Here is a 57671-nt window from a genome sequence, read left to right as displayed (position 1 = left end):
ATCATTCGGGCCCCGGCCACGGCCGTCATATTCGCTGCGACCACCGGAATCGTGGTGCCGGTGCCGTCTTCGGTCGAAAGGTCGACGTCGAATCGCGATGCGACCTCGGACCGCGAGGGTACGAGGAAAACATCGTTGTAGGTCAAGTCGGTTGAGGGGGTATTCAAGAATCGCACTTGTCCCATCCTACCGAGACCCGTCGAATTCCGATATGAAGACCGGACGATCCCCAAATACCGGGCCGCTGGGGTGTCCACGGGCACAAAGGACTGTGATATGGAGGTCGACGGTGCGACATAGGTCGTTTTCAGGTGGATAACGTCGGCGCAACCCTAATAGACTCAAGGGCAGAGGTTGCGCCTCCCGCATCGTCGCGGGACACTCGGCGGCTCCCTGGGGCGTTGTAGCCCGGAGAACCACCGCGCTTCGGTAGCATCCACAAGAGGGTACGGAAGATTGACCGCTCAATCCTCCGGACAAAAACAGCTAATGGAAGAGGCGTGAAGCTAGTGCCAGATCAGCCACATCACCAGATCCCTGAGGAATTTGCAGGTAATGAGTGGCTCGTAGATGAGCTCTTCGAGCAATACCAGCAAGACAAGAACTCGGTGGACAAGAAGTGGTGGCCCATCTTCGAATCCATGCAGGAACAAGAGAGCAAGACCTCGCCGTCCGGCACCCAGTCCAGTGCCCAGGCCGCGAAATCCGCAGCGCCCGAACCGTCGGCTTCTGCGAAGCCGGAGAAGCAAGAGGCTCCGGCGAAGCCGGCCGCAAAGCCCACGTCGCAGCCGACGCAGAAAGCCTCCACTCAGAAGGCCGGCGCCAAGAAGGAAACCGACGCTCCTCAACAAGCAGGGGCCGAGGCCAAAGAATCTCCCACGACCAAGCGTCCCATTCCCGCTCAGCTGCCGGAGGGCGCCAAGGGCAACGTGGAGACGGAAGAAGACAAGGTCGAGACTCTCCGCGGGCCGGCCAAGGCCGTCGTGACGAATATGGAGGAGTCGCTCACGGTCCCGACCGCGACCACGGTACGAGCCGTTCCGGCTAAGGTTCTGATCGACAACCGCATGTTGATCAATGACTACCTCAAGCGTTCCCGCGGTGGAAAAGTCTCGTTCACACACATCATCGGGTACGCCGTGATCAAGGCTCTCAAGGCCTTTCCTTCGCAGAACGTGGTCTACGGCGAGAACGAGAAGGGCCGTCCCGCGGCCATTCACCCCGCCCACATCAACTTCGGTTTGGCCATCGATATGCCGAAGCCCGACGGATCCCGCAATCTCGTGGTTCCGAATATCAAAAAGGCCGAAACCCTCAACTTCGCCGAGTTCTGGGGTGCCTACGATGACATGGTCAAGCGTGCTCGGGACAACAAGCTCTCGGTCGAGGACTTCAAGGGCACCACGGCATCACTGACCAACCCGGGCGGAATCGGAACCGTCCACTCGGTCCCGCGCCTCTCCAAGGGCCAGGCCTGCATCATCGGCGTCGGCGCCCTGGATTACCCTGCCGAGCGTCGTGGCACCTCCCCCAAGACTTTGGCCCGGGAGGGCGTCTCCAAAATGTTGACGCTGACGTCCACGTACGACCACCGAGTCATCCAGGGCGCTGGTTCCGGCGAATTCCTCAAGCTGATCGATCAGTACCTGCTCGGGGAGCACGGCTTCTACGACGAAATCTTCGAGGTCCTCCGCATACCCTTCGAGCCCGTGCGCTGGGCCGTCGACAATCAGGTGAACCCCGAGGAAGAGGTCAACAAGGTTGCTCGAATCCAGCAGCTGATCCACGCGTATCGGGTTCGTGGCCATCTCATCGCGGAGGTCAACCCCCTCGAATACGTGATGCGCAAGCACCCGGACCTCAACATTGCGACCTACGGCCTGACCCTCTGGGACCTGGACCGTGAATGGCCAACGGGAGGCTTCGGGGATGCTTCCAAGCTCTCCCTGCGGAACATCCTCGAGCTTCTGCGCGATGCGTACTGCCGGACCCTGGCGGTTGAGTACATGCACATCGAGTCCCCGAGCGAGCGCCAGTGGTTCCAGCAGCAGCTGGAACACGGTTATACCAAACCAAGCCGGGACGAACAGCTGCGCATCCTGGGCAAGCTGAATGCCGCCGAAGCGTTCGAGACTTTCCTCCAGACCAAGTACATCGGACAGAAGCGATTCTCTCTCGAAGGCGGAGAATCGCTGATCCCGTTGCTCGATTCGATCATTTCGGGCGCGGCTGATGACGGTCTCGCGGGTGTCGGCATCGGAATGGCCCACCGTGGCCGTCTCAACGTGCTGACCAACATTGCGGGCAAGTCCTACGCCCAGGTCTTCCGCGAGTTCGAGGGTGAGCAGGATCCTCGCCTTGTGGGCGGATCCGGCGACGTGAAGTACCACCTCGGGACCGAGGGCGTCTTTACGTCGGACACCGGTAATGAGACGCAAGTTTATCTCGCGGCCAACCCGTCGCACCTCGAGGCAGTCGACCCTGTTCTCGAGGGAATCGTCCGAGCGAAACAGGATCTCCTGGACGAAGGCGGCGATTCCGAGAACTCCTACGGAGTCCTGCCTATCCTGGTCCACGGTGACGCCGCCTTCGCGGGTCAGGGTATCGTGGCCGAGACCATGCAGATGTCCCAGCTGCGCGGATACAAGGTTGGCGGCACGGTGCACATCGTGGTCAACAACCAGGTCGGCTTCACCACGACGCCGGGCGAGGGCCGTTCGTCAACGTACTCGACCGACGTCGCCCGGATGGTCCAGGCACCGGTCTTCCACGTGAACGCGGATGATCCCGAGGCCGTGGTCCGCGTGGGCCAGCTGGCCTTCGAATACCGTCAGCGCTTCAACAAGGACGTCGTGATCGACCTCGTGTGCTACCGCCGCCGCGGCCACAACGAGGCCGATGACCCGTCGATGACCCAGCCGATGATGTACCAGCTCATCGAAGCCAAGCGTTCGACCCGCAAGCTGTACACCGAGTCCCTCATTGGCCGCGGCGATATCACGCAGGATGAGGCGGACCGGGCCCTCAAGGACTACCAAGAACGCCTCGAGCGGGTGTTCACGGAAACCCACGAGGCCCAGACATCTTCCGCTCCCCTGGTCACGGGGGATGCCGCTGCCGTGTCGAACATCGAACGTCCCGCTGCTCAGCAGATCGAGGACTCGGTCTATTCGCCGGATACTACAGCCGTCTCGCGGGAAGTCGTCGCCCGCGTGGGCGAAGTGCACAATGAGATGCCGGAGGGCTTCCAGGTTCACAAGAAGCTCGGTCAGCTGGTCAAGAAGCGCTACGAGATGTCGACCAATGGCAAGATCGACTGGGGCTTCGGTGAATTGATCGCTTTCGGTTCGCTGCTCATGGAAGGCGTCCAGGTGCGCATGTCGGGCCAGGACGTCCAGCGCGGTACCTTCGTTCAGCGCCACTCGGTTCTTCACGACACACAGTCGAATGCCGAGTGGGTGCCGTTGCGGAATTTGGCGGATGACCAGGCCAAGTTCATGATTTACAACTCCTTGCTCTCCGAGTACGGCGTCATGGGCTTCGAGTACGGCTACTCCGTGGAGCGTCCGGACTCGCTGGTCATCTGGGAAGCGCAGTTCGGCGACTTCTTCAACGGCGCCCAGACGATCATCGACGAATTCATGTCTTCTGCCGAGCAGAAGTGGGCCCAGCGTTCCTCGCTGGTGCTCATGCTTCCGCACGGTTACGAAGGCATGGGCCCGGACCACTCGTCCGCCCGTATGGAACGTTTCCTGCAGATGTGCGCAGAGAACAACATGACCATCGCGGTTCCCTCCACCCCGGCCAACCACTTCCACCTGTTGCGCCGTCATGTGTACAGCAGGCCTCACCGCCCGCTGGTCATCATGACGCCGAAGCAGCTCCTGCGCCTCAAGGCGGCGACATCCTCGGTCGAGGACTTTACGCAGGGTGACTTCCAGACGGTGATTCCGGACCAATTGGGTCTCAATGACTCGGACGTCAAGCGAGTCATCATGGTTTCGGGCCGGCTCTACTACGATCTGGCTGCCCGCCGCGAGAAGAAGGGCCTCAGCCAGACGGCAATTGTCCGAGTCGAACAGCTCTACCCGCTTCCGCTCGACGAGATCAAGGAGCAATTGTCGAGGTACCCCAACGCCGAAGTGGTCTGGGCTCAGGACGAGCCCGCGAACCAGGGTCAGTGGCCGTACCTGACGACCGCGTTGTTGCCGCTCTTGGACCGTGAGATACGCTTGGTATCCCGGCCCGCCTCCGCGTCCCCCGCGACAGGCACCGGCAAACGTCACCAGGCCGAGCTCGAGCATCTCGTTCAGCAGGCCGTCGAGTAAATGTCGGCATGTCGTCCACGAGCCCTCGTATTTCCCATGTTTCTATGGTCAATGCGAGGGCTCGGACATGCGGGCGCAGCAAAGAACGTTTATCGTTACGTTAGATGCACTCGTTGAACGTCCGTGATCGGGCGGCCAACGATCTGACGCCGAAGACAACAGAAAGAATCTCGTGGAGCAACGAAACATTCGGATCGTGGCGGTCGGCGACGACCTGCTGGCTGGTATTGGTGACCCGCGCGCCCTTGGTTGGTTCGGCCGGGTCATGGCGCGTACGCCCCAGAACGTGGCGCCTGTCGTCTCGTACAACCTGGCCGCTCCCGGTGAAGGCAGCGAGACCCTCAACGAGCGTTGGTTCGAGGAGGCTAGTCGCCGTTTCGCCAGCGGAGCGGACAATCGGTTGGTCATTGCGCCGTCGACCTTCGACATCGACACGGGCCTGACGAACGCCCGCAGTCGGCTGAATCTCGCGAACATGGTGGATTTGGCCTCGCAGAACAACATCAAGGTCCTGGTCGTCGGTCCCCCGCCCACCCTGGATTCCGAGCAGAACCGCCGTATCGCGGACCTGTCCGCGGCTTATGCGGACGTTACGACTCGACGACGCCATGTGTACGTGGACACGTTCAACCCGTTGCAGCACCACGAGCAGTGGCGCCAGGATCTGGCCGCAAACGATGGACGTCCCGGTCAGGCCGGTTACGGATTGATGGCATGGCTGGTCCTGCATCGCGGCTGGTACTCCTGGTTGCAGCTTCCGGAACAGCACTGAATTTCGGTTGGGCCGAGATCACGCTCGCATTTTTCGGTGGCGATGTGCACCGGCGTCGTGTTGTCTGGCAGAATGATGCACAATGCCCATTGCCTGATCCCGCGCGCCGCTGCGCCGGGTGGTCCGCGGTGGGCTGACCATTTCAGGGCCGCTCTTCATACGTGAGTACGGAGATGCGCGGAAGGAGGCTCATATGAGCAAGCGTGGACGTAAGCGTAAGGATCGTCGTAAGAACGCAGCCAACCATGGCAAGCGGCCTAACTCCTAAGGAGTTGGCTTGGCCGTGGTACCGGTCCTCGCCTTGTGCGAAGCGACTGGGCTGCCGAGGAAAAGGGCTGAGATGCTTTTCAAGCATCTCAGCCCTTTTTGTCGCTCGGGGCGGGCCCTGTCAGGAAGCCAGCGGGCGGCCCGAGGCGTCGTCGCCTGCCACGCCCAGAGCCGAATGGTCGTGTTCCGAGGAATCGGCGCCGCCGCGCAATGAGTCGATCCTTGCGAGGATCGATTGTTTGAGCTCTTCCGGCGCCGGCTCGCAGCATGAGCGCTTGACCGCGGACCGGATCACGCATTCCAGGTCATACTCTCGAGCGCACGTCTCGCACTCATTCAAGTGCTTGCAGATGTCTTCGATGTCTTCCGCGGAGAGAGCGCCGTCGAGGTATTCATAGATCCGATGGATCTTGTCTTCGCGGCATCCGCCGGTCTCTTGGCAGTCTGTCATAATCCTTTCCTTCCTCACGATGGGCGTTCTCACCGCTATTTGGCGCCTTGGGCGCCTGTCGAATTCTTGGTCTTCTTATCTCCGGAGCCGGTCTTTCGACCGCCTTCGGTGCTGAAACCGAGGCCGGAGGCGTATTCGGCCAACTGTTCGCGCAAAAGCCTGCGTCCTCGGTGAAGGCGGGACATGACGGTACCAATCGGGATATCGAGGATTTCCGCGATTTCCTTGTACGCGAATCCCTCGACGTCCGAGTAGTAGACCGCCATCCGGAAATCTTCCGGGAGGGACTGTAGCGCGCTTTTGACGTCACTGTCCGGCAGATGCTCGAGCGCCTCCGACTCCGCGGACTTCAACCCTGATGATGTGTGGGCCGAAGCCTGGACCAGCTGCCAGTCCTCAACCGAATCCGTATTCGCCTGATGCGGCTCGCGTTGCCGCTTGCGATACAAGTTGATGTACGTGTTGGTCAGGATGCGATAGAGCCACGCCTTGAGGTTCGTACCCGGCTTGTACTGGTGAAACGCAGAAAAAGCCTTCGTGTACGCCTCTTGGACGAGGTCCTGGGCATCCGCCTGATTTCGGGCCATGCGCAAGGCGGCAGCATACAACTGATCGATATATTGCATGGCTTCCCGCTCGAAACGAGCCTTGCGCTCTTCGTCCGATTCGCGGGACAGATCGACTGTGTCCACGGATTCCTTCCGCTTGGGCCTACTGATGAATTCATCCCAGTCTAGAAGGTTTGTCGACATAGATGCTCCGGACGTCGGCCCGGACGTCGTCAACGGCTTTTCCAACGTTGCCGTCACCCTGCATCACCCCTCAGCACTGCTCGGTATTTGTCGTCGTGAATTTCAACGGACCCGCGGTTCGTTATATTCCGTCGTATTAGTTTTGTGTTCGCAGGGCACGAAACGGCACGCGTACCTGTATCTGCGTGGACCCGATCACATAGGATGATCGTGGACCCACGGGTTTTCGATCGGCATCCTCCGTTGCCGAGAACGAATTCCCACGTTGAGGAGGAATCATGACCATCGTTCGCAAACTTGCTCGCCCCCTGTTGGCAGCATCGTTCATCTACAACGGTGTCAACCGTCTGCGTACCCCGGAGTCGGCCAAGCACCTGAAGCCGGCTATCGATGCGGCGGCGAAAGCGGCACCGCAGCTCGCTCCCTTGCGCGGCCAGGAACGACTCGTCGGACAGGCCATTGCCGCGACTCAGGTCGGCGCCGGCGCATTGTTCGCCCTGGGCCGCTTCCCGCGTCTTTCCTCCACGCTGTTATTGGCAGCAGGCACGATCAACGCTTATGTCGATTTTGTGAACGCCGAGGCCGACACCAAGGAAAAGAAGGAGGCCCGCATCGCGGATGGCGTCAAGAACGCATCCCTCGTGGGTGCCGTCGCCTTGACGTCAGTCGATACGGAAGGAAACCCTTCCTTGGCCTGGCGCGCCGGAAAGCTCAGCGAGGACGTCAAGAAGAAGTCCAATAAGTTGGGCGACGATCTGAAGAAGAAGTCCGAAGACGTTTTCGGCAACTGATGCAGCGTGAGACCAGGCGATGTGATCGCCTGTGAACCATCCGGGGGTCCGCATTCGTGCGGACCCCCGTTCGCGCTTAAAATAATCGATGTACGCCCCAACCCATACACGAATCAGCAGAGGTACCTCTTGAATCCTTCCGTTGCCCGCGACTGGCGCGCACCCGTGGTCTTCCCTGACTCATCGTGGAGCGCACGTGTCCGAGTTCCAGGTTCCAAGTCCCTCACCAACAGGTACTTGTTCCTGGCGGCGATTGCCGACGGGCCCAGTACCCTTCGGGGTGCCCTCGAATCCAGGGATTCTAACCTCATGATGGAGGCACTCGAGAGGGTCGGCGCCCGTTTTGAACGTGACGGCCAGCTGGTGAGGGTCGATCCCGTGTCCTTGGACGAGCACCCGACCGGTGGTCATACCCGCTTCCCTGACACGGTTGAGATCGATACGGGACTCGCGGGCACCGTCATGCGCTTCCTCCCACAACTCACCGCGATACTGGGAATCCCGGCCCGGTTCGACGGTGACGCGGGTGCCCGGCAGCGGCCCATGGCCCCGGTCATCGACGCCCTTCGGCAATTGGGCGCGACGGTGGACGATGCGGGCACAGAAACTCTTCCTTTCACCGTTCTTCCCCGCGGTACCGGCGCCGAGGGCCGTGAGCGCGGAGAAGGGACGCGTGGGATCCGCATCGACGCGAGCACTTCGAGCCAGTTCTTGTCCGCGGCGATGCTCAGCGGATGCCTCCTTCCGGGTGGCCTCACGATCAGGCACGAGGGTTCGGGTATTCCGTCGATGCCTCACGTTGAGATGACAATCCAGACGCTGGCCGAATACGGTGTCACGGTCCGAAGGAATCATGATTCATCCTGGACCGTCCTTCCGGCGATACCTCGCGCCCACGACGTCGCCGTCGAACCGGATCTCTCCAATGCGGGGCCGTTCCTCGCGGCAGCCGTGGTCACCGGAAATACAGTGACGATTCCCGATTGGCCCACAACCACCACCCAGGGTGGCGATCAATGGCGGCGCATCCTTCCCGAGTTCGGGGCCGAAGTTCATCGTCAAGGGCACGATCTGAGGGTTACCGGTCCGGGGGGAGGAGCCCTCACCGGCCAGCTGCCGGGGGTCGACCTCGACCTCTCGGAAGCCGGTGAACTCGCTCCCACGGTTGCGGCCATTGCCGCCCTCGCCCAACAGCCCTCACGACTGCGAGGAATTGGGCATCTTCGCGGTCATGAGACCGACCGTTTGAAGGCGCTCGTGACGGAGATCAACCGTCTGGGCGGCCGGGCGGAAGAGACGGAGGACGGTATACGGGTGCTGTCTCGCGTTCGGCACGGCGGCCTTTTCGAAACCTACGAAGACCATCGTATGGCCACTGCCGGGGCCGTCATCGGGCTTGCGGTTGACGGCGTCGTCGTGGAAAACGTGGACACCACATCCAAGACGCTGCCGGACTTCACCACCCTGTGGGAGGGCATGCTCGAGGGAGGCGACGTCTGATGCGTCGTCGCTCTTCCCAGTCATGGGACGAATCCGATGTTCACGTCAGGGCCAACAAGAAGGGTTCCCGGCCGCGAACCAAGGACCGGCCCGCGCACGAAGACGCCGTGATCGGGCGCGTGGTCACCGTTGACCGCGGCCGATACACGATCGATCTCGGAGCAAGCGGGCCCGGAACCGAGATCACAGCGGTCCGGGCCAAGGATTTGCGACGTACCCCTATCGCCGTGGGGGACCTCGTCGGCCTGGTCGGAGACACATCGGGGTCGGAAGGATCATTGGCACGCCTCGTACGTCTCGAGGTGCGCTCGACAGTCCTGCGCCGAAGTGCGGACGACACGGACCCCATTGAAAGGGTCGTTGTGGCCAACGCCAGCCAACTGATCATCGTTGTAGCCGCGGCTCACCCTACCCCGCGGACCGGTTTCATCGACCGATCGATCGTCGCGGCGTATGACGCGGGCATTGAGCCCATCCTCTGCATCACCAAAACCGATCTCGGCGAGGCCGCTCCCCTTCGGGATTATTACGCGAATACATCATTGCGCATTCTGACCAGCTCTCCCGAAGGTTCCGCGGAAGGCCTCACCCGCGTCGGCCAGCACGAAAGTCTGACCCTGGATACGGCCCTGCTCGACGAGGTGCAGGCCCAGCTCGACGGCCACGTCAGCGTTTTCCTCGGCCACTCCGGGGTCGGAAAATCGACCCTCGTCAATGCCTTGGCCGGATCAACCCGGTCCACGGGCGGCGTCAACGAGGTCACAGGTCGCGGGAGGCACACCTCCTCATCGGCGCTGGCCATTTCTCCGGCTTGGGGAAAAGCCGGTACGTGGGTCGTGGACACGCCCGGAATCAGATCGTTCGGCCTGGCCCACGTCGCCAAGGAGACTACGGTCGAGGCATTCGAGGATTTGGCCCCCGGATCGGCCGAGTGCCCGAAAGGATGCACGCATGCAGTCGACGCCATAGGGTGCGGAATCCAGGCTCTCGTGGATTCCGGCAAGGCCGGAGACTACGCGGGGCAGAGACTCGAATCGCTACGGCGCCTACTGGGGGTAGCCACCGAAGAAGGACTGGACCATGTGAAGGAGCTTGGCGCGACTTCCTAACCGGGCGGCGCCTCGAGCATGGGATAGCCTAGAAAGCATGACTTCAATGAGCCCCTACAACGATGACATGCGTTTGGCGCACGTCATTGCCGATGCCGTTGACCGCTACACGCTCGGAAAATTTCAGGCTCAGGACTTCACGGTTGAGACAAAGCCGGACTTGACTCCGGTCACGGACGCCGACCGCGAGGCCGAACAACTGATCCGTTCACATCTTTCCCGCGCTCGGACCCGCGACGCCGTCGTGGGCGAGGAATTTGGGGCAACCGGTTCCTCACCTCGCCAGTGGGTCGTGGATCCCATTGACGGTACGAAGAATTTCGTCCGCGGAGTTCCCGTATGGGCAACATTGATCGCGCTGATGGACCAGGGCAGGCCGGTCGTCGGGTTGGTATCCGCGCCCGCCCTCCAGCGACGCTGGTGGGCGGCGGAGGGCAGCGGCGCCTTCACGGGCCGTTCCATTGCCAAGGCGAGGCGCCTCAGCGTCTCTGGAATAAGCTCGCTGCACGATGCTTCGCTGTCCTTCTCTTCACTGTCCGGGTGGAAGGATCTCGGCCGTCGCGAGCAGTTCCTCGATCTCACCGACCAGGTTTGGAGAGTCAGAGCCTATGGAGACTTCTGGTCCTACTGCCTCCTGGCCGAAGGCGCAGTCGATATAGCCTGCGAGCCTGAACTGAACCTGCACGATATGGCGGCTTTGGTTCCGATCGTGACCGAGGCGGGAGGCCAGTTCACATCCCTCGATGGCGAGGACGGCCCGCACGGCGGCAATGCCCTCGCGACCAATGGACATCTGCATCGCAGAGTACTCGACAAGCTGGCCGCCGGCGAGCCGGAGTCCTCATTGTCGGGTGGGTCCACAGCCGCCGAATACTAGAGGCACTCTTGAGCACGAAAAGGCCCCGCTGCCGAATCATGGTAGCGGGGCCTTTTCGCGTCAATCTCGCCTCGGGGCCCGGAATCAGTAGTTCGACTGGATGTAAGAGTCAACGCATTGTTCGAATTCTGCGCTGTTGGCCGAGGAATATCCCCCGCACTGTTGGGCGGCGTCATTGGCAACCGACAGGCCGATCGCAAAAAGCACACCGACAATAACGGAAAGAATCACGCCGATCGCGCCGAGGACGATACCGATGATCGGCATGGCCTTACTGGCGCCTTGGGTTTTGCCGAGCTTCCTGACCGCGACAATGCCGAGCACTATGGCTACGATTCCGGCTATGCCGGGAAGGACCAACCAGCACAGGACGACGCTGGCTATACCGCAGATGAGAGCGGCCAGGCCCATCCCCCAACCGTTCGGACGCTCGCCGACCCGAGACGGGTATTGCTGGTAGTTCGGCCGACCATAATTATTCGGCTGGTACTGAGGTTGGCCCGAGTCGTTCATCGGATAGGCCTGGTTGTTCGGAGCCCCGTACCGAGGCTGCCCGTTGTACTGATCGTTGTACGGTTGTTGGCCGTTGTCGTGCGGCAACGGCTGATAGCCGCGTTCTTGTTGGCCATAACGATTTCCGTCGTCGGGCTGACGGCCGACGGAGGAGCCGTGGGATGGGTAGTTACCGTACTGGGGCTGTTCCCCGGTCGCTTCATGGCCCCCGTTGCTGTGTATGCCGTCAGAGGACTGGGGGTCTCTCTGGCCGAAGCGCGGAGCCGAGCTGTTCTCTTCGGAGTTTGGCTCGTGGTTCTCAGATGAGGGGTTGTTGGTCATAGGAGACTTCTCCTCGTTTCCGTGGGCTCGACGTGGTTCACCGCATTTGTTGTATACAGGCCATTTAATCACACTGTCAGAATCGGCTTGCCGGCTCTATTTTCGGGAAGAGTCTCTGAAACGGCTATGCGGCCCGCAGGCTGTTGCGGATATAGCAACGCCCGGGCCTCACACATGAGGTCCGGGCGTTGTGAAAAGTGGAGATGCGGGGAATCGAACCCCGGTCCGATGCAGCTTTGCCAGGGTTTCTCCGGGCGCAGTTTGTGAATCGGCGTTTTCGGCTCCGGCACTCCCACAAACTGGTTGCCGCCGAACCTATCCGCATAAAAGTCCCCTAGCCCCCTACGGAGAGGGACTAGAGCAGTGGCCTTCTAAACTGATACTAGGAACCGGGTCGAAAGCGAACCCGGGCTAGCAGACTGCTCTGGCTACTTACGCAGCGAGAGCGAAGTCAGTGCGCTTTTCAGATTTGGCACTTATTGTTTTGCAGAGAACGTTAACGAGATGACTCTACATTCTCGGCCCGCTTCACCTGCCGCAACTGGCATCGTCGAAACCGATCATCCCCATATTTGGTTTTCAATCTTCTTTTCCGTAGGGTCGTCAAACTTTCTTGCTTTTCAACCCTTCGGACTTCCCTACTATACCCCCGTCACGACGCTTTGGAAACCCCGGCCACCTCCGAGAATCCGAAGTCTGCCCGACCGAGGCGGAGGCGCGAAGCCGTCTCTTATCCGCCCGGAACCACGTCGTCGGAAGCTGAGGGGCACACAATCGACTAGACTGGGTGGATATGGCTTCCACCGACTTTTCCGCAGCAATCAAGGACCTCCGCGCTACCTATGCTCAAATAGAACAGGTCAGCGACGTCGAGGGGCTCCGTGCGACCATCGCGGAACTCTCAGAAGCCGCGGCCGCCCCCAATCTCTGGGACGATCCGGACGCGGCTCAGAAAGTCACTTCCAAGCTCTCGCACCGTCAATCGGAGTTGGAACGCCTCGAAAAGCTTCTGGGCCGAATCGATGACCTCGAGACCATGGTCGAGCTGGCTCAGGAAGAGGAGGACGCGGATCTGCTCCACGAAGCCGACTCGGAGCTTTCCTCGATCCAAAAAGCCTTGGCCGATCTCGAGATCGTTACATTGCTTTCGGGAGAATACGACCCTCGGGAAGCCGTTATCACGATCCGTTCCGGAGCCGGCGGCGTCGATGCGGCCGATTTTGCCGAGATGCTCATGCGGATGTACCTGCGCTGGGCCGAGAAGCACGGTTATCCGGCCAAGGTGCTGGACACGTCGTATGCGGAGGAAGCCGGACTCAAGTCCACGACCTTCGAGATCAAATCCCCCTATTCTTTCGGCAGGCTTTCGGTGGAGGCAGGCACTCACCGACTCGTTCGTATATCCCCTTTCGACAACCAAGGTCGGCGACAAACATCGTTCGCGGCGGTCGAGGTCATCCCCCTGATCGAGCAGACAGACAGCATTGACATCCCGGAGAACGAGATTAAAGTGGATGTGTTCCGCTCTTCCGGCCCGGGTGGTCAGTCGGTCAATACGACGGACTCTGCTGTTCGCATGACGCACATACCCACGGGCATCGTCGTCTCCATGCAGAACGAGAAGTCGCAGATCCAGAACCGGGCTGCCGCTCTGCGCGTTTTGCAGTCCCGTCTGCTTCTTCAGCGCCAAGAAGAAGAGAACGCGAAGAAAAAAGAGCTTGCCGGGGACGTCAAGGCCTCATGGGGAGACCAGATGCGTTCCTATGTTCTGAACCCGTACCAAATGGTCAAGGATCTTCGGACCAACCACGAAGAAGGTAATCCCAGTGCGGTTTTCGATGGAGCCATCGACGACTTCATTGACGCCGGAATCCGATGGCGCGCCGGTCAACGCCAGGCGGACCATTCATAGTCCATTCACCGATGCCCTGACGGGCAGAAGAACCAGATCAACAGACTCATGGCTAAAAAGAACGACGACGGACGCAAGGTCATAGCGACCAACCGCAAGGCCCGTCACGATTACAACATCCTGGATACGTATGAGGCCGGGATCGCCCTGCTGGGTACCGAGGTCAAGTCATTACGAGACGGAGGAGCCTCGATCGTGGATGGTTTCTGCCAAATGACCAGGGGTGAACTGTGGCTGGAGAACATTCACATCGCCGAATACGGTCATGGCTCCTGGACCAATCACGAGGCCCGACGGCGTCGGAAGCTCCTCCTCCACCGTCAAGAGCTCCACAAGCTGGATCAGAAGACCAAGGAAACCGGCTTCACGGTCGTGCCTCTTCAACTCTATTTCCGCGATGGCAAAGCGAAGGTCGAAATCGCTCTGGCCCAGGGCAAGAGAGAATACGACAAAAGGCACGCCCTGCGCGAGGCCCAGGACAAGCGTGAGGCACAGCGTGCCATGCGCTACCGCAATCTCGGTTAGCGGGAGGAGTTGTCTCCCTTCGGATCATCCTGCTGGGTATAGGCACGCTGTCGCTCCCTCGAGCCCATGGTGATGTGGCGCAGGTCCATCTGATCGTCGAAGCCTGACCCCAGGGCACCGGCAACGACTCCCATGGAGGCGCTCAGCCACGCGATGGCCATGTAGTTCGTGATGCTGACGTCACCTCCGATCACACTCCCCATGAACGTCGGATCGATAACAATGACCCCTGCCACAAAGATGAAGATCCACAGCGCTATGTACAGTGCGACGACGCAGAACAGCAGGGTTGTGACCGTGGACAGGTTGTACAGCAGCACGATCACCGACAATCGGTCGTATTTCGGTTGTTCCCAAAGCCGATTGCTGAAAAGCAACCAGCCGACCATCGAGATCACCGCAAGCGCCGAAATGACGAACAACCTGTTGGAGCTCAGCGTCTCGGACATCTGCCAGATCGAGTTGTAGAAGATGCCAAAAGCACCCGTTGCAGAAGCAGCCGCCAGCGCCCTCGAAAGCTTGGGCGCCGTCCGCCACGGCTCGTTGGCCATGATGACGCCGAACACGGTGCGGGGCAGGCCTGTCCGGGGGTTGGCGAGCATGATCAAGCTGGATCTGTCGTCGCGACTGACCCACTGCCCCCAACCGTCGTCGATATAGGTCTCCGCGACGTGTTCCGCGTTCATGAGTCGGTACGTGCAGTCGGTGACGACCCGTAGGAGTTTGGACTTGGTTGCCCACGCCCCCAGCGTCGGGCAGGAAATCACGGCGACTCGCTCATCAGGATAGGCTTCGGCAATGAGTGGACGCTTCTCAAGGTAACGCGGGATCTCGGTCAGCAGCACGACCACGTCGACACTTCCCTCCGACAGATGCTCGACGAGGCGGGTTTCGAGGGTATTGTCCGGGCGAATCCGAATGAGTTTGCTCTTCGTTTCCACCCTGATCTTCAACTTGGAGAGCACCTGCAGGCGGTTCTCCAAAGAGTCGCGAATCGCGGACAGCCGGCCCGTCGGAAGGCCGGGGTCGGCAATTACGTGGACGACCATTTCTGCTGGAGCCGGCGCGTTTGTCATTTGCATTACTTTACCCCCGTCTTCCCGTTAAACGAGTAGTGGCCCACTGCCGAGAAAGCAGTGGGCCACCCTCGTGATAGCCCTAGCCGTCCGGCCGAAGATGCGCGACGGCGTCCCGGATGTCGCCATCTTCGACGATCTTGCCGTTTTCGAGCACGACGCCTCGCTCGCACAGACGTTTGACCATGTCCAGGTCGTGGCTCACCACGATCAGGGTCCGGCCGCGCTGTGAAAGCTCCTTGATCTTCTTGATGCATTTTTTCTGGAACGGCTCGTCGCCGACGGCCAGAATCTCGTCCACCAGGAAGATCTCGGGATCGGTATGCACCGCGACGGCGAAAGCCAACCGCAAGTACATGCCCGAGGAATAAAACTTGACCTCGGTATCGATGAATTGTTCGATCTCCGAGAATTCGACAATGGAGTCGAACTTCTCGTCGATCTCTTCCCTGGTCATGCCCAGGATCGCGCCGTTGAGGTACACGTTGTCCCGACCGGTCAGATCAGGGTGGAAACCAGCGCCGACTTCGATGAGCCCAGCAATCCGGCCTCGCGCCACGAGGTCGCCCTCATCCGCGTGCATAACGCCGGAGATCAATTTCAACAAGGTCGACTTGCCCGAACCGTTCAGGCCGAGGAGAGCAACACGCTCACCCTCGTGAATATTCAGCGAAACGCCGTCCAGGGCGTTGAATTTCTCCGAAAGATCGCCCTTGCGCCCTTTGATGAGCCATACGAAGGCTTCCTTCATCGAACGCGTATGTCTCAAGACGAAGCGTTTGACCAGATTGTCGATTTTGATGACCACCGGTTCCGATGAGGGAACGTACGGCGGCATCGGCTTCGACAGCTCGGGGTCGTTATCGAGCCATGACACTATGAATCAGAGCTCCTGTGCAAAGTTGCCTTCGAACTTGCGGAAGAGCAAGTCGCCGATAACAACTGTAACGATTGCGATCACGATGGCGAGCGGGGTCCACAGCGAAAGCAGATGAGGCGGAACGTGCCACTCCATACTGAGCGTGGGGTACCAGAACGCGTAGTGGAATAGCTCCACCGCAACGGTAATCGGGTTGGACAGGTAAAGGTGAAGGACCCAGTCCGGAGCCTTGTCAGCGACTCTCTCCCACGGGTACATAATCGGGGACGCCCAGGTCAGGACCATGACCAACAGGTCCACGAGGTTCTCGGAATCGCGGAAGAAGACGTTGGCGACGCCGAAGATCAGTCCCAGACCATAAGCGAAGGCCGTCAGGATACCGAGGCCGACCACCGCACACGCCAGTTGCATAATGTTGGGGTGCCAGCCCACCACGAAGTCCGCTATCAACAGGACCAGAAGTTGAGGCACGAAGTGAATGAGCCCAACCCAAATGGTCGATACCGAGAACAGCTCCCTTGGCAGGTAGATCTTTTTGATCAGCGCCCCGTTGCCGACAAAGCATCTGGCCCCGTTCCCAAAGGCTTCACCGAAATAATTGATGAGCACGATGCCGGAGAACAGGTAGACGGCGTAATTCTCGAGACCCTTGTTCAACTCCAAGAAGACGCCGAGGGCCATGTAGAAGACAATGAACTGTACGCCGGGTTTGACGTAGGACCAGAGGATACCGAGAATCGAGCCGCGGTACCGGACCTGGAGTTCCTTGTCGACGAGGAGCCGAAGCAGGAATGTGTGCTTGAAGACGTCCAGCAGGCCCCGGCCTCGACCGGGGCGCTGGAACTCTCTATTGCTGATATCTGTCATCGCTTCAGTTCGGAATCCGTATGCTGATCGAAGGTTTGCTTCCATGCCTCAAGTGAGGTGATGCGAGTTGCCGCCTCGCGATACTGCTTCCTGAGGGAAGACCAGTTGCGCAAGATTTCGGCGTGCAGCCGCGTCGCTTCGACGAGCTTGTTCCGCAACTGCTCCGGCTGGCGACGGTACCACGAGACTGCGGTGCCTTCCGCGTTGGAAACCAGTGCGGAATCGTATTGAGACATTCGCCACCACCGATTGTCCTGGTGTGCGATATGCGTTTGCGGGTGCTCGTGGAAGGCAGGGTCAACGGGCTTGACGAGTTGTTTGGTGACCGTTTTGATAGCCCACGGGACGAGGGATTTGTACGACGGTGCTCGGAAGCCTCTTCCGTTTCGGGGAGGCTTCGACATATAGGGTTCGGGGAATGCCTCGATGTCCTCCTTGAACTGGGCGTCGGAGTATTCCTTCATCAGCGCCCTGATTTCGGGAAGACGTTGCGGCTGGATCTCGTGCAACTGATCCGGCCCCTGGAGCACGTCCCGCAATGCCAGGATGCGACCATGCTCGGTGAAGTACTGCATGGAGATCAAGTGCTTGACGTCCGCATAGGACGATTCGCGCAAGAGTCTCCCGCCGCGTTCATACGGCGAGTGCAGCAGTGCTGCGATGATCCGGTTACGAATGTGGAAATAGGCTTGCCATCCGACCAAGTCGTCCTTGTCGATCCAGGAGACGTGCCATACTGCGGCACCTGGCAGCGAGACCGTGTGGTAGCCGGCCTTTTTGGCCCGGAGCCCGTATTCGGCGTCATCCCACTTGATGAACACGGGCAACGCCAGGCCCAGTTCCTTGATGACCTTGGTCGGGATGAGGTCCATCCACCAGCCGTTGTAGTCAACGTCGACGCGGCGATGCAGCCATGGGGTGCTCCGGAGATTCGACTTGAGGAAGTCGTGCCCCAGGGTTTGCTCCTCGTGCGGCTGATCGGGCTGGAATCGATAAGTATTGACGATCTCGCCGAACGTGTGCAGAACCGTCCGATTGTACAGATCGAACATGTGACCGCCCACGATGGTCGGCTTGCGGCAAAGATCAGCGAAAGTCAGAAGTCGTATGATCGATTCCGGTTCCACCACGACGTCGTCGTCCAAGAGCAGCGCATAATCACTGCCGTTCTCCACGGACTCGTACATGCCGCGGGAGAAGCCACCGGAACCGCCAAGGTTCGATTGGTTGATGATCCGGAGCTTGCCCTGCAGTGTAGCGGCGACTTCTTCGAAATCGTCCTCGTCCTGAACCTTCTTGTTTCCCTGATCGACGATCAGGAGTTCTTGGATCGCGTCCAGCGCTTCCGGGCTCTGGGCCAAGGAACGAAGATTGTTGAGGCAGAAATCCGGCTTGTTGAGCGTCGTGATTTCGAGCGTAATCCGGCCCGGTTTGGTCTCAGCTTCGGTGTAGCCGTTCCAATCCGCTTTCTCCAGGACCAGGGACTCGTTGCCGGCGACCAAGTCGAACCAGTACCAGCCGCCGTCACCGAAGGGCTTGAGGGGCAGATCGAAGGTCGAGTGCGATTTGCCGGAGACCCTGCGGGAGTCCACGCGCTGAAGCGAACCTCGCGCATTCGACTTGTAGATGATGACCGTTCCCTCACCCTGGGTGTGAACGGACAGGCAAATATCTTCGATGCTCGTCCAGCGTTTCCAGTACGAGGCAGGGAAGGCGTTGAAATAGGTCGCGAAGGACAAGCGCGCTCCGGCACGAATCAGAGTCGAGCGGCGGTCGATGAAATCTTCCGCGTGCGTATCCGACATGGGGCTGGATCCGTAGCTATCCGACTCTGACGAGGTCTTCTTGGACGACGATGGGGCGTCGTTGGTGCCCAGAGAACCGTTCATGGTCGACAGTTGCACACCCGTCGCTTGCCCCGAGTCGACGTACAGCGGGACCGTGTCCATCTGTTCGGCCGGAGGAAAAATGACGCGTTGAAGGGTCTTGATGTTCTTGGTCTTGGGTTCCGTCGGTTGACTGCTCACGCGTCCACTCCCCCGCTTTCGAGCTTCTGGCCGCCTTGGAAATGCGACCTGATCTTGTTGTCGAACATGGACAGCGCAGAGCCGATGGCCATGTGCATGTCCAGATATTTGTAGGTTCCGAGGCGTCCGCCGAAGAGAACCGATTCCTCTCCGCGGGCCAGGTCGCGGTACTTCAATAGCCTCTGACGGTCCACATCGGTGTTAATCGGGTAATACGGCTCATCACCCTTTTCCGCGAATCGGGAGAACTCGCGCATGATGACGGTGGCGTCCTTCGTGTAGTCCCGTTCCGGGTGGAAGTGACGGAACTCGTGAATACGGGTGAACGGCACGCCCTCGTCCGGGTAGTTCATGACCGAACAACCCTGGAAGTCCTCCATCGGGAGCACCTCTTCTTCGAGATCAATCGTGCGCCAGGAGAGATCCCCCTCGGCATAGTCGAAATAGCGGTCCACGGGCCCCGTGTAGACGACCGGTACCTGGCCGAGGACCTTGGAGCGGGAGAACTCGTGGCTGTCATCGAAGAAATCCGTGTCGAGGCGGACCTCGATATTGGGGTGATCGGCCATCCGTTCGAGCCAGGCGGTGTAGCCGTCGACGGGGAGGCCCTCATGCGTGTCGTTGAAGTACCGGTTGTCATAGGTGTACCGGACGGGGAGACGATTGATGATCGACGCCGGCAGGTCCTTGGGATCGGTCTGCCACTGCTTGCCGGTGTAGTGCTTGATGAACGCTTCGTAGAGCGGGCGACCAATGAGCTGGATTCCCTTGTCGTTGAGGTTCTCCGGATCGGTGCCCGCAAGTTCCCCGGCTTGCTCCTTGATGAGATCCCGGGCTTCCTGAGGGCTGTACGCCGAACGGAAGAATTGGTTGATCGTCCCCAAGTTGATCGGCATGGGGAAAACCTCGTCATTATGCCGTGTGTAAACGCGGTGGACGTAGTTGGTGAACTCGGTGAAGCGGTTGACGTAATCCCACACCCGCTCATTGGAAGTGTGGAACAGGTGCGCACCGTAGCGGTGGACCTCGATTCCAGTCTTCTCTTCCTTCTCGCTGTAAGCGTTACCACCGATGTGCGAACGGCGGTCAAGAAGGGCAACCTTGAGTCCCAACTCCGTCGCCGCTTGCTCGGCGATGGTCAATCCGAAAAGACCAGATCCTACGACCACTAGATCTGCGTTCACGCAAAACTCCTGTTGTTCTTGAGCCAGGGCCGCTGATGGGCCCGAGGGCTGACGTGTCCGCGTCCGACCTTTCGATCACACACGGATCTCTCGATTTCGATCCTAGTAGAAAGCATGCGGCGGCAAATCATCTGTTGACCCACAGCATCGATTCTCCAGGAGTCCCGACCTACCAAGCTACAACACGGTGGTGAGACATGCCTTAAGCCCAGCCGAACGTCGAGAAGTTTTTCAGAAATAACCCTCGATCAGGGACAACGCCTTCGTCCGTCCACAACCGCATTGATCCCCGGGGTATCCGGGTAACGGTACACAATTGTTGGCCACTTTGGCCGTTTCGGGCGGAGACCGTCAGAATACGGCGTTAGATCACCGTATGGAGCTCAATATTTCGATTTTTGATCCAACGGTTTCACGAGGGTTTTCAATGAGGGTCTCAGCATCCGTCGGGACGCAGGGGGAACTCATCGAAGAACTCCTCAACGAGCACATCGGCCGTCGGTTAACGTGGCATGTAGGAGGTATCCCACTCCATCAAGCGAAGTTCGGAACCCCACCGTTCATCGAAGGAGCCATGATTCGCGCTTCAGAGGGTTCGTCCCTGCCAGCCGAGGCAGCGCCCCTCAGAATCACCTGCACCGAGGGTTTCGCGGCGGGGACCAGCAGCCCGATCGGGAGGGGCACTTACACCGTGGGGCGGGACCTCGCTGATATTTCTTTGAGCAATCCGCATCTACCTCCTTTCGCGGCCATACTGAACGTCACTGACCAACATGTCGTCTTCCGTCCGGCCAATCGGAGACCTGTGACCAAGCTCGCATGCGGAGAGACTATAACTGTCAACGGATCGCGTCTCGAGCTCGAGGAGTCCACCAGAAAACGCCCCCTGTCCGTCTCGTACCTTCCCTTGCCCAAACAAGATCTCCGCTTGGCCAGTCATTCGGAGGGGTGGAAAACCTTGCTGGTCACCGGCCTCTTGCCGATCCTGTTCGGCATGGTCACTGCGTTGGTCTGGAATATGTGGTTCATGCTCCTCTTCGGCTGCATGAGTTCGATCGTGAGCCTGGCCCACTGGTGGACCAAGGGCAGAGGCAAGACCCGCCATCGAAAACTGTTCGGAGAAGCCCGTTCCCGTGAGCTCGATTCCATCGCACGCCTCGTACCTCCCATTGGAGCCCGAATTGCTGAGGTCATTGTTCGGCTCGAGTCTCCTACGGCCTGGAGCAGAAGTCCTCCGTCGCCACTTGGAGGACTTCCCTATGAGACGACTTCACAAGAACTGTGGGTCAGGTGGGGGCGAGGCCCTCGCGTCCTTCACATTTCGGACAGGTTTTCGAGCCCGACCTGCACTGCGCAGAACATGCCTCTGTTGACGAGCCTTCGGGTCCCTCATCTCCTGTTGATGAGTACTGACGGTCGCGAGGACGGCATGGCGACGCTGCTTGCCCATTTGTTGGTGGACGGCTTGTCCCTTGAATGGGCCGGTTGTCCTGAAGACTGCGACATCTGTCGAGAGTTTTCGCGACGTTGGGGACAGGTCGTGACCGTCTCCGTGGACGGGGCGCCGTTGTTCTCCAGTTCTCCCGTTTCGTTGGTATGCGCGAACCGATTCAGGGTGGAGAACGGTCCAGGCATGGTCGTTTTCATCGGATTGGACTCTTCCCACCTCTTACCACCTGCCGAATGGGGTGGGATTCTAATCAGCCCATCCCCCGACGGACTTGTGATCAGGCCCGAAGACGCGGCGAAAGACGGCTGCATAGGTACGGCGAGCGGAGCCGGAATGATTTGCTCTGCACCGGATATTCCACCGCTGGACCTCTTGGAGATATTGGCCCACGTCAATCGTTCTTTGCTTCCCGCCAGCCGGCACGTGACCTCCTGCCGGCTGTCCACACGGGAAGACCTCGCGATCGAGACCGCTTCGGACCGCTGGTCACTGTCGCGAAAGGATGCAGCGCTCGTGGTCGATTTCGGGCGAGAGACCAAAAGCGGGAAGCTTCTGAGCTACGACTTGAATGAAATCGGCCCACATTGCGTGGTTGCCGGGACGACCGGATCAGGGAAATCAGAATTCTTGCGAGGAATTCTCACTTCCTTGGCTCTGCGGTATCCGCCGGACCGTATTGGGTTCATCCTCATCGATTTCAAGGGCGGGACCAGCTTCGGACCTGTAGCTCGTTTGCCGCATGTCCACTCGACTCTCTCCGATCTGGACGAACCTGTCATCCTCCGAGGGTTAGCATTCATCGAGGCGGAAATTCGCCGCAGGGAATCGCTCTTCGCGGATCTCAAAGCACACTCGTGGCCGGAATACACCAAAGGGTTCTGTGGTGATTCCGGCGCGAAGCGGTGCCCGTTGCCGGAAATCCTGGTTGCCGTCGACGAGTTCAGGCTCCTGGTCGACACGTTCCCCACTGCCATGGACAGGCTCATGCACGTAGCGGCGGCAGGCCGATCGCTCGGCATCCACCTCGTCATGTCTACCCAACGGCCACAAGGGGCCATTTCTGCCGATATTCGGGCGAACGTGTCGATAAACGTCTGTTTCCGCGTCGCATCTGGACCCGAATCCGTCGGTGTGATCGGCACTCCACAAGCAGCTGAACTTCCGGCTACTAGCCCGGGCACGGGATACGTGAGCGTTGCCGGCTCGGTCCTGCATTTTCACGCCCTTCATGTCGATGCTCTCCCCAGGACGCCACCGCTCAAGCCCTTGAGGATCCCACGGGCATCGCGCCGTGAAGTGGGTGATGTCCGAACGGAGAAGACGTCCGCGTCGACAGACTCGATTCTCGGGGACCATATCGCTGAATTCACGGAACGGGTTCGAAGGATCGAATCGGATTCCACGCCTCCAGTCATACCTCCGCGTCTGGACAACCGGATTGCTCGCTTCTCAGATCCGCGCATGGTGGCAGGCAGTATGGCTACGGCTGAGTCTCAAAGCCTGTACCTGGGCCACGGCGAAATCCCCCGACGTGCTTGGCAAGGCCCTGTGTTGTGGACGGGTCGGGAACTCGGCGCACTCGAAGTCGTCGGACCTGTTCAGCGTCAACTGAGTTTCGCCACAAGACTCTTGATGTCAGCGGCAATGGCGAATCAGCCGATCTACGCAATCTCTTGCGATCCGGAACTTCACCGTACGATGACCGAGGCGTCGGCGGCAGGGCTAGATATTCGTGGCGCGGCCGATCTGGCGGACCCGCTCTTCGTTGTAGAAGTCCTGGCGGAGCTCATTCGCACGCCGCGGAGCGGCCCTTCGAATCCTGCCCTAGTGATCGTTCAGGGCACCGACAGGCTCCTCGAGAGCTTCGTGGCTTTCGGCTACGACCTCGCGAAGAACATTCAGGATTTGATGATTACTCACGGCGCCCACTGGAATCTCGCGCTTCTCGGGGGCAAAAGACTTCCGCCCGACATCCGACAATACTGCCCCGCCAAAATCTGTGCCCAGGCTTCGGGTTCCAACGAATTTCGACTTTCTCACCCACGCGAATCCGCCGAACTGCTCGACGACCTGTGGGTCTGCGAAGGAACGATGAGCCGGAACCGGGGACCTTTGGGGCTGCTTCCACCTTCGCGGAATGCGACCAGGGACCTCGCCGACTTGATCCGGGCCAAGCAGGACAGCGATTCGACAAAACGACGGCCGATCGCACCTGTCATGAATTTGCCGTTGATGAGGAGACCGCAGCCGAAATTGACGTGGTGCCTGCCAGACCATCGCAGATCGAGCGCTCGAGTCGCTGACCCAGAGCCGTGTCCAGCCGGTCCGGGACAAAAGCCCGGAATCGAAATCCTGGTAGGTGTGAGCTCGCCTCTACCGAAGGAATGCCGCGCTCGGGCGGTACCGGGAGAAGCACTCGCGTTGGTCTACGCGTCGCGTACCGCTGAAGAACAGCTCCTGGACGTACTGACGAATTTCAACCCACATCTGGGCTGGCGAATCTTCGAGACCGGAAACAATCCAATGGCGCCCGGGCTGGGCCAGGCGCAGGAACGTAGCCATGCAGGCTCACGCCCAAACGTGGCCGTTGTCCGAGATGTGCCGAGCTGGTCTGTTGCCGAGATGGATCGGGTCGATGAGATCGTTCATTCCCATCGTTTGACGATTCTCACTTTTCCCATGGGATCACCGGCGACGATCACCTGCCGATGGGCCGAATCGATACGCTGCGCAACGAGCGCGATTTTCGCGGGACCGATCCAGAATGGTTCGTGCGGGTTTCGGCCCGAGCCTGCGCCTCCTTACAAGCTCCGCCTCGACGAAGACGAAGGATTTCTCCTGTCACACGGGACGTGGGAGCGCTTCAGGGTCCCCCGTGTGGCTGGCAGCTCTCAGAATCCGCGTCACATCGAAGCGGAACTATCTCTCGCGGAGTCCGTTCGCCCGCAAGAGGTGGTTCTGGACAGGGGCGCTGAACAACAGGACACCGACAATTACTCCGTACAGGACGGGAACTGCCACGAGTAACCAACCCCACGCGGATGCCATCTGCATTGCGATAACAATCAAAAAGATCTGGGTCAACAATATGAGCGCCCGTGGCCACAGACTGCTTTTGACGGTGCTCCGAGCTGCTCCTATGAGCCACAGGCCATATCCGATGTACAGAAAGGACATAATGACGATCGCGCCAAAAGGCATGGCGTGGTCCTGGAAGAAAACTTCGACCGTTTGAAAAATTCCTGCTCCGACAAGACAGAGACCCTCGAGGCTCACAAGACCTGCCAAGATGAAAACGGGGCGGGAAGGACTCACGCGGGGCTCATTCTCCAAGCGTGCTTCTTCCGATCGAGAGTCAGTCATGGGCCCATTCTAACGGGACCGATTTGTGCCAGCCGATCCACCAAAAATTCCCGCTCAACCGCGTGATCACGCCGGGGATGGTTTCCGTGTCAAGCGCTCTTGAGTGTGAGATAAAACATCACTTATGTGTCGATTTGACAGACCGATCCTCTTGTTCACGAGAAGTTTACGTGGGAACCTTTAAGAAGTTCTCAATCAAGCCCCCGTCCTGGGGGCTCTTTATTTGTATTACTCGCTGGCGAACCGATTTTGGAGCGTCATGACGGGGCATCACATGTGAAACAAGGAGCGTGCATCGATGGATTGGCGCAGTCGCGCAGCCTGTCTCGAAAAGGACCCTGAGCTTTTCTTCCCGGTTGGAAATACCGGTCCGGCCCTCCTTCAAATTGAGGAGGCCAAAGCCGTCTGCCGAAGCTGCACCGTCATGGACACCTGCTTGCAGTGGGCCATGGAAACCGGCCAAGACTCCGGTGTCTGGGGAGGAATGAGCGAGGACGAGCGACGCGCAATGAAACGCCGCGCCGCACGCGCCCGCCGCGCGTCCTAGACGTCTACGTCTGAATGGACACGCCCCTCATATCAATGGCGCCGCCCCCGTAAGATTTCTTCTTCCGGGGGCGGCGTTTTCTGTTGGGTGTCGGCTCAATGAGGCCGCTCAGACTATGACCGGTCAGCGGCCCGCTCGGGAATTTGTGCGGTGATGACCACCTCGGTTCCGCCGCCGATACGCGGACGCCAGACTATGGATCCCTTAAGCTCGCTGGCGACGAGAGTCCGGACGATCTGCATTCCAAGGCCTTCTCCCTCGGAAGGGGGCCGGTAGGCGGAGACGCCCGATTCCTCGATGTAGCTGTCTCCCATCCCGATACCGTCATCTCCCACGGTCACGATGAGTTCTTGCCCGCCATCAGTTGCATCGGCTCGACGCCCATCGAGCGTAACGGTCCCGGAATGCCCATCGAGTCCGTGCTCAACGGCGTTGGCCACGATTTCGTTGATGATCAAGGCTAGCGGCGTGGCCAGTTCACTAGGAAGCTGACCGAACTCGCCCGTCATTTCGGTTGAAACCGCCTGTCCTGGTGAAGCCACCTCGGCCGCAAGGTGGAACTGCCGGTTGATCAGCTCGTCAAAATCAACGTTCTGCGTCAGACCCTGCGACAGGGCCTCGTGCACCATGGCGATCGTGGCCACACGACGCATGGCCTGCTCGAGTCCCAGCTTCCCCTCGGAGGAAGTCATTCGTCGGGCTTGCAGACGCAACAACGCTGATACAGTCTGCAAATTGTTTTTGACCCGGTGGTGAATTTCTCGGATCGTCGCGTCCTTGGTCATTAATTCCAATTCGCGACGGCGCAGCTCCGTCACGTCACGGCAGAGGAGCAACGCCCCGAACCGCTCCTCCCCGCGTCGCGTCTGACGCCTCAACGGGACTGCCCTGAACGTGATGCTGACCTTGGGCGTGCTGACCTCGCCTCTCCACGGCATGCGTCCAGTGAGAACGAGCGGGAGAGTCTCGTCCGCTTTCTCGGCGGCGGGGAGAAGGTCTCGAGTCAGATCGGCGAGAAGGTTCCCGGTTAATGCGTCCGCAAATCCAAGTCGTCGGTAGACCGATACAGCATTCGGAGATGCAAAGGTGACTCGGCCTTCTGCGTCCAAACGGATAACGCCGTCACTGACCCTCGGGTTGCCGCGCGAAGTCTCATTCGACGAGCTGAAGTCCGGCCACGCGCCTCGGGCGACCATACTGAGGATCTCTCGTGCGGTCTCACGGAAGACGGTATCGAGTCTTCCCTGCATTCGACCTGATTGTTCGCCGTGGTGCAACGACAGAACGGCGACCGTGCGCCCGTTTCGGACGAGAGGATACAGAACTACGCGCATCGTCGACTCCGCATTCCAGTCCACTCTGTCCAAGAACTGAGTCGCCTGGTCGTACCAACAAGCGCGCGCGGCCGTCTCCACCTGCGAGCTCATTCGAAGCCCCACCATGTCTCGATGGAAGACGGTTTGCGTTGTCGAGGGCCTAACGTGCGCCATCCCCAAGAATCCGGCTTGTGGAGCGGGGCCGCCTTGCCCTTTTCCGCTTCGCTCACTCGATTGAAATTCTTCAGGGAACCACAGCACGAGGTCACCTTGTGCGAGATCGGCAATCATTTGCCAATCCCCAACCAAAAGGTGCAACCACTCTGAGTCGCCCGGGCCGAATTCGCCGGTTTTGAGTAGAGGTTCCGCGAGCGTCATATCGTCCTTGCAAGTGGAGTGGCTGTCTACTCACCATCCTAGAGGCCGACGAGGCGCCCTCCGTAGTCGTTGCGCCTGAATTGCTCGACCTGAAGTGTGCCCCATCAGCTTCTGACAAGCTGTCACGGCGACTCGGGCCTCACAGTCAGGTTCTCTTTGTGGGCAATGCCGTCCTCGATCCGGGCAACCGAGGGTAGTTCATATTTGGGTGAACGACTTGAGGCGGTGAATAACCCGAGATATATACGGTGTGTACTCTCGGACGAACCGCTGATTCTCAGCATCTCGGAAGGACTCCTCCCCGTGACCGCGCGACGCTTTCTTACTTTGGCTGACGTCGCCGACATCCTGAATATCTCCGTATCGCAGACGAGGGCCCTGGTACGTTCCGGGGAGCTTCCCGCCATCCAGATCGGCGGTCGGGGCCAGTGGCGCATAGAACGTTCGGTCCTCGAGGACTACATCGCCGAAGGATACAGAAAGACGGCGGAACTCATCCACCATCGAGACGACGTCGTTCGATAGAAGCCCCTGCCCTTCGGACCGTAGGTTCCGGTGGTAAGACGATCCCTGGCGACCCCGGGTTGTGTTCTCAATATATCCACTTGTCGCAGGCTATGTATTAACTCTTGGTCCTTTATTGCGCCTTTCATTCATCCACAGGCCTTTACGGGAGCCCGGGCGCATTGTAAATATAGATCATCAACCCGCATCAAACGGCATCAAAGGAACACCGTGATGACCAAACGCTCACATGCTCGTCCCCGCCCCGGCCAATCGCATCTCGGAAAGACCAGTCCGCGGCCGGCGACTCTCCGGCTTGCAGCAGGTTTAGGCGCCGTAGCGGTTCCGCTCTTGCTCTCCATATACATGGTCTTGCGGTTGGGGGTCGGCGAGCTGGCTCTCGGTGCCCTGTCCGGAACAGGCGGCACAAAGCCGTCTGCCGACGAACTCATCATGGGGCTTTGCGCGACGGGCGCTCTCATCATGTCGCTGTGGTGGTGTGTTGAAGGAACATCCGTACTCATCGCCATCGCGGCAGGATCCAGCTCGGCCCAACGTGGACGGAATAATCGGCGTAATAACCCGATTCTGCGCAGGGTCTTGGGCCTCGTGTTGGGCACTCACATCATTATCGGATCGGCGCCGTCCCTAGCGACTCCGGGGAGCATTTCCGGCGGTCCCGCCGCCCTTGGAACAACTCACCCAGATTCACTCTCAGCACAGGTGAGCCCTCTCTTCGGTGGTTACGCCGGTCGTCCGACGGCTTCCGAGCCTCAACCCGACCAGCGAACACCCTCAGATCTGGCTACGCAAACCACCGGGAAACCGTCGCCGTACTTCCCCAGCATGAGCGAACCTCGTGCGCTGGCCGCGGGGTCGAATGACTCCAGCTCGGTGGAATATCGGGAATGGGTCGTCCATCGCGGCGAATCGCTATGGTCCATAGCAGGTCACTTGGCCGGGCCCGGTGCCACGGACGAAGACATCCTCCGCACCATGCATGCCGTGGAGTCGGAGAACCGGTCGGCTCTCCGAGGCAGACCACACCTGATCCATGCCGGCACGGTGCTTGCGGTGCCCCATCGATTCTCGTCATAGCCACGAGGCCCTATGGTTCCGGAGGGCAACCTCTGACCGGCAATAGCTTCTTCTCCCACTCAACATCCCTGATCATGAAAGGATCTCCCATGAGCTCACGACCAGAGCATCGAGGCCGACGGCGCGTCATCAAACGAGGGACCGTCCTGTCCATCGAAAATCTGCGCGGTACGCCACGGGCACACCCCGAAGGGCCACCTTCTTTCTACAAATGGCGCGATCATTCGACAGACCCACGGGAGGAGCTTCGGCGAGTCCACGCCATCGCCGGCACGATGGGTGTGGCAATTATCGAGGTCATCTCGGGCAAACGATCTCCGAGCCAGCTCGTCCGGTGGGTTCATCCGAGAGTCTTGGAGCGCATCGAGAGGAGGACTACGATCGAGACCGCTGAAGGCCCCGTTGCCGCCGAGCCCATTTTCGGGAACAAACGTTTCAACCCCACCAATCTGAGGCCTCGACGGGTCCGTGCCATACCCGTGGGCCGCAACGAGTATGAGGCGAGCGTCGTTGTGGGCAACAGTGACCGTTGCCGGGCTTTAGCCCTCCGCATCCACAAGACGAGAGGCCAGTGGCAAATCATTCAGGCCGAAATCGGCTAGTCTTCATCATCCCGCCACGCAGGTTCTCAAGCCAACGGTCCGACCAAACCCGAGCATTCCCCGGTCCGCGATGGGCCGACGACCCTAACGACATGAAAATGGGACCGGAGGCCGAACATGCAATGTTCAGCCTCCGGTCCCATATTCGGGTCAGTGCCTACCGCAAGACCACGCCGCGGTCACGCGAAAGTTATTTGCGCTTCTTGCGGCTCTTCTTCGTGCTCCCCCGCCCACGAGCGGGCTTCTGATCAGATACGCCTGACGCTGTGTCCCCCGAAGAAGCAGGTGTGGTTGCCTTCGAAGACTCTCCCCCAGACGAAGCAGTGGACGCATCCGCTGGGGCGTTCTCCTCCGAATTTGCCTCGATGTGGGATTCCTCGCCGCCGTCCTCGCTCGGAGCCGAGAAACGGAGGAACTTCGGCTGCTGAGGAATGGTCAGCGCTTGCGAAGACATCTGCGTACGCTGCTTCGTGAGATCGAGGTTGAACAAATATGCAACCGTCTCTTCGCGAATCGCGTCCATCATCGTCTGGAACATCGCGTAGCCTTCACGCTGATATTCGACGAGGGGATCGCGCTGGGCCATGGCTCGCAGGCCGATGCCTTCCTTGAGGTAATCCATCTCATAGAGATGCTCGGGCCAGTGCCGCCCAATCACGGAAAGAACGACCCGACGCTCGATGTTGCGCATCGCATCGGATCCGACCTCTTCCTCACGAGTCTCGTAGATGACTTTCGCATCGGACAGGATCTCTTCGATGAGCTTTTCCTGGGTGATCTTCGAGCGACCGCCCACCGACTCCTCGAGATCTTCGATCGAGATGCTGACGGGATATATAGTCTGCAGCGACTCCCAGAGGCGTTCGAGGTCCCAGTCTTCCGCATGCCCCTGTCTCGTCTTGTCCTCGATGGCCGAGGTCAGGACCTCTTCGATGAACTTTTGGACTTGCTCGCCTATGTCGTCACCCTCAAGGATTTTCGCACGGTCCGAATAAATGGCCTCGCGCTGACGGTTGAGGACGTCGTCGTACTTGAGAATGTTCTTGCGTTGTTCGGCGTTCCGGGCCTCGACCTGGTTCTGCGCAGATGCAATCACTCGGGTGACGATGCGGTGCTCAAGAGCCGTGTCATCCGGTGCCCCGGCCATGAGCCGGCCGGCGGCCGCGCCGTTGAACAGACGCATGAGGTCATCGGCAAGTGAGAGGTAGAAGCGGGACTCACCGGGGTCGCCCTGGCGTCCCGAACGGCCGCGCAACTGATTGTCGATGCGGCGAGACTCGTGCCGTTCGGTGCCCAGCACGTACAAGCCACCAAGCTCCGTGACTTCCTCATGTTCCTTCTTGGTCGCCTGCTCGCACTCGGCCAGGACCTCGGGCCATTTGGCTTCGTACTCTTCGGGACGCTCCTGAGAGTCATAGCCCAGCTCCGTCATGCGGTCCACCGCGTCGAATTCGGCGTTACCGCCGAGCATGATGTCGGTACCGCGACCGGCCATGTTGGTCGCAACCGTGACGGCCCCTTTACGGCCGGCCTGGGCGACGATCGCTGCCTCACGGGCGTGGTTCTTGGCGTTCAGGACCTCGTGCGGAACACCTTCCTTGATGAGAAGCTTGGACAAGTACTCGGACTTCTCCACGCTCGTGGTACCCACCAGAACCGGCTGGCCCTTCTCATGACGCTTGGCGATGTCCTTGACGACGGCCGCGAACTTGGCGACCTCGTTCTTGTAGACCAAGTCCGGCTGATCCTTACGAATCAGCGGCTTATTGGGATCGATGACGGCGATGCCCAGCTCATAGGTATTGACGAATTCCGCGGCCTCGGTCTCGGCGGTACCGGTCATACCGGAGAGCTTGTCATAGAGGCGGAAGTAGTTCTGCAGTGTGACAGTCGCCAGGGTCTGGTTTTCGGCCTTGACCTCGACCTGTTCCTTGGCTTCGATCGACTGGTGGACGCCCTCGTTGTACCGGCGTCCCGGAAGGATGCGCCCCGTGTGCTCGTCCACGATCAGGACTTCGCCCTTCATGACAACGTAGTCTTTGTTGTTCGTGAACAGCTCTTTGGCCTTGATCGCGTTGTTGAGGAATCCGATCAGCGGCGTATTCGCGGATTCGTAGAGGTTGTCGATGCCCAAATGATCTTCGACCTTCTCGATACCGCTCTCGAGCACGCCGACGGTTTTCTTCTTCTCGTCAACCTCGTAGTCTTCGTCGCGCACCAGCGTCTTGGCAACTCGGGCGAATTCGTTGTACCAGCGGTTCGCTTCCCCCGACGACGGGCCGGAAATGATAAGCGGCGTCCGAGCCTCATCGATGAGAATCGAGTCGACCTCGTCCACGATGGCGAAGTTGTGTCCACGCTGCACCCGGTCGTCCACGGTCCAAGCCATATTGTCCCGAAGATAGTCGAAACCGAACTCGTTGTTCGTACCGTAGGTGATGTCGGCTTCGTACTGTTTCCGGCGCACCTCAGGTGTCTGCTGGGACACGATCACGCCGGTCTCAAGGCCGAGGAACCGGTAGACACGCCCCATCAGATTGGCCTGGTACTCGGCCAGATAGTCATTGACCGTGACGACGTGGACGCCCTTGCCCGTCAGCGCATTGAGATATGCGGGGGCCGTTGCGACCAGAGTCTTGCCCTCACCGGTCTTCATCTCTGCAATGTTTCCCAGGTGAAGGGCGGCGCCGCCCATCAGCTGAACGTCGTAATGCCTTTGTCCCAAGGTCCGTCCCGCAGCTTCGCGAACGACAGCAAATGCCTCGGGCAGGAGGACGTCGAGCGATTCGCCGTCCTCGATGCGTTTCTTGAAGGAGTCAGTCTCGGCACGCAATTCAGCGTCCGTGTACTCCTTGAAATCATCTTCCAACGAGTTGATGGCATCGGCATAGACCCTCAATTTCTTGAGCAGTCTTTTGTCTCCGGTGCGGAGAACCTTTTCCAAGAAGGATGCCACGAGTACTTACTCCTAGTAGCTGACGAGATTCCAAGTGCAGTGACCACGGTTTAAGGCCATGCGGGGCCGCCATAGGTGCTACCCCAACAGCCCAGTCTACGTAAGTCTAAACAAGGCGCCTGGGTTTTGCCTTAGTAGCGACAAAAATTCTGGGTTGAGCGCGTCTCGCCCGGGCCATATTGGCCCGGGCGAGACATTCGTGTTCAACGCGACGCGTCAACCTTCAGTAACGGGCTTGTACATCCTGGTTTCGTTGAGTCCTTCGGGCGGAGCGTCGTCGCCGAGAACGATCACCCCGTACGTCCATCCTTTGCGGCGATAGACGGCCGCCGGCCTGTCCAATTCCGAATCCACGAAGAGGTAGAAATCGTGTCCCACGAGCTCCATGCGATCCACCGCCTGATCCACCGTGATTTTTTCAGTGGGAAACGTCTTCCTGCGGATCTCGACTGGGGAGACATCGTCGGACAGCGAGTAACCGTCGCCGAAAGAGGCCTGTTGGTCGTCTCCGGGCTGCTTTTCCAAGACGATATCTTCAATGGGAACCTGGCCTCCGGACGAACCGTCGATCACAGGGATTGATCCTGTTGCCTCCGAGACCGATTGTGGCCGGTGGTTGCCGCGGTGGATCTTCCGGCGATCCCTTGCCCTGCGGAGCCTCTCGAGCAACTTCGCGTAGGCGTCCTCGAATACGGCGAATTTGTCCGATCCTTGAGCTTCGGCACGAAGAACAGGGCCTTTACCGTTAACGGTGATCTCAACGGTGATGGCTTGAGGTCCGTTTCCGACCTTGCTGACCTTCACATCAACGACGTCCATATGGTCGTTGAGCTTCTCGAACTTCTCGACCTTCTCCTCTGCATACTCCCGAAAGCGATCCGGGACCTTGACGTTGCGTCCGTATACATTGAGTTCCACGATGGCCTCCCGCGGTTGGGGCGAGGTGAGGTCTCGCTGGCTAGCGAGTCGCGCTCGGGCCCTCGAGCCTCACGGGGAGCGGATCTGCCCGTCTCCTTGACTCAACATTAATTGACGAAGAACCTTTCGTCACCCACCCGATCAATGTGACGCGCTAAACATTCGGAGTTTCACTCAGGGCGCACGAACACTCGCAATGACGGCCGCTCCCACCACCCTGGCGCCGGCTTTCTCAATGGCGCGCTTGGACTCCCGGAGGGTCGATCCCGTGGTCGCCACATCGTCGACGAGGATGCATGTGCGCCCCCGGAGGTTGGGTCGGAGTCCCATCAACCGAGCGGGTGCAGACATACAGACATGCATGGACCCGTCCACGCGCTGCGAACGCTGGCGAGCGCTCAGGCCCTTTTGTCCGTTCACACTGCCCGTCATGCTGGAGACGAGTCCACGAAAGTGAGGCTCCCTCCTGACAAGCAGCGGAGCGACCCGCAAGCCACCGCGTCTTTTGGCCTCGTGGAGTCTGCTATTCCATCCGACGGCCTTGCGAATGAGCAGCTCGCTGGGTACGAACCCACGCCTCCTGAACGCCGCGGCCGAAGAGGGCACGGGGATCAGCAAGACGGTGTCCGCTCCCCGAGACGAGCCCTGCGTGCAGTATTGGGCTGGCCGGCGACCTTTCAACCCCTCAGCGACGGACCGCGCCAACGCTCGACCGAGAAAGGGTGCGAGGTCGACCCGTTGGGCGTTCTTGAACGCGAGGAGAAGCCTCGCCAATTCGTGACGGTAGGACCCGGCCGCAAAGCAAGGAACCTGCGAGGGCCATTGCGGCAACGCATCGGCAACATCCCGCGGACAGGAGACAAGCCTGTGCACGAGAGCTCGGCAAATCCGGCATACGGGGCCTCGCCCTTCAGAACACCCGGCGCACGGTTGAGGAAAAATCAGCTCCACGGCGTCGGCCACCGCGTCCGTCAGGCGCAAGGCCATCCGGTCGCAGGTCTGCAGCGCATCGCTTGTTTCCATGCGGATCCTTCCTATTCGGCCTCGTCACCATAATGATGACGGACGCTGTGATGGAATCCGCCGGAACTCAGGAATCTGTGGATGGAAAATTTATCCCGAATAGGCCAGGTCTCTGACCTTCGTGTCGACTCTGGTCCAGGATGTGCCCGTCAGCGCGTAGGTGTCCGTGCTGGTTTGGGCGTAAATGGAGTCCTTGCCGTTGCCGCCCGAGATGTGTTCGATATCGGAAAGCCCATTGACGTCGTTGGTCTCACCCGCGAGCGAAACCGTCTGCACGCTTCCGTCCTGCGTATTCGCGACGACCACGTCAGTATCCGATATCCAGGAAGCCTGCGTTGCGTTGCGAGTTGTACCGACCCTCAAGGGCTCGCCCAAACTCTCCGGAGCGCCCTGGGGGTTGTGTTTGATGCCACTGACCCATACCCGGGCGTTGTCGCCTTCGCCGGTGACGACCAGAGCCCGCGAACCATCACGAGAAATCCTCAGGGACTGGATGTGCTGGTTGCGAAGCCAGTCCGCCTCGACCTTCTGAGGCTCGTCACTGTCGCCGCCGGAGTCGAGGGCGTATACGGACCCTTCCGAGCCGCCGGCCCACACCCATTTGTTGGTGTCGACGCTCGGCGCGGTAATGGACTCGTCCATGTCGGTGTCCAGCGCCTTGCCCGAGGTCGTCCTCACGGCAAGGTGCTCTCGGTCCTCATCGGTGTATGCATAGACACGTCGCTGTGAGTCCATGGTCGGCATCGACGGCTGAACTTGGCTCGGGGCCAAGCCTGAGACTTTTCGGGACTGGCCGTCCGCGTAGGTCACGAGGTCGCCTTCCAACACGCCCACTTGCGGGCTGGGAACCTGCGGATTGATCGTGGCGGCCTGGTAATCCCCGAGTTTTCCTGTCTCGACGGCTTTGTCATCGACCGAGAGTCTCACACTCTCGACGGAGTTGGTGCTCTTCAACGTCTGCTCGAGTTGAGTATTCAATCGTTCGAGCGTGAGCTGGTTCGCATCAGACACGCCAGCTCCCGCGAGCCCCACTTCTGCGGAGGAATTGCTGATCGGAACAGATTGGCGCATCAGGCTCGTTCCATTCGGCACGGCGGTGGCCACCGCCCCTTCCAGGTAAGGGGCAGGGCCTTGCAGCAGGACTCTCACGACCGACGTCGCCACGGTCGATCTGTTGGCGAACCAACGAATATCGGGCACGGCGTAGCTGAAAGTCGGGTCGTAGAAGTAAAGCGTGAATGAACGGAACAGCTGTTCGAACTCCGAACGGGACAACATCGTGCCGTTGGGAATCGATGCGATCCGCCATTGCCCGTTGACCTGTGTGAACTTCGCGGCAATCTGCTGCTTGTCCGGGTTCCTGAACGAGGTCGCAATCCCTCGACCGTCGATAGATGTCGACACGTTGACCTCGGCCGTGGCTTGCTGGTCGCTCTGCCCCGAATCGATCTTGACGTCGTCGGAGTAAACCAGAGTCCGGTCCTCGGGCTTCCAGCTGCCGGACAATTCGGTCGTGAGGTATTCACGGGCCACAGAATAATCGTTCTCGACTCCGGTACCCGCCTTGATGAAACCGTTCAGGATCTCCGAGGGGGAGGCGCCTTTCTGCGGTCCTGACGGACTGAAAGCTGGAGACGCCGACGAGGCACTGGCATCGGGTTCGTTGTAGTGGTACACAGGGCCGCTGGTCGGAATCCTCCCGCACCCGGCGACGAGGAGTCCGACCACGCCGGCCCAGGCCACCGCGCGCACGATCGACGTCCGTCGGCCGGACCAACTCCTCCGTTGGTGTCCACTCATGCTTCAGTGCCCTCCTGCGATCCGTCTTCGTCTTCGCCGTGACTGTCCTCGATCTCAGGGATCGAAGCGGGTGTGTCAGGGACACCCTCCGGCGGCAGGCCGAGAGGCGAATCCCCCGCGGGTCGTCCCCCTTGTTTGGGAAGCGTCAAGCGGAAACAAGCACCATGATCGAGCTCGCCCCATGCCTCTAATCTGCCTTGATGAAGTCGAGTGTCTTCCGCCGCGATCGACAGACCGAGACCGGTGCCACCCAAGGTTCGCTTGCGCGAAGGATCGGCACGCCAGAAACGATTGAAAACCTCACGCGTCTGTTCGGGGGTCATCCCCATGCCGTGGTCTCGAACGGCAACGGCGGCGTCGAGATCATTGGCGGCAATGTGGACGTCGATCGGTTTTCCTTCGGAATGCTCGATCGCGTTGACGAGCAGGTTCCTGAGCACTCTTTCAATGCGTCGGGGGTCCATTTCCACCGAGCAACGCTGCTCCGTCCCATGCACTCGGACTTCGAGTCCTTGCTTGTCCAGGTGCGGGCGCACGGATTCCACGGTGTCCTCGACGAGGTCGCCCAGGTCAACCGTGCTGGAGTCCAGGGTCGCCGAGCCGGCGTCGAAGCGGGAGATCTCAAGCAGGTCGGACAACAACGACTCGAACCGATCGACTTGGTGGTAGAGAAGTTCCGTGGATCGTTGGAAGGACGGGTCCATGTTGTCCCGACCGCCGTACAACAGCTCCGCCGCCATCTTGACGGTGGTCAACGGGGTGCGCAGCTCATGGGATACGTCCGAAACGAATCTTTGTTGCATCTTCGACAGCGTCTCGAGCTGAACAATTTGTTCCTGAATGCTGTCGGCCATGTGGTTGAAGGACGTGCCGAGTACCGCCGCCTCGTTCTCGCCCCGGACAACGACTCGCTCACCCAGGTCACCGCGCGACAATCGTTCGGCCGAGCGCGCCGTCTGCGAAATAGGGCGAATCACGGAGCGCGTGACCCACCAGACGATGGTCGCGACGAAGACCAGAAGAATCGCGAAGCCCGCCACGATGACCAGCTGGATGTAATCCAGAGTCCCTTGCGATGAGGAGAGATCATAAACAAGGTAAAGGGCATAATCGTTGCCCTGGTTCAAATGGACTTTGGTGCCCACGAAAATCACGGGCAGCTCGGGCCCGTTCCCGTTGGCTTGGACCTTCGAGGACTGCCAGAACACACCGTTCTGGGCAGCGACCTGCTTCTGCAAATCCTGCGGCACGGACGACGACGTCATCCAGTCATTCTGGCTGAGGGGACCCACGTAGCCCTGCCCCTGATGGTATTCCACAGGGATGAGAATCCACTGGCGCTTTGCGTCGGCCCCGTGATTCTCCAGAATCGTGAGTGTTTCGCGCATGAGCGACTGAACCTCGTTCTGGTCCGAGGCCACCGCATTGTCGAATATCTTTTGGACGTCGGAGAACCCACTCGAGGATTCTTCGAGGGCCTGCTCCTGACGCTCTTTGAACAGACTGTTCGCGATCTGAGTCGAGAGGAAGTTGCCGGCAAAAATGAAAGCCACCAGAGCAAGCGAGGTCGCCACGATCACCGCGGAGAACTGGAGAGATTCCCGCCATTGTTTGCGGATGCCCCTGATGAAAGCGGGAACTGCGCCGAAGAAGCGCCTCGCTCTGCTATGTGGTGTGTGCTTTGCCATGTCCTCTTAGCGTCGCACCTGGCTCGCGTTGGCCTTGTATCCGACCCCTCGCACGGTCTGAATCAAGTCAGGTTTTTCCGGGTCCTTTTCGATCTTCGCTCGGAGCCTCTGAACGTGGACGTTGACAAGTCTCCGGTCCGCATCGGAGTCGTAACCCCAGATTCGATCGAGGAGAAGGTCTCTGGAAAGCACTTGGCCCGGTTCCTGTGCAAGATTGACGAGCAGATCGTACTCGAGCGGCGTCAGGCGCACCGTGGCTTCACCGCGGGTCACTGCCCGACCCGCCAAATCAATACTCAGATCGCCGATCTCAATGCGTTCGGCTGAGCGGGCATCACCGGTCCGCAACCGAGTCCGGATGCGGGCCAGGAGTTCGGCAGGCTTGAAGGGCTTGGCGATGTAATCGTCGGCGCCTGCCTCGAGACCACGAACCACGTCTTCCGTATCCGACTTGGCGGTCAGCATGATAACGGGGACGTCCGAGGTCTCTCGGATACGCTCGCACACCTGGATACCGCTCATTCCTGGCAGCATGAGGTCCAGAAGAATGAGATCCGGATCGTAGCTTTCGAAGGCGCTCACGGCACGGTCTCCCGCGTCGCAGAATGTGGGCTCATAGCCCTCGTTGGTCAGAACGATGCCAACCATCTCCGAGAGGGCCTCGTCATCGTCCACTACCAAAATTCGCGCCTTCACTCGCGCTCCTTTCCAGTTCCCCTGAGGTTACCCACGACGGGCACAACAAAACCAGGTTGAAGTCGGCATACTGTTCCATGCAACATTACGCGACATCAGGACGCAATATCGTCTCGGGGCCGACAGTGAAGCAATGCATGTCATGTCAGCGCCGGGCTGACTACTCGCGTGACAGCTCGAGCAGACCCTCCGCAATCGCCGCGCTCCGGGCCTGAACAGTCAAACCTCGTTCAGGTGAGACGGTCGAGAGGTCGTCTTCTTCCTCGACCGTCACCTTGGCGAGTTCTTGTGCCCCAAGACCGAGGTCCCGCCATGTTCTCCAGAAAGATCGAATGGTCTCCACAGTCTGGTCCCGGGCTTCGCTGCCAGTGACGCCCAACCACACCGATTGCCCTCGGTCGACGGCACCGGCGATGCGTTCCCATTCCTCAGCTCCCCGCCCGTGCGGACGGGCCGCAACGGCATCGAAGAACTGTCCGAATTCCATGTCGGGAACCGGGCCACCGACGTCGATGACCGACCCGACTCCGTGACGATGGGCGGCTTCGGCGAGTTCGGCCAGTGCATTTCGGGCCTCTGCACGAGGAATCGATCTCAAGGTTCGGTAGCCACTTGAGGTAGGGATCCGACCCGCGAGAGCTCGCCCGAGGTCGGGCTCGCACCATCTGATGGTCACTTCCTCTCCGTCGACCGCTGTTCTGAGGGCCTGCGTCAAAGAACCCAGCCCTTCGCACAGCGAGTCCGCGAGCTCCCGACGGGCGCCGTGGTCACTCAGCACGGCTTCCCCATTCCATAATTTGAGCTCGGCGGCCAGGCTCACGGGTCCGGTCAGCGTCACGACGGTGTGTCCCCTATGCCCTCGGCCCGCAGAACCGACGACATCCGCCAGTATGTTGATATCACTGTGCAACCGCGACGCCGCCGCGCGGGATTCCTTGCTGGGGCGCGCCCCAAGTCGCCAGCCGAAGGGTTGACCGTCCGCGTAGAGCTCTTCGAGAGATGCGATGGTTCGGGCCGTACGCGTTGCCGCGAACCCACGTTCGGGCAGTTCGGGCAAAGGAGAAAGGTGAGGAGCGCCCAATTCGCCACGGACGCCAACGAGAGACTCGTAGAACTCGGTCCCTGAGACTCTCCCTCTAGACGAGGCCACAATCCTGCCCCCGCTAGGGCCGTAGCCTCCGGCCGGCGAGTCGGGCGTCATTCCTCGCCCTCCGCGGCCTCGCTGTCCCGACCATTGTGATCCTCCGCGATGCGTTCGTGGTGTCGAATGACCTCGCTGATGATGAAGTTGAGAATTTTCTCGGCGAATTCGGGATCGAGGTGGGCGTTCCTGGCGAGGTTCCTGAGACGTTGGATCTGAGCTGCTTCGCGGCCGGGATCCCCTGGAGGCAATTGATATTGCGCTTTCAGGTATCCGACCCGTTGCGTCGCCTTGAACCGCTCGGCAAGCATGTGGACGAGTGCCGCGTCAATATTGTCGATCGTGCTCCGCATCTGGAGAAGCTCCTCGAAAACGGCAGGGTCGACGTCGTTCAAGGAACTGGCGCGCGCATCAAATGTTTCGCGGGGCTCTGGAGTCTGCGTCATAGTGAAACAGTCTACGGTTCCCTCGACCGTCTCCGCATACCGGGAGCAACTTCTGACCGCCGCGCTGTCACACCCGGCATTCAGCCGACGATGTCGGGCCGCGAGAGCGAATACGCGCGGTTGATGGTCGCCTGCCCCAGCACGCGGGTTCCTTGATAAATGACGAGGGTCTGACCAGGTGCTACACCACGCAGGGGTTCATCGAGACGTACGACCAGTTCGCGCGCGGCTTCGCCGTCGACCTCACCGATCTCCAGATGGGCCACCGCAGGAACCGGATCAGCGTGCGCACGCACCTGCGCCTTGATCTGAAAAGATTCCGAGACGGCACCGGGCCGGTCCAGGGCGGTACCGAACGCCTGCGCTTCGGGAACCGGAAGGCCCGCCCACGTCTCTCGAATTCCGCGAATCTCGTCGACCGCGAGCATCTCTTTGGAGCCCACGACGACCTCGTTGGTCTTAGGCCGGATCTCGAGGACAAAGCGCGGCTTGCCGTCCGACGCCGGGCGACCGATCGACAATCCCTTGCGCTGACCGACGGTGAACGCGTGCGCGCCTTTGTGAGTTCCCAGGACCTCGCCGGAGGTGTCCTTGATCTCCCCCTCTTCAAGGTCAATGCGTTCTTCGAGCCATCCTCGGGTATCACCGTCCGGGATGAAGCAGATGTCATGAGAATCGGGCTTCTTGGCAATGGAAAAACCGCGTTCCTCGGCTTCGGCTCGCACCTCAGCCTTAGTGGGCGTCTCCGCGAGCGGGAACATCGAATGCTTCAGCTGCTCATGGGTCAATACACCCAAGACGTAGGACTGGTCCTTGGCCCAATCGGCTGCGCGGTGCAGCTCAACGTTGCCATCCTCGTCCTGGACTACTTTCGCGTAGTGGCCCGTGCACACCGCATCGAAGCCGAGGGCCACGGCCTTTTCCAGAAGGGCCGAAAACTTGATTTTCTCGTTGCACCTCATGCAGGGATTCGGGGTCCGACCCTGGGCGTACTCATCGATGAAATTGTCGACGACGTCTTCCTTGAAACGGTCCGAGAAATCCCATACGTAGAACGGGATCCCCAATTTGTCGCACACACGACGGGCGTCCATCGAGTCCTCAATCGTGCAACAGCCCCGTGAACCTGTGCGAAGGGTCCCGGGCATACGGGAGAGGGCAAGATGCACGCCGACGACGTCATGTCCCGCGTCCACTGCTCGTGCCGCCGCAACCGCGGAGTCGACACCCCCGCTCATCGCTGCCAATACCCTCATGTGCCCTCTTCCTCAACGGTTCTTTGGTCGGCCTCGCCACGGTACAACGTCCGCGGGCGCGGCGCTATTCCCCTCGTCACCGTGCCCGCATCCGGAGGGCTGAGGATATGGGGTCAGCCCCAGGGGCCGCTGGGAGCATGGTCGGCCATTCCCGCCTTGACCGCCTGAGCGTAGGCGGCCGGCAAGGCCTCCAAGAGGGCGTCGACGTCGGCTTCCGTCGTCGAGACTCCCAAGGTGAATCGTTGGGCGCCTCGGGCATCGGATTCTTCGACTCCCATGGCCAGAAGCACTTCAGAAGGCCGGGGAACCCCCGCATTGCAGGCGGAACCCGTCGAGGACAGAACACCGGACATGTCGAGAAGAAAAAGGAGCGAATCCCCCTCGCAACCAGGGAAGGTGAAGTGTGCGTTGCCGGGGAGACGACTCTCAACGGACAGATCACGGGGTCCGCGCAGCACGGCCTCCGGAACCCTGTCCTGGATGCCTGCGATCAAACGATCGCGCAGGCTTTTGATTCGTTCAGATTCTTCGCCCATGCGGGCACATGCCTGCTCCGCTGCGATGCCGAAGCCCACAATGGCGGGTGAGTCGATCGTCCCCGAACGGACGTCGCGTTCTTGGCCTCCTCCGTGGATCAGCGCGGTCAAGGGCGCCTGACGTTTGGCGACCAGGGCGCCGATTCCCATCGGAGCCCCGATTTTATGGCCCGAAATCGCCATCGTCGTGCATCCCGTGCCGTGAAAATTCAGGGGGATCGCGCCGAAGGCCTGAACTGCATCCGTGTGAAAAGGTACATCGGCTTCCGCGCAGACGGCAGCCAGAGCGGATACGGGTTGCACTGTACCGACTTCGTTATTGGCCATCATGACGGTCACGAGGGCGACGTCGTCGGATCTACCCGCCAAGAGGTCCTTCAATTCGTGGGGGTCCACGCGTCCTTCGACGTCGACGCTGAGCCACTCCAGGCGAGCGCCCTGATGTTTCTCGAGCCAAAGCGCGGCATCCTTGACCGCGTGATGCTCGACGGGGCTGAGGATGATGCGGTCCCGCGCAGGGTGATTTTCCTGCCTCCTCCAGAACATGCCTTTGACAGCGAGGTTGTCGGCTTCCGTACCGCCGGAGGTGAAGATGACCTCTGCCGGGTCCGCGCCGACGGCACGGGCGATCTGTTCGCGTCCGGACTCCACGGCCATGCGAGCCCGGCGTCCGGCCGCGTGCAGCGAGGAAGCGTTCCCTCCGGTACGCATCTGGTCGATCATGCCTTGCAATGCCGCTTCATTGACGGGCGCGGTAGCCGCGTTGTCGAGATAAACGCCCTGCACTGCGGATGCTCCTTCAGTCACGGATTCGATTGTTGGAACGGGGTCGACCCCGACCGACGCACCCATTCTAGTGCTCGTGTCGATGCTGCCCGATGAGACGGAGGACGACGCCGCGGCTAGACTTGCTCGACGTGTTCAACATCTTGTTCTATACCCCCGAAATTCCCGGCAATACCGGTAACGCCATCCGACTGGCCGCAGTAACCGGCGCGCATCTTCACCTCGTCGAGCCACTTGGATTCAATTTTGCGGACGCGCATCTGCGGCGGGCAGGACTCGATTACCACGACTTGGCCGTCATGACGATTCATCCGAACCTTGAGGCGGCATGGTCGGCGCTGGAAGGGTCACGAATGATCGCGTTCAGTACTCGAGGCACCAAGAATTTCGCCGACGTGCAGTACCGGGAAGGCGACACGTTGATGTTCGGCCCGGAGTCCGTGGGGCTGCCGGACGAGGTGCAAGACAATCCTCGAATCGACGAATTGGTTCGTATCCCAATGATCCCGGGGCGGCGTTCCCTCAATCTCGCGAATTCCGCGTCGATCGCGGTCTACGAGGCGTGGCGCCAACACGATTTCGGCGGAGTTCTGTAGCCGGCTTCCCGAAACGCGCTCCTCACTTCGGGAAGCCGGGACATTGGGTCTACTGCCCTGAATCGTCGGCGTCTCCCAAGGTGACCTCACCGTCCTGGGTGTTGCCACCCCGCGTGTAGCTAATGCCGACCTTCTCGTTGGCTCGGGCTTCCCGAACTGCTGCCGTCAGGGACTCCGCATCCGAGATCGCGTGGTCGTTGAGTTTGGTCACCACGTCGCCCTTCTTCAGCCCGGCCTTGTCGGCGGGCGAGCCTGGGACGACGTTCTTGACCACAGCACCGTTGGTGAACGAGCTATCCGAGCTTGTCCCACCCGACGCGGGATTCGAGGAAACGCTGGCCCCGAGGTAGCCGTGTGAAGCCTTGCCGTTGTCGATGATCTCTTGACCGACACGCTTGGCGTAGTTGATCGGTATGGAGAAGCCGACACCAATGTTTCCGGAGGAATCCGAGCCGGAGCCGCCGCTCGACTGCCCCGCGGACGCAATGGCCACGTTGACGCCGATCACTTCTCCCTTGGAATTGACCAGTGCACCCCCGGAATTGCCGGGATTGATCGCGGCATCGGTTTGCATGACGTTCAGTGCGATCGTCTTGTTGGACGTGCTGTTCTTGGTTCCGCCGTCCTTGTCCGGGAATTGGAACTGGAAAGGCGAGGACCCCTGTTGGGAGTCATCCTGACCGGAGTCGCTCTCATCGGGCGCCGCCGAGGAAGCTACCGAGATAGTTCGCGACAGATTCGACACGATGCCGTCCGTGACTGTCCCGTCCAGGCCGAGCGGTGCGCCAATAGCCACCGCGATGTCACCGACATTGAGTTTGCTCGAATCCGCAGTAGAGGCCGGGGTGAGGTTGAGACCCTGGGGGTCGACCTTGATGACGGCCAAATCCGAGGTGGGATCGGTACCGACGACGTTCGCTTGCTTGACGGTTCCGTCCGAGAGCTTGACCTGGATCGAGGCGTTACTCGTCGTACCATCCAGCGTGACGACGTGCGTATTCGTCAGGATGTGCCCCTCGTCGTCCAGAACGACGCCGGAACCCGATCCGCTCTGTGAACTGCCCGATACCGAGATGGTCGCGACCGATGGGGAAGCCTTCTGGGCGGCCGCGGACACGGCGTTGACGGAATCCTGGTTATTGACGATCGTCGTTTTGGGCGTCGTGGACCCCGTGGCTGACGTCGAATGATTGTCGATGAGCGCCCCGGCTCCCGCTGCGACTCCCCCGCCGAGCAGGGCTGCCAGAAGCATTCCACCGACGAGTGTCCCCGTGCCGAATCGATGGTTTTGGTGAACGCCGCGAGCACTTTCCCCGTAATAACCCTGCTGCGTGTAGGGGTTCTCGTTGTAGTACTGACCGTTGGGGGCGGCGCCGTACTGATATCCGTAGGAATCCTGGGGAGAGAACCCTTGGGGGGCTTCCCCCGTGCCGTCAGAGCTCTGATGTGAGTCTGGTGCGGACTCGTCCTGTTGACCATAGGCTCCGGAACCCGATTGCCCGTACTGAGGGAATGGCTGCGTGGGAACGCTGTGGTCGACCCCGTCAGCGTCCCCGGACTCTCCGTGTCCTACTCCCGGGTCCCGGGGCTCACGGCCGGAGCCTTCGGACCCGTTGTTGGGATTTTGATCATACTCATCGGGGTTTTTGGACATGTTTTGCCTTTCATCTCACAGATCGAGGCCGAGGTCAGTTTACGCTGGTGTTGACCGGGTCGGACCAGAAGGATTTGAGTCGACTATGACGTACTCGACTGTGGGCGGCTTGTGGGAAGTCTGGACATTTCCTAGGAGGTCCCGGGGCTGACGTGTCCAAACATGCTCTGCGCGAAGATCCTGTGGATTTCCCGAGGAGCCAGCAGAAAAACCACTTAGACTGGTGCGCAAGAGTTCCGCTCCGACCACGCCTGCGAGGTTACCCATGAATTCGTCAGTACGTCGCGCACTCGGTGTCGCACTGGGTGCCTCGGCAGTGGCACAAGGATTTGTGGTGTTTCCCGTCGCAGCATCGGCTGCAGCCCCGCTGGGTCGTGCAGGTGCTCCGCTCGCCGCGGGGGTTGGTAGCGCATTTAGCGCCGGTGCCGGCTTCGGCCTTGTCCTCGTCGTTGTTGTCTTCACCTGGTGGTACATCACCTCGAAGAAGAATTCCCGCAATCAGAGATCGCGATATGCCGATGCTCAGGCCAGGTACGCCGATGACGGGCCTCCCCCGCCTGCCGCCATCGCAGATCTGCGCGCTGAAGCCGGCAGTCTCCTCGTCAGTACCGACGATGTCATCGCGCAAAGCGAGCAGGAATTGGCCTTCGCTCAAGCGCAGTTCGGCGATGAGCAGATACGACCCTTTCAGACGGCCATAGATCAGGCCAAAGTCCACATGCGTCGGAGCTTCCAATTGCAGAAGCAACTCGATGACGAGATCCCGGACTCAGAAGAAGACCAGCGCAGCTGGCTCATGGAGATTATTCAAGGCTGCCGCTCGGCCCAAGAATCCTTGAAGAAGCAGGAAAAGAATTTCACCGAACTGAGACAGCTCGAACGCAACGCGCCTGATGCTATCGACTCGCTCACGCGAAGTATCTCGGCCGTGCGCGATGATGTGCCCACCTGGGAAAAGGAACATCGTTTGTTACTGGCCGCTTACTCTCCCGACGCAACCGATTCGGTCGCAGACAACCTCCGTCAAGCAACGGATCGGTTGGATTTCGCCGACCACGCGGTCTCCGGAGCGCAGTCCAGTCTGAATGACAGCAATTCCTCCGAAGCCGTCGTCCGGTTGCGTGCAGGAGAAGAAGCCATGAGCCAAGCCCGGGCCCTCCTGGAAGCCATCGGGCACTCGCGTGACGAGCTGCGTCGCGCCGATGGAGCGCTGGCTGAAGCTACGGCTCAGGCCAAAACGGATCTCGCAGAAGCTCGGTCGCTCATGGAACGGGGCACATTTGCCGACTTGGCGGGCAGCACCGCCAGCGTCGAAACAGTCGTCGCGGAAATCGAGACGGAACGCGCTCGAGGACCCATAGATCCACTGACGCTGTCCCGTCGTCTATCCGAGTCCAGACAAGAATTGGATCGAGGGCTCGAGAGCGTACGCAACCAGAACGAACGGGATCGAGCGGCCCGAGAAACGCTTGCCCATACGATGCTCTCCGCCCAAGCCCGGCTCACCTCGGCATCGGACTACGTACGCGCGCGGCGAGGCGGGGTACAAGCCCAAGCAAGAACCCGCCTGGGTGAGGCGGAGAGGAATCTCGAAGAAGCTGAGAATCTGCGTCTGTCGGATCCGAGCGGCGCTTTGAATCATGCCAACCAAGCAATTCGCCTGGCCGAAGACGCCCAGCGGATTGCCGTAGGTGATGTCGACGATTTCAGTCGTCGCGGATACGGCCCCGGAAACAACGGCTCTGCCGCATTGGGCGGAATTCTCTTCGGAACCGGTTACGGCCGCAGCGGACCACCCGGCGGATTCGGAGGGCCGGGTATGGGAGGCCCTGGTCTCGGCGGTGGCTTCACGGGCCAGGGCCTGTGACCGGCCCGCCCCGCGCTTGCACCACACCAAATGCTCCCAGCCAGCCACATCCCATCGATCGCAAGACGGACACCCCGTCTTCACCCAAGGAAAGAGGACTCCTATGGTCAAGCAGTCAATTTTCGGACGCATTGCTCAACTCGCCAAGGCCAACATTAACTCCTTGATCGACTCCGCGGAGGATCCGCAAAAGATGCTCGATCAAATGGTGCGGGATTACAAAAACAACATCGTCGAAGCTGAACAGGCCGTGGCTCAGACCATCGGCAACCTGCGCATGCTCGAAGAGGACCACGCCGAGGACGTCAAGGAAGCAGACGAATGGGGCCGAAAGGCCCTCGCCGCATCCAGAACGGCGGATCAGCATCGCTCCAACGGTGATACGGCCAATGCCGACAAATTCGATAACCTGGCGAAAGTAGCCCTCCAGCGTCAAATGAGCGCGGAAAAAGAAGCCAAGGACGCTGAACCGCAGATCGCTTCGCAAACCGAGACCGTGGAAAAGCTCAAGGACGGTCTCAACAAGATGCGCTCCAAACTGGACGAGTTGTCACGAAAACGCGATGAGCTCAATGCGCGGCAGAAAACCGTCCAGGCCCAGAGCCAGGTCAACGATTCACTGCGTGCTTTCGACCTCATGGACTCCACGAGTGAGGTCAGCCGCTTCGAGGACAAGGTTCGACGCGAAGAAGCACGAGTAAGGGGACAGGAAGAACTCGCCTCGTCTTCACTTGATGCACAGTTCGAATCGTTGGAGGACCTCTCGGAACAGTCGGAAGTTGAGGCGCGGCTGGCGGCCCTCAAGAAGCAGAACAGCTAGACCAACACCCAGTACAATCACCGGCGGCGTCAGGACCCATCGCGGGCCTGGCGCCGCGACCATTGGGCCGCGAGGCCATGCAGGAGGACGCATATGAACGCCGACGACCCGGTTGAACTGGATTCATACCAGCCTGTTTGCGGATTGTTTTCAGCTCTCTCGTCGCCCGCTCGGGCGGCGACCATCCATCTTCTCAGCGAGGGAGAAAAAACGGTGGGCGAGCTCGTCGATCTTCTCGACATCTCGCAACCGCTGATGTCTCAGCATCTGCGCAGCCTCCGCGAAGCCCACCTCGTTACCGGCCGGCGTTCCGGTCGCTCGATCTACTACAGCCTGGCCGACGAGCACGTCGCTCACGTATTTCTCGACGCCCTCAACCACAGCCGACACGTCGAATCCTGAACCGACCGCGTTAAAGCAAAAGACCACGTCAACCAAAAGGCTGACGTGGTCTTTATTCGTTGCGGGGGCAAGATTTGAACTTGCGACCTCCGGGTTATGAGCCCGGCGAGCTACCGAACTGCTCCACCCCGCGGCGACTTGTTCTACTATACGCACGCTCACCCGGCCCCGCAAACGAAAAGGGCTATTTGTGGGTGAGGTCACCTAAAACGAGGTGCAAGCCCGTGTCTGCTCCTCATGAGGGGCCCTGTCTGCTCCCGATGGCGGCAAAAACCGGCCCGCGAGAAATCACTCTCGCGGACCGGCGATCCGGGTGCTCGACGATTACACGGAACCGACCTACTTCTCTTTCGAGGCGTCCGCGCCATCAGCCTTGAGGGCATCGTCAAGGGCCTTGTTCAAACGATCCTGAGCCTGACCGTAAGCCGCCCAGTCACCGTTCTTCATCGCCTCCGACGAGTCCTTCATGGCCTTATTCGCAGCGTCGAGGGACTTCTTCAAGTCCGGCGATTCTCCGCCGCTCGAGCTGCCGTCCCCGGAGTCCCCGCCCGATTCAGGATCGGCCGCGGACGTGTCGACCCCCGCATCCTTCGCTGTCTGCGCTCCCGAATCACCATCGAACAACTTGTTGAGGGCTTCGTCGAGGGTCGGCGCGAAACCGACCTTCTCACCGAATCCGACCAGCACGCGGCGCAACGTCGGATACGACGCATCTCCACTGGACTGAACGTAAACCGGTTGGACATACAGGATGCCGCCGCCTACTGGCAGGGTGAGCAAGTTACCGTTGACCACACGCGAAGCGCCCTGGCGGAGCAAGTTGAGTTCCGTCGAAACATTCGTGTCCGAGTCGAACAGGTTCTGCGCCTGCCCCGGGCCCGGAACCACCGATTGACGCGGAAGCTCCAGCAGATTCAGCTTGCCGTAGTCGGGGTCCTTGACACCATCCTTGCCGGTACCGGCGTCGCCATTGGCCGAGACGAAACCGTACATGACATTTCGAGTGTTCGAGTCAGATTGTTGCGGAATGAACGAACTCGTCAGGGAGAACCTGGTGCGCTGGTCACCGGGCATCTGCAAGGACATGTAATACGGAGGAAGATCCTGCGATTGCTCCTGTGTGGGATCCTTGGGCGTCTGCCAGACGTCGTCGCTCGCGTAGAAACTGTTCGCGTCGGTCACGTGGTACTTGTTGAGCAGCTCTCGCTGAACCTTGAACAAGTCCTCCGGGTAACGCACGTGATCCATCAAATCCGCGCTCATGTCTTTGTAGGACTTGACCGTTGTCGGGAAGACTTTCTGCCACGCTTTCAGCACCGGATCTTGGTCGTCCCACGCGTACAGGTCGACCGAACCGTCATAGGCGTCGACTGTAGCCTTGACCGAGTTGCGAATGTAGTTGACCTTCTCATTCGGCAACGCCTTGCTTCCGCCGGCTTCCGTCTGGGAATCCTGTGTCGCGTCACCGAGAGACGTCGGTGTCGAATACGGATAGTTGCTGGACGTCGTATAAGCATCGACCATCCACACGACCTTGTTGTCGACGATAGCCGGGTACGGATTGCCGTCCACCGTGAGATAAGGCGCTACCTTCTTGACACGGTCACCGGGGTCGCGATCGTACAGGATCTGTGAATCCGAGCGCACGGCGTCGGAGAGCAGGAGGTCCGAAGACTGGTACTTGATGGCGTAGGCCAGCCGGTTGAACCAGCTTCCGACCTTCGGTCCGCCATTGCCCGTGTACGTGTATTTGGCGTCCCCAGAGCCTTCGTCGTCGGGGGTCTGGGGACGGTCCAACTCGAGGCTGGGGTCGCCTTCGGACCCGCCCACGATCGAATAATTCGGTGAAGACTGCCCGAAGTAGATACGTGGCTGGTAGTCATCGGAGATGACACCCTTCGCAGAGATTCCCTCCTGCATGAATTTGGGTTTGCCATCCGCCTGAACCTGATTGCCGTAGGCGGCAACCACGCCGTAGCCATGCGTGTACACGACGTGCTGGTTGTACCAGCCCTGGTTCTGGTCCGGGTTCAACTCGCGGGCCGAAATGACGGTGTCCTCGTTCTGCCCATCAACTTTGTACCGATCAACGGCCAGGGTCTTTCCGAACTGGTAGTACGGCCTGAACTGCTGAAGCTGTGCAAACGAATTCGAAACGACGTTGGGATCGAGAAGACGAATATTCGACACGGTCGGAGTGTCCCCGTCCAGTGCACCCTTGCCCGTTTCGACCGTAGCGTCGTAATCCTGCATCTGCATGCCACTGAGGCCGTACGCGTCCCTCGTCATGTCAATGTTCCGCTGGATGTACTGGTTCTCCATGGACTGCTCGGTCGGGGTCACCTGGAAACGCTGCACGACCCACGGGTAAAGGCCCCCCGCGACCAGCGAAACGACGAGCAACATCGCGGTTCCGATCAGGGGCAAACGCCACCGTCCGGCGAATGCCGAGTATGCGAAGAGCAACGCAACGATCAGCGCGGCCACGGAGAGAATCGCATTGGTCGGCATCACGGCGTTGATATCCGTGAAGAGCGCTCCGGTCCAGGAGCCCTTGTTCGACAGCAACGTCGAGTAGCGAGCCAACCAGAAATTCACCGCGAGAACCAGGAGCAAAGCTGCCGCGATGACGCCCATCTGGACCTTGAGCGCCTTGGTGGTCGTAATGCCCTTCTCATGCACGACGATGCCACCGTACAGGTAGTGAGTCACGAGAGCCCCGACACCTGAGAGAACCAGAATGGTGATGAGGTATCCCGCGATCAAGCGGAGGAAAGGCAACGTGAACATGAAGAAGGACATGTCGAAGCCGAACTGAGGATCCTTCTCCCCGAAAGGCTCCTGCATAAAGAACAACGCCACGGTATCCCATTGAGCAAGCATGGTCATCCCGCCGAATAAGCCCAAGACGACCGGGATAGCGATCATAAGGACACGGCGCATCGGCTCGAGCGCCTGCTGATACCGCTCCATGTTCTGGTTGAACACGGACTGCAGATCGCTCACGGACTCCCCGTCGGCGGACTTCTCTTCATCGGTACTGACCCTTTGAGGGCGCTCAACGGGCCGCTTGTTCCAGGCGGTGCGAAGGCTCAGCCAGATGGCGATTCCCATGAGCAGCGCGCCTACGGCAAATACTGCGATCTTGATCAGATTCTCGCGGATGAAGACCCCGATGTACCCCAGTTGGTCGTACCAAAGAACCTCGGTATAGACCTGGGAGATATAAACGAAAGCAATGACCAAGGCCACGACGATGATGAACGTCGTCAGAAGAGGGCGTTTCTTCTTCTTGCCGGTGGCTCCGGACTTGTCGCGGGGTGAACTTGGAGTCGATGGTCCTGTGGTCACGGGAATCCTCAACTAGCGGTGCGGTGGATGAGCGAAAGGGCGAATGCCGTTCTCACAACACGGTCGACCCGATCTCACCGACCGGAAAACCGTGAACTTCCATTTTGCCCTTTTTGTGTGTGCAACTCCACTTGTGACTAGAAGAATTGAACTACAGTCCGGAATCCTCGCTCACACCACGGCGGCCTAGCCAGTGCATTGCGGCAGCGAAACAGGGTCCTCCCCCTTGCCGACCTTCTCGACGGCATGGACGGCGTCGTCGATCGTCGAAACCTTCACCACGGAAAGTCCGTCCGGAATGTGACCCACGACTTCATCGCAGTTGTCCGCCGGGGCCAGGAATGTGCTCGCGCCTGAATTCTCGGCTCCGATCATTTTCTGACGAATTCCGCCGATCGCCCCGACTTTTCCGTCCGCATCAATGGTCCCTGTACCGGCGAAATGCTTTCCGCCCGTCATGCTTCCTTCGGTCATTTCATCGATGATGCCGAGCGTGAACATCATGCCGGCGCTCGGGCCGCCCACGGAATCGAGCCCGTAGTCGACATGGAAAGGAAAGTCATAGTCGGACTTCAGATATAGACCAAGGCGGTACTCGCCCGAGGAAGAATCCTTCTGAGGAGTCGCTCGAATGGTTTTCTCTTCGCCGTCCGCGCCTTTCGTATAGCCGAGCTCGATCGGAGCGCCCTTCCCGTCGGCAAGAGTCTTTTTGAGCTGCTCGTACGTCTTGAGAGGTTTTCCGTCGACGGACTTCAGCACATCCCCCTTGCCGAGCTTCGCGGCGGCATCATCAGTAGCTCCCTGCACGGTAAGCGTGGTGCTGTAATCGAGGTTGAGGTGTTTCGCCGCGGCCGCCTGGGCCGAGGATTGCGAATTGGCCATATCCGCCGTGTTCTGCGAGCTGACCTGCTGCTGTGTCATGGTTGGCTGGTAGAGCGCGTCCGCGGGAAGTGCCGTCGAGTCTTTGTTGAACCAAGCGCTCAGGACATTGAGCGCACCCGTCGCACCGTTAGGGCCACCGGCGACATAAACCGTCGTCATATCCAAGTCGCCGTCGGCCTTGTACGTCGGATGTCCGGAAATCGAGATGAGTTGCTTTCCCTGGTAGTCACCGATCGTATTGAAAGTCGGTCCCGCGCCTTCCGTCACGAAGTCGGGGGGAAGAAGGGCTCCTGCCGCCACGAGACCGAGTGTTGCCAAGCCTGCGACTGTTCCCAGTTGCGGTCGACGGAATCTCCCAGATCGCAGGGATCGGGTCTGGAGATGGGGCATCGTCGAACTCTCTTACATCGGTCAGCAAACTGCCCCGCCATCTTAACGCACTGAACTGGGCAGCTCCTTGGTCGGACGACGTCGAGTTGTTCGCGACGCCCGGCCTATGTGCCATGAGCTGAAAATCGAGGGTGGGGACTGACGCGTTAGGTCCCATTGCTCTTTAATGAGGTCTAGAGAAGAAATGTCGTGAGCGCATTCGACCTCACGGCAACCAACGACCACGAGGTGTCATGAGTACGAATAATCCGTACAACAACGGCAAGAACGACGACAACGAGGACAACCCTTTCGAGGAGTTGTTCCGGAAGCTCTCCTCTGGTCAAGGCATCAACCCGGAGGACTTGCAAGGGATGGCCCTGCCGGTCGACCCAGCCATGATGTCCGGGATGTTTTCCCAGATTCAGTCGATGATGTCCGGGATGAACTCCGATGGCTCTCCGAATTGGGGCCAAGCACGCGAACATGCCCGTCGCATTGCCTCCGCGGAGAAAGATCCTTCGGTCACCAGCAACCAGAAGTCCGCCGTCAAGGATGCCGCCCAATTGGCACAGCTATGGCTCGATCCCGCGATCGATTTCAACCGTGCCTCGTTATCCGACGAAGGATGGTCGCGCAACGAATGGATCGAGAACTGCTTCGACACATTCCGTGAGATCTCGGAGCCGGTTGCCAATTCCGTGACCGAGGCGATGAGCGAGGCCTTGACACAACAGATGCCCGAGGAAATGAAGTCGATGCTGGGCCAAGGTGCCTCCGTGATTGGAGGCATGAGCGGAATGATGTTCGCCATGCAGCTGGGCCAAGCAGTCGGTGAATTGTCGAAGGAAGTCGTCTCCTCAACTGACATCGGTCTTCCTCTCGCCCCCGGCCGATCCGCTCTCCTGCCATCGAATATCGCCGAATTCGGCGAAGGCCTTGACCTGCCCGCGCAGGAAGTCATGCTGTTCCTGGCGGTTCGCGAGGCGGCCCATATTCGGCTATTCCACGCCAATCCTTGGTTGCGTGAGAACATCATGGAGCTCATCCAGCGATATTCCCGTGGTATCCACGTGGATATGGACCGTATCGAAGAGGCGACCCGGGACATGGACCCTATGAATCCCGAGTCCCTTCAGGACGCGCTGTCCGGCGACATCTTCAAACCGACGCTCACCGATGACCAGGAAGTGACCTTGCGACGGCTGGAAACGTTGCTGGCACTCGTCGAGGGCTGGGTGGATCACGTTAGCACGGAAGCGACAAAGAACCTTCCGAGTGCCGCGGCGCTGACCGAAACTCTGCGGCGCCGTCGTGCCGGCGGTGGCCCGGCGGAGAAAGCGTTCGGATCGCTCATCGGTTTGGAGCTCCGACCCCGCCGACTGCGCGAGGCCTCACAGTTCTGGAAGGGCTACGAGGAAGAGCACGGCGTCGAGAAGCGTGACGCCCTCTGGTCCGCCCCAGAGAATCTGCCCACCGATGAAGACCTGGACCAGCCTGAGAACTTCGGTTCTGCACGCGACCTTTTGAACGCTACCGACGAAGAGATGGACGCCGCTCTGGAGAAGCTTCTCTCGGGAGGCTACGACGAAGGCCAAGACGATCCGGAGTCAGGTTCCGACGGACCCGAGGATTCCGGTCGCGGCCCCCAGGCCCAGTAACCACCGACGTCACGATCCGTCGTCCCAGGCGGAAAGCTCCGGCCCTTTACTCCAAAGGACCGGAGCTTTCTGTGTCCAGGCGGTGTCTTTCGAAAATAATGCCTTCCAAGAAGGCTTTGGCCAGCTCGACGTACGGGAATTGAGCCTCGAGCTTTTTGAAATGGTTGTTGTGAGACGGTTCGACGAGATGACAGAGCTCGTGATGGATCACGTAGTCCACAACGAATTCGGGCGCACCCCACAGGTGGTGTGAGATTCTTATCCTGCCGGTTGCGGGAGTAGTTGAGCCCCACCGCGTGTTCTGATTGGTCACCCAGCCTATGGACACCGGTTTGACGCGGTCGTCGAGATAGGACCGGGCGATCACCGATGCCCGCTCCCCCAGATACGCGTCGGTTCGTCGAGGGTCATCACGAGCCCCAGATCGTTCCGACAGCAATTTGGGAAGCAACCGTTCGAGGTAGTCCCGGGCGACCGGCGTCGCCATGGTGCCAGGCACCAGAAGGACGATCATTTTCCCTTCCCAGCGGGCGGAAATGGTCTTTCGCCGTCGTGCGGAACGTCTGATCTCGACCTCTGGTCGTGTGCGCGTTGCGGCGAGCCGTTCGCGAGAAGCAAGTCCTGGCATCGACAGAAGTTTACCGGCGCGGAGCAAATACGGCCACGGACGCACCCTCGCAGTGAATCGGTACCGCACCGGTTGCCTGTGGATTACCCGGTTGCCGGCCGAGAGACCAGGCAGAGTAGGGGCATGACCGACTTCCGTGTTCTCCGCTCCGCCGAAGAGCGTTTTCACAGTGCGAGCCCGTCGAGGACCACATCCGTGCCTACCGCGAAATCGACTCGGACGAGCCTGCCTCGGCCCCTGTTCATCGGGATTCCGGGGCCGGTGGCTGACGCAGTATCGCATTACGTGCGGGCTTCGGCTGCATTTCCCATGCTGTGCGATCGCTCGACGGTGGACGCCGTCGACACACTGTCGAGCAGCTATCGACCTTTCCACCGCGGACGGCCCCGCGTACGGTGCCTCACGTGGACTTTGGCGACACATGTGCCCGAGGTTCTGGTCAGCGGCGGCTATCGGCCCGAAGACCGATATATCGAGGCCTTGTATCCGGGGCACGACCGGTGGGGCCCGCCGAATCCTTGGCTGGGTGAACTCGTCGTTCACCCGGACGTTATCGTCCACACGTGCTGGCCTGATCAGGAAACCGATTGGGACCTCCCGGTGGCACCGGACGTCCCCTGTTTGCAGCTTCGTCGAGACGAGCACGGAGAGGTACTGCCTTGCAATACGACGACATGGGCTCGTCGCCGGTGCCCGGATTGTATTCTTGCGGCTGGCACCGCAAAGGACTCCACCGGGTGCGAAACCGGATTGTCACCCACACAGCTATTGCGGCTCATGGACACGGTCGCATCCGGGCGTCGGGGGCCGGACGAGGACCAAAGCGTCTGGCCTGATTGCGTCTGCTCGCTCGGAGCCGACCGGGAGGTTCAGGACTGTGTTCTCGGCGCTATGCCATCGAGGAAACGGGAGCGCTTTCGATGAGCTCGACCCCCGGGCGTGCGGGAGAGCGACCACGACAGGGTCAACCGCTCGCGAGCGCGGGTGACCCCCACATACAGCAGCCTGCGTTCCTCATCAATTTCGTCACCCGTTTCGGCGAAGCTGATCGGCATGAGGCCTTCGCTCAGGCCGCACAGGAACACGGCATCCCATTCAAGGCCTTTGGCTGAGTGCAAGGACGCGAGCGTCACACCGCTCATGACTGGCGCGTCCTGATGGGCAACACGTCGTGTCAGATCGTCGACCAGCATCGACATGGTGAATGTCGATTCGCCCGAGCCTGTCTTTTCCTCATGAGCCTTGGCGAGCCTGTCGGCCAAGGAGACCAAGGCGGCCAAGGACTCCCATTTCGAGCGCACAGAACCGGTACTGGCCGGTGGCTTGTCGCGATACCCGAGCGATGCCAGGCAGTCCCTGACGAGCTGCGGGGCGGGCTCATCGGCGGCGGCTCTCGCTGACGAGCGAATCTGGAGGATGGCCTGTTTGACCTCAGGCCGGTTGAAGAACTTCTCGGTGCCTCGCAATTGGTAGCCGACGCCAGCATCCGTGAGCGCCTGTTCGATCGCCTGAGACTGTCCATTGGTCCGGAAGAGGACCGCAATCTCGGCAGGGTCGATGCCGTCCTTGGACACCAAGTCCGATATGTCCTCGGCGATACCAGCGGCTTCTTGCTCGTCATCAGCGTATTCGAACCATTCCACATCGGGTCCGCTGGGTCGCTGGGCACGCAATTCCAAGGGTGGCGCCCATGCCCCGGGGGTCGAGTCCCGCGAGGGTTTGCGGGCCGTGAGCAATCGATTGGCCAGGGTCACCACTTGTGGAGTGGACCGATAATCCCGCACGAGTTTGATGACTTTGCCCTCGGGATGACGGCGTGGAAATTCCAACAGGTGCCGCGACGTCGCGCCCGTGAAGGAGTAAATGGTCTGCGAAGCGTCTCCGACGACGCACAGTTCGTCACGACCACCGAGCCAGCAGTCAAGCAGGCGTTGCTGGAGTGGAGAGACGTCCTGGTATTCGTCCACGACGAAGTGGCGGTACTGCTGTCGCACCGCTGCGGCGACCGCCGGATCTTCCTCGAGGATGGCGATCGTGGCGAGGAGAACGTCTTCGAAGTCGATAGCATTCCGCTCGGTTTTGAGATCCTCATAGCCGCGCATGATCCGGGCCATGCTCAACGGGGTAAATCCTGTGGGCAGTTCCCTATGTCCCAGGTGCTCTTCCAACGTATCCGGCGTGAGCATCGAGACTTTTGCCCATTCGATCTCTGCGGCCAGATCCCGAATGATCGCGCGATCCGTGCTGAATCGAAGGCGAGATGCAACTTCGGAGATGAATCGCGCCTTGCCCGAAATGAGCTGAGGCGGGGTCCCTCCGACGGCTTGGGGCCAGAAATATTGGAGTTGGCGCAACGCTGCGGCGTGGAAAGTGCGAGTCTGCACCCCTGCTGCACCCAAGGAACGAAGCCGATTCCGCATTTCATTGGCTGCACGTGAGGTGAAGGTCAGGGCGAGGACACGCTGTCCCACGTACGCGCCGGAAGCAATTCCGTATGCGATCCGATGGGTGATCGCCCGGGTCTTGCCCGTCCCGGCTCCTGCCAACACGCACACTGGCCCTTGCAGGCTCGTGGCGACCTCTCGCTGCTCGGGGTCGAGGCCCTCGAGGATCTGGTCGGGGCTAGGCGGTTCCCCCGGGATCAGCAATTCGGCTGCGGTTTTCAGCGCTGAGTCGCCTCCTCAGTATCGGATTGGTAGTCATCTCCGGAAGGACCCCGGTCGTCAGAATCCGCTGGCGATTGAGGCAAAGGTCCACCGTACCAATTGGCGATCAGGTGATGAGC

General features: G+C 60.1%; 44 protein-coding genes, 1 tRNA gene, 1 other RNA gene and 1 pseudogene (2 of these 47 cut by a window edge). 19 read left to right on the top strand and 28 right to left on the bottom strand.

Annotated features, from left to right (window positions below; genetic code table 11):
• Positions 1–176, bottom strand: the 5' portion of a protein-coding gene (locus EWV35_RS02845; RefSeq protein ID WP_129657930.1) for a GuaB1 family IMP dehydrogenase-related protein. The gene continues 1303 nt to the left of window position 1, outside the view; only the first 176 of its 1479 coding nucleotides appear in the window; it begins with the start codon at positions 174–176; its stop codon lies beyond the left edge, outside the window.
• Between the two features lie 333 nt (positions 177–509).
• Between EWV35_RS02845 and EWV35_RS02840 the strand changes: the two genes are divergently transcribed.
• The 3 genes from EWV35_RS02840 to EWV35_RS13645 all read left to right on the top strand — a co-directional run bounded on the left by EWV35_RS02840 (position 510) and on the right by EWV35_RS13645 (position 5368).
• On the top strand, positions 510–4328 hold the full coding sequence (locus EWV35_RS02840; protein WP_129658276.1) for a multifunctional oxoglutarate decarboxylase/oxoglutarate dehydrogenase thiamine pyrophosphate-binding subunit/dihydrolipoyllysine-residue succinyltransferase subunit: 3819 nt from the start codon (positions 510–512) through the stop codon (positions 4326–4328).
• A 172-nt stretch (positions 4329–4500) separates the two neighbouring features.
• Entirely contained in the window at positions 4501–5100 is a 600-nt protein-coding gene (locus tag EWV35_RS02835; RefSeq protein ID WP_129359929.1) for a GDSL-type esterase/lipase family protein, read from the top strand.
• Positions 5101–5293: 193 nt separating this feature from the next.
• Positions 5294–5368 (top strand): 50S ribosomal protein bL37, encoded by a 75-nt coding sequence (locus tag EWV35_RS13645; RefSeq protein ID WP_371811975.1) that lies wholly within the window; start codon positions 5294–5296, stop codon positions 5366–5368.
• A gap of 204 nt (positions 5369–5572) precedes the next feature.
• Here the strand turns inward: EWV35_RS13645 and rsrA are convergent.
• Positions 5573–5818, bottom strand: a pseudogene (gene rsrA, locus EWV35_RS02830) (mycothiol system anti-sigma-R factor); the annotation flags it as partial.
• A gap of 35 nt (positions 5819–5853) precedes the next feature.
• Positions 5854–6570, bottom strand: coding sequence for a sigma-70 family RNA polymerase sigma factor (locus EWV35_RS02825; RefSeq protein ID WP_129657926.1), 717 nt, complete (start codon positions 6568–6570; stop codon positions 5854–5856).
• Positions 6571–6848: 278 nt separating this feature from the next.
• On the opposite strand from EWV35_RS02825, the gene EWV35_RS02820 reads away from it, so the two are divergent.
• The 4 genes from EWV35_RS02820 (at position 6849) to hisN (ending at position 10847) form a co-directional block, all read left to right on the top strand.
• Positions 6849–7361 carry a DoxX family protein gene (locus EWV35_RS02820; RefSeq protein WP_129657924.1) on the top strand — a complete coding sequence of 171 codons (513 nt, stop codon included), beginning with the start codon at positions 6849–6851 and terminating at the stop codon, positions 7359–7361.
• Positions 7362–7490: 129 nt separating this feature from the next.
• Positions 7491–8861, top strand: a complete 1371-nt coding sequence (gene aroA / locus EWV35_RS02815) for a 3-phosphoshikimate 1-carboxyvinyltransferase (RefSeq protein WP_129657922.1) — start codon at positions 7491–7493, stop codon at positions 8859–8861.
• Positions 8861–9970: a ribosome small subunit-dependent GTPase A gene (gene rsgA, locus EWV35_RS02810; protein ID WP_129657920.1), complete on the top strand. Its 1110-nt coding sequence runs from the start codon at positions 8861–8863 to the stop codon at positions 9968–9970. Before aroA ends, rsgA begins: the two co-directional genes overlap by 1 nt.
• 37 nt (positions 9971–10007) lie before the next feature.
• Positions 10008–10847, top strand: coding sequence for a histidinol-phosphatase (hisN, locus tag EWV35_RS02805; RefSeq protein ID WP_129657918.1), 840 nt, complete (start codon positions 10008–10010; stop codon positions 10845–10847).
• 84 nt (positions 10848–10931) lie between these two features.
• Here the strand turns inward: hisN and EWV35_RS02800 are convergent, their stop codons facing one another.
• A complete protein-coding gene (locus EWV35_RS02800) occupies positions 10932–11681 on the bottom strand; it encodes a DUF4190 domain-containing protein (protein ID WP_129657916.1) in 750 nt (249 codons plus the stop codon).
• Between the two features lie 195 nt (positions 11682–11876).
• Positions 11877–12249: a transfer-messenger RNA gene (gene ssrA / locus EWV35_RS02795) on the bottom strand.
• A gap of 225 nt (positions 12250–12474) precedes the next feature.
• On the opposite strand from ssrA, the gene prfB reads away from it, so the two are divergent.
• Together prfB and smpB are read left to right on the top strand one after the other, a co-directional pair.
• Positions 12475–13593: a peptide chain release factor 2 gene (prfB, locus tag EWV35_RS02790; protein WP_129657914.1), complete on the top strand. Its 1119-nt coding sequence runs from the start codon at positions 12475–12477 to the stop codon at positions 13591–13593.
• 48 nt (positions 13594–13641) lie between these two features.
• On the top strand, positions 13642–14118 hold the full coding sequence (gene smpB / locus EWV35_RS02785; RefSeq protein ID WP_129657912.1) for an SsrA-binding protein SmpB: 477 nt from the start codon (positions 13642–13644) through the stop codon (positions 14116–14118).
• Here smpB and EWV35_RS02780 read toward each other — a convergent pair.
• From EWV35_RS02780 to glf, 5 genes are all read right to left on the bottom strand, one after another.
• Positions 14115–15194, bottom strand: a complete 1080-nt coding sequence (locus tag EWV35_RS02780) for a hypothetical protein (protein WP_238654059.1) — start codon at positions 15192–15194, stop codon at positions 14115–14117. The genes smpB and EWV35_RS02780 overlap by 4 nt on opposite strands.
• Positions 15195–15276: 82 nt before the next feature.
• Positions 15277–16032 carry an ABC transporter ATP-binding protein gene (locus tag EWV35_RS02775; protein ID WP_129658272.1) on the bottom strand — a complete coding sequence of 252 codons (756 nt, stop codon included), beginning with the start codon at positions 16030–16032 and terminating at the stop codon, positions 15277–15279.
• Positions 16033–16077: 45 nt separating this feature from the next.
• Positions 16078–16941 (bottom strand): ABC transporter permease, encoded by an 864-nt coding sequence (locus EWV35_RS02770; RefSeq protein WP_193554064.1) that lies wholly within the window; start codon positions 16939–16941, stop codon positions 16078–16080.
• A complete protein-coding gene (locus EWV35_RS02765; protein ID WP_129658270.1) occupies positions 16938–18890 on the bottom strand; it encodes a glycosyltransferase in 1953 nt (650 codons plus the stop codon). Before EWV35_RS02765 ends, EWV35_RS02770 begins: the two co-directional genes overlap by 4 nt.
• Before the next feature lie 74 nt (positions 18891–18964).
• Positions 18965–20152, bottom strand: coding sequence for a UDP-galactopyranose mutase (gene glf, locus EWV35_RS02760; RefSeq protein ID WP_129657908.1), 1188 nt, complete (start codon positions 20150–20152; stop codon positions 18965–18967).
• 427 nt (positions 20153–20579) lie between these two features.
• Between glf and EWV35_RS02755 the strand changes: the two genes are divergently transcribed.
• Positions 20580–24629: an FtsK/SpoIIIE domain-containing protein gene (locus tag EWV35_RS02755; RefSeq protein ID WP_165168300.1), complete on the top strand. Its 4050-nt coding sequence runs from the start codon at positions 20580–20582 to the stop codon at positions 24627–24629.
• A 634-nt stretch (positions 24630–25263) separates the two neighbouring features.
• Positions 25264–25512 carry a WhiB family transcriptional regulator gene (locus tag EWV35_RS02750; RefSeq protein WP_129359941.1) on the top strand — a complete coding sequence of 83 codons (249 nt, stop codon included), beginning with the start codon at positions 25264–25266 and terminating at the stop codon, positions 25510–25512.
• Between the two features lie 113 nt (positions 25513–25625).
• On the opposite strand, the gene EWV35_RS02745 is transcribed toward EWV35_RS02750, so the two are convergent.
• Positions 25626–27206, bottom strand: coding sequence for a sensor histidine kinase (locus EWV35_RS02745; RefSeq protein WP_129657904.1), 1581 nt, complete (start codon positions 27204–27206; stop codon positions 25626–25628).
• Between the two features lie 303 nt (positions 27207–27509).
• On the opposite strand from EWV35_RS02745, the gene EWV35_RS13255 reads away from it, so the two are divergent.
• From EWV35_RS13255 to EWV35_RS02730, 3 genes are all read left to right on the top strand, one after another.
• Positions 27510–27731, top strand: coding sequence for a helix-turn-helix domain-containing protein (locus tag EWV35_RS13255; protein ID WP_193554073.1), 222 nt, complete (start codon positions 27510–27512; stop codon positions 27729–27731).
• A 213-nt stretch (positions 27732–27944) separates the two neighbouring features.
• On the top strand, positions 27945–28808 hold the full coding sequence (locus EWV35_RS02735; protein WP_129657900.1) for a LysM peptidoglycan-binding domain-containing protein: 864 nt from the start codon (positions 27945–27947) through the stop codon (positions 28806–28808).
• Between the two features lie 89 nt (positions 28809–28897).
• Positions 28898–29410 (top strand): Rv3235 family protein, encoded by a 513-nt coding sequence (locus tag EWV35_RS02730; protein ID WP_129657898.1) that lies wholly within the window; start codon positions 28898–28900, stop codon positions 29408–29410.
• A gap of 190 nt (positions 29411–29600) precedes the next feature.
• On the opposite strand, the gene secA is transcribed toward EWV35_RS02730, so the two are convergent.
• The 10 genes from secA to EWV35_RS02680 form a co-directional block, all read right to left on the bottom strand.
• Complete coding sequence (gene secA / locus EWV35_RS02725; protein ID WP_129657896.1) at positions 29601–32366, bottom strand: preprotein translocase subunit SecA; 2766 nt, start codon at positions 32364–32366, stop codon at positions 29601–29603.
• A 216-nt stretch (positions 32367–32582) separates the two neighbouring features.
• Positions 32583–33284, bottom strand: a complete 702-nt coding sequence (gene hpf, locus EWV35_RS02720; RefSeq protein ID WP_129657894.1) for a ribosome hibernation-promoting factor, HPF/YfiA family — start codon at positions 33282–33284, stop codon at positions 32583–32585.
• A gap of 174 nt (positions 33285–33458) precedes the next feature.
• Positions 33459–34307, bottom strand: a complete 849-nt coding sequence (locus EWV35_RS02715; RefSeq protein WP_129657891.1) for a ComF family protein — start codon at positions 34305–34307, stop codon at positions 33459–33461.
• Positions 34308–34397: 90 nt separating this feature from the next.
• Positions 34398–36107, bottom strand: coding sequence for an LpqB family beta-propeller domain-containing protein (locus EWV35_RS02710; RefSeq protein ID WP_129657889.1), 1710 nt, complete (start codon positions 36105–36107; stop codon positions 34398–34400).
• Positions 36104–37795, bottom strand: coding sequence for an MtrAB system histidine kinase MtrB (gene mtrB, locus EWV35_RS02705; protein ID WP_129657887.1), 1692 nt, complete (start codon positions 37793–37795; stop codon positions 36104–36106). The genes EWV35_RS02710 and mtrB overlap by 4 nt, the downstream gene beginning before the upstream one ends.
• A gap of 6 nt (positions 37796–37801) precedes the next feature.
• Complete coding sequence (mtrA, locus tag EWV35_RS02700) at positions 37802–38491, bottom strand: MtrAB system response regulator MtrA (RefSeq protein WP_129359950.1); 690 nt, start codon at positions 38489–38491, stop codon at positions 37802–37804.
• A gap of 160 nt (positions 38492–38651) precedes the next feature.
• Complete coding sequence (locus tag EWV35_RS02695) at positions 38652–39692, bottom strand: uroporphyrinogen decarboxylase/cobalamine-independent methonine synthase family protein (RefSeq protein WP_129657885.1); 1041 nt, start codon at positions 39690–39692, stop codon at positions 38652–38654.
• Positions 39689–40078 (bottom strand): chorismate mutase, encoded by a 390-nt coding sequence (locus tag EWV35_RS02690; protein WP_129657883.1) that lies wholly within the window; start codon positions 40076–40078, stop codon positions 39689–39691. Before EWV35_RS02690 ends, EWV35_RS02695 begins: the two co-directional genes overlap by 4 nt.
• An 80-nt stretch (positions 40079–40158) precedes the next feature.
• Complete coding sequence (gene mnmA / locus EWV35_RS02685) at positions 40159–41334, bottom strand: tRNA 2-thiouridine(34) synthase MnmA (RefSeq protein WP_129657881.1); 1176 nt, start codon at positions 41332–41334, stop codon at positions 40159–40161.
• A 113-nt stretch (positions 41335–41447) separates the two neighbouring features.
• Positions 41448–42722, bottom strand: coding sequence for a cysteine desulfurase family protein (locus EWV35_RS02680; protein WP_129657879.1), 1275 nt, complete (start codon positions 42720–42722; stop codon positions 41448–41450).
• A gap of 65 nt (positions 42723–42787) precedes the next feature.
• On the opposite strand from EWV35_RS02680, the gene EWV35_RS02675 reads away from it, so the two are divergent.
• Complete coding sequence (locus tag EWV35_RS02675) at positions 42788–43252, top strand: tRNA (cytidine(34)-2'-O)-methyltransferase (RefSeq protein ID WP_129657877.1); 465 nt, start codon at positions 42788–42790, stop codon at positions 43250–43252.
• Between the two features lie 49 nt (positions 43253–43301).
• Here EWV35_RS02675 and EWV35_RS02670 read toward each other — a convergent pair whose 3' ends face one another.
• The gene (locus EWV35_RS02670) at positions 43302–44906 is read right to left on the bottom strand and encodes a S1C family serine protease (protein ID WP_129657875.1); all 1605 of its coding nucleotides are present in this window, start codon (positions 44904–44906) and stop codon (positions 43302–43304) included.
• 265 nt (positions 44907–45171) lie between these two features.
• Here EWV35_RS02670 and EWV35_RS02665 point away from each other — a divergent pair, with 265 nt between their 5' ends.
• The 3 genes from EWV35_RS02665 to EWV35_RS02655 all read left to right on the top strand — a co-directional run bounded on the left by EWV35_RS02665 (position 45172) and on the right by EWV35_RS02655 (position 47995).
• The gene (locus EWV35_RS02665; RefSeq protein WP_129657873.1) at positions 45172–46773 is read left to right on the top strand and encodes a coiled-coil domain-containing protein; all 1602 of its coding nucleotides are present in this window, start codon (positions 45172–45174) and stop codon (positions 46771–46773) included.
• Between the two features lie 103 nt (positions 46774–46876).
• The gene (locus EWV35_RS02660; RefSeq protein WP_129657870.1) at positions 46877–47593 is read left to right on the top strand and encodes a PspA/IM30 family protein; all 717 of its coding nucleotides are present in this window, start codon (positions 46877–46879) and stop codon (positions 47591–47593) included.
• Between the two features lie 93 nt (positions 47594–47686).
• Positions 47687–47995, top strand: coding sequence for an ArsR/SmtB family transcription factor (locus EWV35_RS02655; protein ID WP_129657868.1), 309 nt, complete (start codon positions 47687–47689; stop codon positions 47993–47995).
• A gap of 59 nt (positions 47996–48054) precedes the next feature.
• Here the strand turns inward: EWV35_RS02655 and EWV35_RS02650 are convergent.
• The 3 genes from EWV35_RS02650 to EWV35_RS02640 form a co-directional block, all read right to left on the bottom strand.
• Positions 48055–48128: transfer RNA gene (locus EWV35_RS02650), tRNA-Met, on the bottom strand.
• 206 nt (positions 48129–48334) lie between these two features.
• Positions 48335–51346, bottom strand: a complete 3012-nt coding sequence (locus EWV35_RS02645; protein WP_238654057.1) for a UPF0182 family membrane protein — start codon at positions 51344–51346, stop codon at positions 48335–48337.
• A gap of 186 nt (positions 51347–51532) precedes the next feature.
• Positions 51533–52546, bottom strand: a complete 1014-nt coding sequence (locus tag EWV35_RS02640; RefSeq protein WP_238654055.1) for a YlbL family protein — start codon at positions 52544–52546, stop codon at positions 51533–51535.
• A 305-nt stretch (positions 52547–52851) separates the two neighbouring features.
• On the opposite strand from EWV35_RS02640, the gene EWV35_RS02635 reads away from it, so the two are divergent.
• Positions 52852–54258 carry a zinc-dependent metalloprotease gene (locus EWV35_RS02635; RefSeq protein ID WP_129657864.1) on the top strand — a complete coding sequence of 469 codons (1407 nt, stop codon included), beginning with the start codon at positions 52852–52854 and terminating at the stop codon, positions 54256–54258.
• 46 nt (positions 54259–54304) lie between these two features.
• Here the strand turns inward: EWV35_RS02635 and EWV35_RS13130 are convergent, their stop codons facing one another.
• From EWV35_RS13130 to nudC, 3 genes are all read right to left on the bottom strand, one after another.
• Complete coding sequence (locus tag EWV35_RS13130; protein ID WP_165168298.1) at positions 54305–54886, bottom strand: M48 metallopeptidase family protein; 582 nt, start codon at positions 54884–54886, stop codon at positions 54305–54307.
• Positions 54887–55755: 869 nt separating this feature from the next.
• A complete protein-coding gene (locus EWV35_RS02625; RefSeq protein WP_238654053.1) occupies positions 55756–57534 on the bottom strand; it encodes an ATP-dependent helicase in 1779 nt (592 codons plus the stop codon).
• A 14-nt stretch (positions 57535–57548) separates the two neighbouring features.
• Positions 57549–57671 carry the final stretch of an NAD(+) diphosphatase gene (nudC, locus tag EWV35_RS02620; RefSeq protein ID WP_129657858.1) on the bottom strand. It continues 948 nt past the right edge of the window, so the window shows 123 of its 1071 coding nt (coding positions 949–1071); its start codon lies off the right edge, out of view — the gene reads right to left on this strand; the stop codon is at positions 57549–57551.

Origin of the sequence: Rothia uropygialis (assembly GCF_004137765.1) — a bacterium.
In the GTDB taxonomy this organism is placed as follows: domain Bacteria; phylum Actinomycetota; class Actinomycetes; order Actinomycetales; family Micrococcaceae; genus Rothia.
Note: the sequence above shows the minus strand (reverse complement) of the source record. Positions and strands in the feature narration are given on the sequence as shown.

Coding starts and splice junctions, on each gene's coding strand:
- EWV35_RS02825 (WP_129657926.1), bottom strand. CDS start 6,570: ATGTCGACAAACCTTCTAGACTGGGATGAATTCATCAGTAGGCCCAAG.
- EWV35_RS02820 (WP_129657924.1), top strand. CDS start 6,849: ATGACCATCGTTCGCAAACTTGCTCGCCCCCTGTTGGCAGCATCGTTC.
- rsgA (WP_129657920.1), top strand. CDS start 8,861: ATGCGTCGTCGCTCTTCCCAGTCATGGGACGAATCCGATGTTCACGTC.
- hisN (WP_129657918.1), top strand. CDS start 10,008: ATGACTTCAATGAGCCCCTACAACGATGACATGCGTTTGGCGCACGTC.
- EWV35_RS02800 (WP_129657916.1), bottom strand. CDS start 11,681: ATGACCAACAACCCCTCATCTGAGAACCACGAGCCAAACTCCGAAGAG.
- prfB (WP_129657914.1), top strand. CDS start 12,475: ATGGCTTCCACCGACTTTTCCGCAGCAATCAAGGACCTCCGCGCTACC.
- smpB (WP_129657912.1), top strand. CDS start 13,642: ATGGCTAAAAAGAACGACGACGGACGCAAGGTCATAGCGACCAACCGC.
- EWV35_RS02780 (WP_238654059.1), bottom strand. CDS start 15,194: ATGACAAACGCGCCGGCTCCAGCAGAAATGGTCGTCCACGTAATTGCC.
- EWV35_RS02775 (WP_129658272.1), bottom strand. CDS start 16,032: ATGCCGCCGTACGTTCCCTCATCGGAACCGGTGGTCATCAAAATCGAC.
- EWV35_RS02770 (WP_193554064.1), bottom strand. CDS start 16,941: ATGACAGATATCAGCAATAGAGAGTTCCAGCGCCCCGGTCGAGGCCGG.
- EWV35_RS02765 (WP_129658270.1), bottom strand. CDS start 18,890: ATGGACACGGTCCCGCTGTACGTCGACTCGGGGCAAGCGACGGGTGTG.
- EWV35_RS02755 (WP_165168300.1), top strand. CDS start 20,580: ATGAGGGTCTCAGCATCCGTCGGGACGCAGGGGGAACTCATCGAAGAA.
- EWV35_RS02750 (WP_129359941.1), top strand. CDS start 25,264: ATGGATTGGCGCAGTCGCGCAGCCTGTCTCGAAAAGGACCCTGAGCTT.
- EWV35_RS02745 (WP_129657904.1), bottom strand. CDS start 27,206: ATGACGCTCGCGGAACCTCTACTCAAAACCGGCGAATTCGGCCCGGGC.
- EWV35_RS02735 (WP_129657900.1), top strand. CDS start 27,945: ATGACCAAACGCTCACATGCTCGTCCCCGCCCCGGCCAATCGCATCTC.
- EWV35_RS02730 (WP_129657898.1), top strand. CDS start 28,898: ATGAGCTCACGACCAGAGCATCGAGGCCGACGGCGCGTCATCAAACGA.
- EWV35_RS02715 (WP_129657891.1), bottom strand. CDS start 34,307: ATGGAAACAAGCGATGCGCTGCAGACCTGCGACCGGATGGCCTTGCGC.
- EWV35_RS02710 (WP_129657889.1), bottom strand. CDS start 36,107: ATGAGTGGACACCAACGGAGGAGTTGGTCCGGCCGACGGACGTCGATC.
- mtrB (WP_129657887.1), bottom strand. CDS start 37,795: ATGGCAAAGCACACACCACATAGCAGAGCGAGGCGCTTCTTCGGCGCA.
- EWV35_RS02695 (WP_129657885.1), bottom strand. CDS start 39,692: ATGACGCCCGACTCGCCGGCCGGAGGCTACGGCCCTAGCGGGGGCAGG.
- EWV35_RS02690 (WP_129657883.1), bottom strand. CDS start 40,078: ATGACGCAGACTCCAGAGCCCCGCGAAACATTTGATGCGCGCGCCAGT.
- mnmA (WP_129657881.1), bottom strand. CDS start 41,334: ATGAGGGTATTGGCAGCGATGAGCGGGGGTGTCGACTCCGCGGTTGCG.
- EWV35_RS02680 (WP_129657879.1), bottom strand. CDS start 42,722: ATGGGTGCGTCGGTCGGGGTCGACCCCGTTCCAACAATCGAATCCGTG.
- EWV35_RS02670 (WP_129657875.1), bottom strand. CDS start 44,906: ATGTCCAAAAACCCCGATGAGTATGATCAAAATCCCAACAACGGGTCC.
- EWV35_RS02665 (WP_129657873.1), top strand. CDS start 45,172: ATGAATTCGTCAGTACGTCGCGCACTCGGTGTCGCACTGGGTGCCTCG.
- EWV35_RS02660 (WP_129657870.1), top strand. CDS start 46,877: ATGGTCAAGCAGTCAATTTTCGGACGCATTGCTCAACTCGCCAAGGCC.
- EWV35_RS02655 (WP_129657868.1), top strand. CDS start 47,687: ATGAACGCCGACGACCCGGTTGAACTGGATTCATACCAGCCTGTTTGC.
- EWV35_RS02635 (WP_129657864.1), top strand. CDS start 52,852: ATGAGTACGAATAATCCGTACAACAACGGCAAGAACGACGACAACGAG.
- EWV35_RS13130 (WP_165168298.1), bottom strand. CDS start 54,886: ATGCCAGGACTTGCTTCTCGCGAACGGCTCGCCGCAACGCGCACACGA.